Source organism: Microbacterium sp. zg.Y1084, from assembly GCF_024623595.1.
In the GTDB taxonomy this organism is placed as follows: Bacteria; Actinomycetota; Actinomycetes; order Actinomycetales; family Microbacteriaceae; genus Microbacterium; species Microbacterium wangruii.
This window is the reverse complement of the sequence record NZ_JANJGV010000006.1, coordinates 113,736-169,880: the sequence shown is the minus strand read 5'-3', so window position 1 is coordinate 169,880 and position 56,145 is coordinate 113,736. Positions and strand designations below refer to the sequence as shown.

The following is a 56,145-nucleotide window of genomic DNA, read 5'->3' as shown; positions in this document are numbered from 1 at the left end:
CAGTGCGGCGCCGGGCGTCGGGGCCGCGACGCTGATTGCGGGGGCGCCGGCGGGGTCGGTGACGGGGGTGTCGGCGCGGTAGACGACGGCGGACAGCGCGGGCACGGTGACCTCGGCCACGGCATCGGCGCCGCTCGTGACGGCGGAGTCGGTGCCGTACACCGGGGCGAAACCGGCGTCGGCGGTGAGGGTCGGGATCTGCGCCGTCGCGGGGGCGGCGGTGTTGTTCAGCGCGACGAGGTATTCGACCTTCTCGTCGCGGTCGACGCGGGAGAACGCGTACACGCCGGCGCCGCTGTCGGCGTGGCGCTCGATCTGCGCGCCGGTGACGAGGGCGGGGTGCTCCTCGCGCAGCTCGGCGAGGGTGGCGATGTGCGTGTAGATCGGTGCGGCCGTGTCGTAGCGGTCGACGGAGCCTGCGACCTCGCCGGTGATCAGGTTCTGGTCGGTGTACTCGGGCACGGCGCTGGCGAAGAGGGTCTGGCGGGCGCTCTTGTCGCCGCCGGGACCGGCGAAGCCCTGCTCGTCGCCGTAGTAGACCACCGGCTGCCCGCGGCCGAAGAACATCAGCTCGTGGGCGAGCAGATCGCGCTGCAGCGCGTCGGGGGCCGACTGCAGCAGGTAGCCGACGCGGCCCATGTCATGGTTGCCGAGGAAGGTGGGGAGGGCCGTCGCGGACGAATCCGGGGTCGTGTACCGGTCGTCGCCGGCATACAGCGACTGCAGGCCGCGCGCGCTGTTGCCGGCGGCGTAGCCGACAGCGGCGGACTGGAACGCGAAGTCGAGCACCGAGTTCATGTCGGTGTCGCGCACGTAGGGCGCCAGCTTGGCGGGGTCGGCGTCGTACACCTCGCCGAACATGAAGAAGTCGGGCTTGCCTGCGACGTCGCGGGCGTAGTCCAGCACCTCGGTGGACCACTGCTCCCAGAACTCCGGGTTCACGTGCTTGACGGTGTCGATGCGGAAGCCGTCGATGCCGAGGTCGATCCAGTCCTGGTAGACCTCGACGAAGCCCTCGACGACCGTGGGGTGCTCGGTCATGAGGTCGTCGAGCCCGTCGAAGTCGCCGAGCGTCACCGACTCGCCCTCCCAGACCGTGTTTCCGCGGTTGTGGTACAGCGTCGGGTCGTTCAGCCACGCGGGGGTCTTCGCGTCCTGCAGGGCGGGGTCGACGACCGGGGTGTACGGGAAGCTCGTGGCGGCGTCGAGGGCGGGGAACTCGCCGGTGCCGGCGTAGTCGGCGGGGTCGAAGGCGTTTCCTGCGGCGTCTCGGTACGGCTCGGTGGCCGCGTCGACGTAGTCGTAGACGCCCTCTTCGTAGCCGATGACGTCGGCGGTGTGGTTGGTGATGATGTCGAAGTAGACCTTGATGTCCTGCGCGTGCGCCTCGGCGATGAGGGCCTCGAGCTCGGCGTTCGTGCCCAGGTGCGGGTCGATCTGCGTGAAGTCGGTGATCCAGTAGCCGTGGTAGCCGGCGCTGGCATCCGCCCCTTCGCCCTGCACCGGCCGGTTGGCGAAGCTGGGGGTGAGCCAGATCGCCGTGGTGCCGAGGCCCGCGATGTAGTCGAGCTGGGAGCGGAGCCCGGCGAGGTCGCCGCCGTTGTAGAAGCCCTTGTCGGTCGGGTCGAAGCCGTGCGCGAAGCGGTCGCCCTCGATGCCGCCGGTGTCGTTGCCGGGGTCGCCGTTGGCGAACCGGTCGGTCATGACGAAGTAGAACTGCTCGGCGGCGCCGGGCTGGCGCACCGGCGGGGCGACGAGGTCGCCGTCGGCGTCGCCGTCGTACTCGCCGCGGACGCTCAGCGCCTCGAGGCCCACACGGTGGGTGGTGTCGTCGAAGACGAAGCGCAGGGTCGCCGGGCCGTCGATGGTCAGCGGGATGTTGTCGGCGCCCCCGTCGAGTCCGTACGCCTCATCCCAGGTGTCGTTGACGGCGACCTTGTACTCGTAGCTGCCTGCGGGCACCTCGAACTCGGCCGCGAAGATGCCCGCCTCGTCGGTCGCCGCGAGCTCGGTCGCGGCGCAGTCGGGCTGCCAGTCGTCGGAGCAGCCCAGCTCGCTCTGCAGGCTGCCGACGAGGGCGAACGTGCGGTCGGCGGCGAGCGCGGGCGCCGCCGTGACGACGGCCGATCCGGTGAGGACCAATGCCGCGGCGGCGAAGGATGCCAGCAGGCGGCGGGCGCGGGAGGGGGGCGTCAGTGGCACGGTCTCTCCTGAAAAAGGCACGGCGGTGTACCGGATTCTCCCGACGCTACCAGCGGCCACCGACGCCCTGAGGGCGGTTGCCAGCGGTGGACATGAGAGTCCACTCATGTGCGCGGAACGACACCCCGACGTGCCCGTGAATACCCACGGGCGCTCCGCGCGCGCCCCCTCTCAACGCCGAGGGTTCACCCGAAGTCGCGACCACTCACACCGCGGCGAGCGCAGCCTTCTTGCGGCGGCGCATCTCGTGCAGGATCGGCTCGGTGTAGCCGTTCGGCTGCGCGGCGCCCTCGACGATCAGGCGGCGGGCGGACTCGAACGCGATGCCGCGGCCATGCCCCTCGTCGTCGAGCAGCGGCTCGTAGTCGGGGTCGCCGGCGTTCTGCGCGTCGACGACCCCCGCGAGCTTCTCGAGGCTGCGGTCGACGTCAGCGGCGTCGATCACCCCGTGCGCGAGCCAGTTGGCGAGCAGCTGGCTCGAGATGCGCAGCGTGGCCCGGTCCTCCATCAGCGCGACGCCGTTGATGTCCGGGACCTTCGAGCATCCGACACCCTGGTCGATCCACCGCACCACGTACCCGAGGATCGACTGCACGTTGTTGTCGACCTCGGCCAGCACCGCGTCGCGGCCGAGCGGCTCTGTCTGCAGCGGCGGGATCAGGATGTCGTCGATGCCCCGCGGGGGCCGCTCCGCGACGGTGCGCTGCACCTCGGCGACGTCGACCTGGTGGTAGTGCAGGGCGTGCAGAGTGGCCGCGGTGGGCGAGGGAACCCACGCCGTCGTCGCCCCCGAGCGCACCTGAGCGATCTTCTGCTCCAGCATGTCGTGCATGAGGTCGGGCATGGCCCACATCCCCTTGCCGATCTGGGCGCGGCCGATGAACCCGGCGCCGAGCCCGGCATCCACGTTGGCGTCCTCGTACGCGCCGAGGAACGGCTGGGCTTTGATGGCGGCCTTCGGCACGACGGGTCCGGCCTGCAGCGACGTGTGGATCTCGTCGCCGGTGCGGTCGAGGAACCCGGTGTTGATGAACACGATGCGGTCGGCGGCCTCGGCGATCGCCGCCCGCAGGTTGAGCGTGGTGCGCCGCTCCTCGTCCATGATGCCCACCTTGAGGGTGTTCGCCGGCAGGCCCAGGAGATCCTCGACGCGGGAGAACAGCTCCACGGTGAAGGCGACCTCCGCCGGCCCGTGCATCTTGGGCTTCACGATGTACAGCGACCCGGTGCGGGAGTTCGTCCCCGCCCGGTCGCCGCGCAGGTCGGGCAGCGCGCCGACGGCGGTCATGATCGCATCGAGGATGCCTTCGGGCACCGACTCCCCCGCGGCATCCGTGATGGCGTCCGTGGTCATCAGGTGCCCCACGTTGCGCACGAGCAGCAGCGAGCGGCCGGGGAGGGCGAACTCCGACCCGTCGGGGGCGGTGTAGCGGCGGTCGTCGTTCATCCGGCGGGTGAAGGAGCGGCCGTTCTTGACGAGCTCGGCGGTGAGCGTGCCGGTCACCAACCCCTGCCAGTTGCGGTAGCCGAGCGCCTTGTCGTCGGCGTCGACGGCGGCGACGGAGTCCTCGAGGTCCATGATCGTCGTCAGCGCCGACTCCACGACGATGTCGTCGATGCCCGCGGGGTCGGTGGCGCCGATGCGGCCGGCGCGGTCGATCTGCACGTCGAGGTGCAGACCGTGGTGGCGCAGCAGCACCGACGCGGGCTCGGCCGCATCGCCGGTGTAGCCGACGAAGGCGTCGGCATCCTGCAGCTCGACGTCCTGCCCCGCCACGGTGACACGCAGCACACCGTTCGCGACGCGGTAGTTCTCCGCATCGGCGTGCGAGCCACGGGTGAGGGGCGCGACCTCGTCGAGCAGACGGCGGCCGTAGGCGATGACTGCGGCGCCGCGCTGCGGGTTGTACTCCGCGCCGGGCACCAGCTCCCCTTCCTCGGGGATCGCGTCGGTGCCGTAGAGCGCGTCGTAGAGGGAACCCCACCGTGCGTTGGCCGCATTGACGGCGAAGCGCGCGTTCAGCAGCGGCACCACCAGCTGCGGGCCGGCGAGGGTCGCGATCTCGGCGTCGACGTTCTCGGTGCGGATGCCGAAGGGAGCGGGCTGCTCCAGCAGGTAGCCGATGCGCTCGAGGAACGCGCGGTAGTCCGCCGAGTCGGGCCGCCCCGGGTGCGCCCGGTGGTAGTCGTCGATCTGCGCCTGCAGCCGGTCGCGCTCGGCGAGCAGCTCCCGGTTGCGCGGCGTCAGGTCGCGCAGGAGCGCGCTGACGCCGTCCCAGAACGCAGCGGCGTCGATCCCCTCTGCCGCGAGCGCCTCCTCGGCGAACGCGAGGATCGGCTCCGCGACCGCCAGGTCGGCGCGCTGCTGTCGAGCGGTGTGCGTGGTGTCCATGGCGGCTCTGCCTCTCGGTCGGGTGAGGGATCCCCGCCGAAGCTACCAGCTTCACCTCGTCTTATGGAATGCTGATTCCATCATGCGGAATAGGAGCGCACCATGAAGAAGAACGCCACCGCGGGGGTGCAGTCGGTGGCCCGCACCCTCGATCTGCTCGAGGCGCTCGCGACCCTCGGCGGCGAAGCGGGAGTCGGCGAGATCGCCGCCGCGCTGTCACTGCCGCCCGCGACGATCCACCGACTGCTGCGCACCCTCGCCGCCCGCGGCTACGTCATGCAACTGCCGTCCCGGCGCTACAGCCTCGGCCCCGGCCTCATCCGGCTCGGCGAAGCGGCGACGCGGCGGCTCTCCGGGTGGGCGAAGCCCGCCCTGCTGCGGCTCAGCGAAGCCACGCAGGAGAGCGCGAACTTCGCGGTGCTCGACGGCGACATGGCCACCTACGTCGCGCAGGCGCCGTCGAAGCACCAGATGCGCATGTTCACGGAGGTCGGCCGCCGGGTCTTCCCCCACGCCACCGGCGTGGGCAAGGCGCTGCTCGCGCAGCTGCCCGACGCCGACGTGCGGGCGCTCGTGGGTCGGACCGGGATGCCGGGGTTCACCGACACCACGCTGCGCACCGAAGACGACCTGCTCGCAGAGCTCGGCACGATCCGCGCGCGCGGCTATGCGATCGATGAAGGCGAGCAGGAGGTCGGCGTGCGCTGCTTCGCCGTCGCCGTGCCGGGCATGGCGCTGCCGGCCGCCGTGTCGGTCTCCGGCCCCGAAGTGCGCGTGACACTCGAGTCCGCACCCGCCGTGGTGCAGGCGCTGCGCGAGGCGGTCGCGACGCTGCAGCGCGCCGTGCCCGGCTGAGCGCGGGCCGCGCACGGGCAGACGAAGGGCCGCCGGAAGCCGGCGGCCCTTCGTTCAGCGGTGCGCGCGCTGGGTCAGCTCGCTGCTTCCTCCGCGCGCTGCATGGCCTCGACCTGCGCGGCATCCGGCTCGTAGCCCTCGATGTGGCGCTCCGCCGGACCGTCGTAGTCCGACAGCGGGCGGATGAGGGCGTTGGAGGCCTGCTGCTCCATGATGTGCGCCGTCCACCCCGTGACGCGCGCGGCGATGAACAGCGGTGTGAAGGTGAGGGTGTCGAACCCCATCAGGCTGTACGCCGGCCCGGAGGGGTAGTCGAGGTTCGGGTAGATGCCCTTGCGGCCGACGAACTCCGACTCGAGGGTGTCGTACAGCTCGGCCACGTCAGGACGGTCGTAGTGCGAGACGAGGGTGTCCAGCGCCGCCTTCATGGTCGGCACGCGGGAATCCCCGCGCTTGTACACGCGGTGCCCGAACCCCATGATCTTGCGCTTGGCCGCGAGGGCTTCGTCGAGCCACGGCACGACGTTCTCGGCCGAGCCGATCTCGGTGAAGATGTGCAGCACCGCCTCGTTGGCACCGCCGTGCAGCGGTCCCTTGAGGGCGCCGATGGCGCCGACGACCGCCGAGTAGAGGTCGCTGAGGGTCGAGGTGATGACCCGCCCCGTGAAGGTCGACGCGTTGAAGGAGTGCTCGGCGTACAGCACCATCGACCGGTTGAACGCGTCGACGACGACCTCGTGGGGCTCCTCGCCGAACGTCATCCAGAGGAAGTTGGCGGCGTAGTCGAGGTCCTCGCGCGGCTCGACGAGCTGCTCACCGCGGCGGCGGCGCTGCCCGTAGGCGACGACGGCCGGCAGCGCGGCGAACAGCCGGATGCTGCGGTCGAGGTTCTCCGCCGGCGTGCCGACGGCGTCGAGCACATTGTCGATGCCCGCGGTGTCGACCGCGCCGATGAGGCTCACCACGGTGCGCACCTCGTCCATCGGGTGGGCATCCAGCGGCATCGCGTCGATGAGGTCCTTGACCGCGGGCGAGAGCGCACGGTTGGCACGCTCGACCGCGCGCAGCTCCGAGAGCTGCTCGTCGGTGGGCAGCTCGCCGTTCCAGAGCAGATAGGCGACCGCCTCGAACGGCTGGGTCGCCGCGAGCTCCTGCACCGGGTAGCCGCGGTACATGAGGCTGTTGATCTCGGGGTCGACCTTGGAGATCGCGGTCACGTCGGCGACGACGCCCGCCAGGCCCTTCTTGATGTCGGTGGTCATCGCACGCTCATTTCTCGATCTCGAAGTTGAACACGGTGGTGTCGAAGTGGTTGTACGCCTCGTAGTCGAGCAGGTCGTACAGGTCGGCGCGGTGCTGCATCTCCCCCAGCTTGCCGGTCAGCTGCCCCTCATCGGTCAGGGTATCCAGCGCGCGGCCGGCAGCGCCCATGGCGATGCGCAGCAGCGAGACCGGCCAGATGACGATGTTGACGCCGACGTCGCGCAGCTGATCGACCGAGAAGAGGTCGCTCTTTCCGAACTCCGTCATGTTCGCCAGGATCGGCACGTCCACGGCGGCGCGCACCGCGGCGAACTCCTCGAGGGTGCGCATCGCCTCGGGGAAGATCGCATCGGCGCCGGCGTCGACGAGGGCGCGGGCGCGGTCGATCGCGGCATCCAGCCCGTCCACGGCGCGGATGTCGGTGCGCGCCATGAGGAGGAAGTTCGGGTCGCGGCGGGCGTCGGTGGCGGCGCGGATGCGCTTGATCGCGGTGTCCTGGTCGACGACCGCCTTGCCGTCGAGGTGGCCGCAGCGCTTGGGGTTCACCTGGTCCTCGATGTGGGCCCCGGCGATGCCGGCATCCTCGAGGGTCTGGATCGTGCGGGCGACGTTCATCGGCTCGCCGAACCCGGTGTCGGCGTCGATGATCGCGGGCAGGTCCGTCATGCGGGCGATCTGCTGCCCGCGGCCGGCGACCTCGGTGAGGGTCGTCAGCCCGATGTCGGGCAGACCGAGGTCCGCCGACAGCACGGCGCCCGAGATGTAGACGCCCTCGAACCCCTTCTGCTGGATCAGGCGGGCCGACAGCGGGTTGAACGCCCCCGGAAAGCGCAGCAGCTCGCCGGTGGCGAGGCGCTCGCGGAACAGGCGCCGCTTCTCGGCGGGGGTCACGGTCGAGTACAGCATCAGTGGTCTCCTCTCAGGCGTGCACAACGTCGCCGATCCGCGGCTCGCGAGGCGCGCGGGGACGCCTGCGGCCCGCTCTGCCACCGGAACAGCGACGTTGTGCACCGGGCCATGACTAGAACAGGCCCTTCGGGGCCGGCGCCGCGAGCAGCAGGCCCGGCTTCGCGACGATCGAGAGCTGCCGCACTTCGTCGGCGGTGAGCTCGGGCAGGCGCTGGGCCAGGTCGAGGAACCGCTCGATCTCAGCGGACTCGAGCACCGGCTCGGCGAGGATGCGGAACTTGCGGATGTAGTCCTCGCGCGCGAACGGGCGGGCGCCGAGGGGGTGCGCGTCGGCGACGGCGATCTCCTCCTCGATGACCGTGCCGTCGGTCAGGCGGATCTCCACGCGACCGCCGAACGCCTTCTCGGCGGGGTCCTCCGAGTGGTAGCGACGCGTCCACTCGGCATCCTCGGCCGTGGTGATCTTGTGCCACAGCGCCACGGTGTCCTCGCGGCCGGCCCGCTCGGGGGCGTACGAGTCGACGTGGTGCCAGCCGCCGTCCTGCAGCGCCACCGCGAAGATGTACGGGATCGAGTGGTCCAGGGTCTCGCGCGACGCGGTGGGGTCGTACTTCTGCGGGTCGTTGGCGCCGGACCCGATGACGAAGTGGGTGTGGTGCGAGGTGTGCAGCACGATCGACTCGACGTTCGCGGGGTCGGTGGCCTCGGGGTGCTCGCCGTGGAGCTTGCGCGCCAGGTCGATCCAGGCCTGGGCCTGGTACTCGGCGGAGTGCTCCTTGGTGTACGAGTCGAGGATCGCGCGCTTGGGCTCGCCCGCGGCGGGCAGCGGCACGTCGTACGACGCGTCGGGGCCGTCGAGCATCCAGGCGACGACGCCGTCCTCGCCCTCGTAGATCGGCGACGGCGAGGTCTCGCCGCGCATGGCACGGTCGACCGCTTCGACGGCCATCTTGCCGGCGAAGGCCGGGGCGTGGGCCTTCCAGGTCGAGATCTCGCCCTTGCGCGACTGGCGGGTCGCGGTGGTGGTGTGCAGCGCCTGCCCGACGGCCTGGTAGATCGTCTCGGTCGGAAGACCCAGCAGCGTGCCGATGCCGGCGGCCGCCGACGGGCCGAGGTGGGCGACGTGGTCGATCTTGTGCTTGTGCAGGCAGATGGCCCGCACCAGGTCGATCTGGATCTCGTAGCCGGTGGCGATGCCGCGCACGAGCGCTTCGCCGTCGGACCCGACGTGCTGGGCGACGGCGAGGATCGGCGGGATGTTGTCGCCGGGGTGGGAGTAGTCCGCCGCCAGGAAGGTGTCATGGTAGTCGAGCTCGCGCACGGCGACGCCGTTGGCCCACGCCGCCCACTCGGGGCTGGTGCGGCGCTCGAGGGCGCAGCCGAACACGGTCGCGCCGTCGCCGCCGACCGAGACGGCGTGGTCGAGCGCCTGCTGTCGGGCGGCGCTGACGGGGGCGCGGGTGAGCGAGGCGGCGGCGACGGCGGCGTTGTCGATCACACGATTGATGATCATGTCGATCACCTCGGGTTCGACGGCCACCGGGTCGGTGGCGACCTCGGCGATGTGCCAGGCGAGCTGGCCCTCGCGGGCGAGCTCCTCATCGCTGCGGTGGACGCGAAGGTGGTGCGTGACGGTCATGGGTGTGCCTCCAGGGACTCGAGGATCGACATCAGGGCATTGTGCAGGTGGACGTGGGTGGCGTGTGCGGCGAGATCGGCATCGCCGGCGGAGATCGCCGAAGCGATGAGACGGTGCTCGGCAACGGATGCCGTGAGCCGGCGGGGGTTGTCCCGGGCGAGGCGGCGCACCCGCACGAGGTGGGTGCGCACCATCCGCAGCGACGAGGCGAGGTAGTCGTTGGCGACCGCGGCGTCCAGCGCCGCATCGAAGCGGGCGATGAGCGCGTAGTACGCGTCGGCGTCGCACTCCGGCTCGGCGACGACGAACTCGGCGGCGAGGTCGTCGAACACGGCCCGGTCGCCGGTGGCCGCGGCGAGCCGGGCGGCCATCTCCTCAAGCGCGCGGCGCACGGTGAACAGAGCCCGGATGTCGTCGGCGTCGATTCCGGCGACGACGGTGACGCGCGGCGACGCCTGCTCCACGAGGCCGTCGGCGGCGAGGCGGCCGAGGGCTTCGCGCAGCGGGGTGCGGCTCACGCCGAGTCGCGTGGCCTGCTCCACCTCCGCGAGCACGGTGCCGGGGGCGAGGGCGCCGGACTGGATCTCGTCGAGGAGCGTCTCGTAGGCGCGGTCACTGGCGCGCATCATTGCCTCCTCCTCCGCGGGCGTCGTCGCCCCAGTGTATACACAATGGCACATTCGGGCGCATGGATTCCCTTCTGAGGATGCCGTGGGTATACATCTCTGGCATCCCTCGATCCGGCCCGCGCCGCTCCCGCATCCACCAGAATGGAATGTCCGCGTCCGACGCCAGGGGGTTCCATGCGTGCACTCGTCCACGACCGATTCGGCGATCCCGCCGAGGTGCTGACCGTGCGAGAGGCGCCGACCCCGACCCCCGGACCGCGGGAGGTGCGTGTGCGGATGCTGCGCTCCCCCATCCACAATCACGACCTGTGGACGGTGCGCGGCTCCTATGGCTACCGCCCCGAGCTGCCCGCCCGCGCGGGCACCGAGGCCGTCGGGGTGGTCGAGGAACTCGGCGCCGGCGTGACGGGTCTCGAGGTCGGGCAGCGCGTGGCGACCGGCGGCACCTTCGGGGTGTGGGCCGAGCAGTTCGTCGCACGCGCCGGCGCCCTCGTCCCGGTGCCGGACGGCCTGCCCGACGAGCAGGCCGCACAGCTCGTGTCGATGCCGTTCAGCGCCATCAGCCTCATCGACTCCCTCGAGCTGCAGCCGGGCGACTGGCTCGTGCAGAACGCCGCGAACGGCGCCGTCGGCCGCATGGTCGCCCAGATCGGCCGCGCTCGCGACATCAACGTCCTCGGGCTCGTCCGCCGCGACGCCGCCGTCGCCGAGCTCGCGGCGCAGGGCATCGACCGGGTCGTCTCGGTCGAGGACGCAGGCTGGCGCGACCGGGTCGCCGAGATCACCGGCGGTGCGTCCATCGTCGCGGGCGTCGACTCGGTCGGCGGCCACTCGAGCGGGCAGGTGCTCTCCCTCCTCGGCGAGAACGGCACGCTCGTCGTCTTCGGCGCGATGGAAGCGCCGAAGGTTCAGCTCAGCTCGGGCGACCTCATCTTCCGCCAGCTCACCGTGAAGGGGTTCTGGGGCAGCACGGTCAGCGCCACGATGGATGCCGCGCGGCGCGCGGAGCTGTTCGACGAGCTTGCCCACCTGCTGGCATCCGGAGCGCTCACCCTGCCGGTATCCGCGACGTTCCCGCTCGATGAGGTCGCCGAGGCCGTCGGCGCGACCCTCTCGGCGGGCCGCGTGGGCAAGGTGCTGCTGCGCCCCTGAACCCGAGTTCTACGCCCCGGCGTCGGCCAGCAGCGCGGCGAGCGCGTAGAGCGCAGGCCGCTGGCCCTTCACGAGCCGTTCGCCCGCGACCCCCAGCCCCACCCAGTCCGCGCGGTCGACCTCGGGGAACCGCTCGGTCCTGCCTGAGCGCGGCGGCCACTCCATCTCGAACTCCCCGAACACGAAGTCCGCCCTGGTGGCCGAGAACGCGGAGCCGTCGGCGACGAAGACGGTCACGCGCTTGCCCGACGAGTACGGGTACGTGCCGAGCTCGGCGTACGGCCCCTCGGGAGGGTCGACCCCGAGCTCCTCTCGGAACTCACGCCTGGCGGCATCCAGCGCCGACTCGGCGTCGGGGTCGTACTCGCCCTTCGGGACCGACCACGCACCGGTCTCCTTGCCCGCCCAGTACGGACCGCCCATGTGGGCGATCAGCACCTCCGGCCCGCCGTCGGCGAGTCGGTAGAGCAGGAGACCGGCGCTGTGGACGGGCATCAGGCCGGACGGGACGCCGGCGACACCTCGTAGGTGTTCTCGGGGTCGGTCTCGGCCACGCCCGAGAGGGCGGCGTCGATGGCGGTCATCGTGTCGGCGTCGAGCGTGACCCCGGAGGCCTTGACGGAATCCTCGAGCTGCTCCGGGCGCGAGGCGCCCACGAGGGCGGCGGCGACGTTCGGGTTCTGCAGCACCCACGCGATCGCGAGCTGCGGCATGGTGAGGCCGGCCTGCTCGGCGACGGGCTTGAGCTTCTGCACCGCCGTGAGAACCTCGTCGGTCATGAACCGCTTGATGAACGTGGCGCCGCTCTTGTCGTCGGTCGCGCGCGAGCCCTCGGGCAGCGGCTGGCCGGGCAGGTACTTGCCGCTGAGCACACCCTGCGCCATCGGCGACCAGACGATCTGCGAGATGCCGAGCTCTTCGGATGCCGGGATGACCTTGCCCTCGATGACCCGCCACAGCGCGGAGTACTGGGGCTGGTTGGAGACGAGCTGCACACCGAGGTCCTTCGCGAGCGCGTGACCCTCCCGCAGCTGCTCGGCGGTCCACTCCGAGACCCCGATGTAGAGCGCCTTGCCCTGGCGCACGATGTCGGCGAACGCCTGCATCGTCTCTTCGAGCGGGGTCTCGTAGTCGTAGCGGTGCGCCTGGTACAGGTCGACGTAGTCGACGCCGAGGCGACGCAGCGACCCGTGGATGCCGTCGAAGATGTGCTTGCGGCTGAGGCCCATGTCGTTCGGACCCTTGCGGCCGATCGGCCAGTAGAGCTTCGTGAAGATCTCCACCGACTCGCGGGGCTGACCCTTCAGCGCCTCACCGAGCACCTCTTCGGCGGCGGTGTTCGCGTAGGCGTCGGCCGTGTCGAACGAGGTGATGCCGAGGTCGAGGGCCTTGTGCACCGTGGCGATCGCCGCCTCGTTCTCGACCTGCGAGGCATGGGTGATCCAGTTGCCGTACGTGATCTCCGAGACCTTGAAACCAGAGTTGCCGAGATAGCGATAGTTGACCATCCTCAAACGTTACTGCCGCGCGAGACGGCGAAGGCCGGGCTGGACAGGTCCGCGCCGGAGCGATAGCAGGGGGTCAGGGCCGGCTTCCCGTCCGGCCCGCAGCCCCCGCCCTTTGCGGGCGGCCGCGTGCCATGACGGCGACGTCACGCGTCAGGGGAACCTTGCGGCGCCGCAGGAGGCTGATGCTTTCGCAGCCAGTACTCCGTCTGGGCGACGTGACCGGCCGCAGCGGCGGATGCCGCGACGGGATCGCGCGCCTCGAGTCCGCGCAGCACGGCACGATGCCCCGCATCCGACAGCACCTTGATCCGTGCCGCGTCATCGGTCGCGAAGATGCGATATGCGCGAGAGCGCGCCCGGAGGACGTCCAGGAGATTGGCGAGTGCCGCATTGCCGGCGACAGCGGCGATGCCCATGTGGAAATCGTGGTCGAGGTCGGACTGCCGCTCGTCGTCGGTCTCGGCTTCGAGCGCGGTGAGAACCCGATCCAGCCGCGCCACGGTCTCGTCGTCGATGCGCGCGGCGGCCAGGCTCGCCGCGTGGGCCTCGAGTGCCCGCCGCAGTTCGTACAGCTCGATGATCGACTCGAGCGGGAGCAGCCCGACGGTCAGCGACAGCGCCTTGATGAGGTCTGCGGCATTCAGGTCGCCGACGTAGCTGCCCGAGCCGTGCCGGGTGTCGAGAACCCCCAGTGCGGCGAGCATGCGGATGGCTTCCCGCAGCGACCCGCGCGACACGCCCAGTCGCTCGCACAGCTCACCCTCACTGGGGAGCCGGTCGCCCGGACGAAGAGTGCCGTCCGCGATCAGCGCTCGCAGCCCTTGCAGGGCCGTGTCCAGTGCAGTCACCCGCGCCACCCCCCTCGCCGAGCGCGCGCCGAGTCTGTCGCGGACACCCAAGGATCATCAAGTTGTATTACGACTTCGAGAAGAAATCGCCCATTCGTCCTCACGAGAGGACCCTATATGGCAATGTTGTGCGACAAGTCGTCCCGCTGAACCAACGAGGTCACATGCCCATACCTCCACCCGCCTCGCTCCGAGCGCGCCTGGCATCGGGCCGGCTCGCTCGCGACGCGTGGCCGTTGGATCCCGAAATCGTGCATCTGAACCACGGTTCCTTCGGGGCTGTCCCGCGCGAGGTCGTCGCGGTCCAGGACGAGTTGCGCCGACGCGCGGACGCCAGTCCTGTCGGGTGGTTTCCCCGCGTCGCGGAGTACACCCGCACTGCCCGCTGGGAGGTCGCGCCGTTCGTGGGAGCGCGCCCCGAAGACACGGTGTTCGTGCCGAATGCTTCGGCCGCGGCGACGGTGGTCTACAACTCGCTGCGACTCGAGCCGTCCGACGAGATCCTCGTCACGGACCACGGCTACGGCGCCATCACCATGGGTGCCGCACGGCTCGCCCGCCGCTACGGCGCACGCGTCCGCACGGTGCGTGTGGGGATGTTCGACGGCGAGGCTGAGGTGCTGGAGGCGTTCCGGCGCGCGTTCAACACGCACACCCGACTCATCGTGATCGACCAGGTCACCTCGCCCACCGCGCTGCGACTGCCGACGCGGGAGATCACGGCCCTGGCCCATGAGCACGGCATCCGAGTGCTCGTCGACGGCGCCCACGCGCCCGGCCTGATCCCCGACGCCGCACGGCAGGGCGGCGGCGATTGGTGGTTCGGCAACCTGCACAAGTGGGCTTGCGCCCCGCGTGGGGCCGCGGTGCTGGTGACCAGCGCCGACGACCGGCAGGACCTTTGGCCTCTCATCGACTCGTGGGGCGGCGACGAGCCGTTCCCCGACCGGTTCGACTCCCAGGGCACGATCGATGCCACCAGCTACATCGCCGCGCCCGCAGCGATCGAGTTCATCGAACGCGAGTACGGCTGGGCGCGCGCCCGGGAGCGCATGTGGCAGATGGCGGACATCGGGGCGGCCGTGATCGCCGAGGCTCTGCAGCCGTACATCTCCGACGACGCGCGGGTCGACCTGCCACGGCCCGTGCCCCCGATGCGACTGATCCGCCTGCCGGACGGCCTCGGCACCACCCGCGAAGAGGCCGACGAGCTGCGCATGCTGCTGCTGGATGCCACCGGGGTGGAGACCGCTTTCACCAGCTACGAAGGTCGCGGCTACTTCCGCCTGTCGGTGCACCTGTACACCGAGGCCGAGGACTTCGCCGCCTTCGTCGAGCGCTGCGTCCCGGAGATCCTGCGCCGCGCCGGAAGCCCCCGCGTCCAGAGCATGAACCTGACCTGACCGACCCGAAACGGGAAGCCGCGCACCGTCGCGCACGCCCTGCACCCCACACAGAGAAAGACCGAGGAACATCGTGAAGCGCAACCGCCTGACCCTCACCGTCGGCATCGGCACCGCCGCCGTGCTCGCCCTCACCGCCTGCTCCGGATCCTCCGGAGACACGGCTGACGGCGACGTCACGCTGAAGATGGTCGAGAGCCTGACCAACCCCGCTCGCACCGAGGTCCTCCGGGGGATGCTCGACGCCTTCGAGGCGGAAAACCCCGGAGTGACCGTGGAGCTGGTGTCCCCGCCCACGGAGCAGGCGGACAAGACCATCCAGCAGATGCTGCAGTCCGGCAAAGGCGTCGACGTGCTCGAAGTGCGCGACATCACGGTCGGACCGTTCTCGAACAACGGATGGCTCTACGACATGGCCGGCGACCTGGAGAACTGGGACGGATGGGACGCGCTCACGGAGAACGCCCAGTCCGCCGCGGTCTCGGACGGCGCCAGCTACTTCGTGCCGTACGGCTTCTACGGGCTGTCGCTGTTCTACCGCGCCGACCTCGTCGAGGCTGCGGGCTTCGACGGCCCGCCGCACAGCTGGGAGGAACTGCTCGAGCAGGCCTCCGCCATCCAGAATCCCGCCGAGAACGTCTACGGGTACGCCTTCCGTGGCGGCACGAACGGCAACACCAACGTCGTCGCCGCCGTCGAGGCCTACCTCGTCGACGACCTCGACCCGGCCAACGCCTTCCTGCTGCAGGACGGCTCGACCATCTTCTCCGCGCCCGAAGCGCAGGACGCGGTCGACACCTACTTCGCCCTCTTCGAGCAGGCCTCGCCGCCCTCGGCCGTCTCGTGGGGCTACCCGGAGATGGTCGCCGGGTTCACGAACGGATCGACCGCCTTCCTGCTGCAGGATCCCGAGGTCATCGCCACCGTGCAGGCTTCCAGCCTGACCGACGAGCAGTGGGACACCGCTCCTCTGCTGGTGGGCGCCGGCGGCAAGGCGGCGCAGCCGCTCGCCGTCGCCGGGTGGGGGGTGGCCGAGGCCAGCGAGCATCAGGAGGAGGCCGTTGAGCTCGTGAAGTTCCTGTCGTCGGCGGAGCCCGCCACCGAGTTCGCACAGGCCAACAGCCTGGTGCCCATCATCGCCGAGGCAGCTGAGGACGAGTTCTACTCCACCGGCCCGTGGACCAGCTACGTCACGATGACGCAGAACCCCGAGACCTACGTCAACGTGAGGCAGCCGCGCGGGGTCAGCTGGTGGACCGAGTGGGCGCAGAAGTCGGATCAGGACGTGCAGAGCGTGCTGCTGGGCAACATGAGCACCGCTGAGCTGCTGGCGTCCTGGGACGCTTTCTGGACCGACAAGTACGCGGCCGAGCAGGACTGACGATGTCGCTGCTCACGCGCGAGGCGCGCCCCACCGGCCTGTCCGGTGGGGCCGCCCCGCTCGGCCGGCGGCGCGTGTTCCGCAGCCGGCACGGGTGGACGATCCTGGCGTTCCTCGCGCCCGCGATCGTCTTCGTCAGCTGGTTCACCTACTACCCGATGCTCCAGGGCGCGGGCATGGCCTTCCGCGACTGGAACCTCTGGGATCTGACGTCCACGCCGTTCGTCGGCCTCGACAACTTCACCCGGATCTTCGCGGACCCGATCTTCCCGACAGTCGCCTGGAACTCGGTGCTGTGGGTGGTGTGCTCGCTGGTGCCGCAGTTCGTCATCGGGTTCCTGATCGCCCTCGCGCTGCGCAAGCGCTTCCGTTTCCGCGGCCTCTACCAGGCGCTCGTCTTCTTCCCCTGGGCGGTCTCGGGCTTCCTCATCGGCATGCTGTTCCGCTGGATGTTCAACGCCGAGTTCGGCGTCATCAACGACCTGCTCATGAAGGCGGGGCTCATCGATTCGCCGCTCCCCTGGCTGGCCGACCCGAAGCTGGCGATGGTCGCGGTCATCACGGCGAACATCTGGTACGGCGTGACGTTCTTCGCGATCATGATCCTCGCCGCGCTGCAGTCCGTGCCGGACGAGATGCTCGAAGCGGCGAGCCTGGACGGCGCCGGCAGGGTGCGGCAGCTGTTCTCGATCATCATCCCGTACATCGCGATGACGCTGCTGCTGACGGTGCTCCTGCGCATCATCTGGATCTTCAACTTCCCCGACATCATCTGGGCGATGACCGCGGGCGGACCCGCGAACCAGACGCACATCATCACCACCTGGATGATCAACTACACGCAGCAGGGCAACTACGGCCTCGCCAGCGCCATCGGGCTCATCGTCGTGGCGGTGCTGTTCGTCTTCTGCGCCTTCTACCTGCTCGCCATGAAGAAGGTGACCAAGTGACCGCACTCGCCCCCGTGGCTCCCCCTGCGCCCGCGGCATCCGCCGCCGCCCCGCCGCACCGCCCCGCTGGGTCGGGTCGCCGATTCGCCGTGACCGGCGCGCTGCGGTTCACCGGGCTGGCGGTATGGCTTCTCATCACGCTGTTCCCGCTCTACTGGATTGCGCTGACGTCGTTCAAGGCGCCCGCCACGGTGAACGCCTTCCCCATCGAGTACTGGCCGAGCCAGCCCTCGGTGCAGAACTACGTGAACCTGTTCGCGACGAGCCAGTTCGGGGTCTTCCTGATGAACTCGGCGATCGTCTCTTTGGCAGCGGGCGCGGTCGCCACCCTGATCGCGCTGCTCAGCGCCTTCGTGCTGTCGCGGTTCGAGTTCCGCAGCAAGGGAGCGGTGCTGATCGCGTTCCTGCTGACGCAGATGATTCCGGCGTTCATCGCGCTCGGACCGCTGTACTCGATGATGTCGGACCTGGGCCTCGTGGACTCCAAGTTCGGTCTGATCCTGGTCTACATCGCGGTGTGCATCCCGTTCTCGACGGTCATGCTGCGCGGGTTCTTCGAGAATGTGCCCGCCGCGCTCGAAGAGGCGGCCATGATCGACGGCTGCTCCCGGCTGGGAGCCCTCTTCCGTGTGCTCGTGCCGGTCATGACACCCGGCATCATCGCCGCGTTCATCTTCAATTTCGTCAACTGCTGGAACGAGCTGTTCCTCTCGGTGGTGCTCATGCACTCCACCGAGAACCGCACGGTGCCCGCCGCGCTCAACGGCTTCATCTCGACGTTCAACGTCGACTGGGGCTCGATGTCGGCGGCCGCGGTCGTGACGATCCTGCCGACGATGGCGATGTTCGCACTGGCGAGCAAGTGGATCGTGCAGGGGCTGACAGCCGGCGCTGTCAAGGAGTGACGCCGAGCCGGGCGCCGCTTGCACGGCGGCGTCCGGCTCGCGGCACGTCAGGAGACGGGCGTGACTCCGGCGGCGGCGACCTCGTCGTCCTCGGTCGCCACCAGCTGACCGCACGCGCCGTCGATCTCCTTGCCGCGCGTGTCGCGGAGGGTCGTGGGCACGCCGGCGTCGTTGAGCCGGCGCACGAACTCGTCCTGCACGTCCTTGTCCGACGACGTCCAGATGGAGCCCGGGGTCGGGTTCAGCGGGATGGGGTTCACGTGCACCCAGCCACGGCCGCGCGCGTTGAGCTTCTCGGCCAGCAGGTCGGCGCGCCACGCGTGGTCGTTCATGTCCTTGATGAGGGCGTATTCGATCGAGACGCGGCGGCCGGTCTTGTCGAAGTACTCGCGGGCGGCATCCAGCGCCTCGTCGACCTTCCAGCGGGAGTTCACCGGGATGAGCTCGTCGCGCAGCAGGTCGTCGGGGGCGTGCAGCGAGAGCGCGAAGGTGACGGGGATGTCCTCATCGGCGAGCTTGCGGATCGCCGGCACGAGGCCGACCGTCGACACCGTGACGCCACGGGCGCTCATACCCAGGCCGTGCTTCTTGTCGACCATCGTGCGGACGGCCTGCATGACGCGGTTGTAGTTGGCGAGGGGCTCACCCATCCCCATGAAGACGATGTTGGTGACGCGCTCGCCCTCGTGGCCCACCTTGCGGGGGTCGCCGAGGCCGCCCTCGGCGATGAGGCGGTTGGCGCGCACGACCTGGTCGACGATCTCGGCGGCCGACATGTTGCGGGTCAGGCCCGCCTGGCCGGTGGCGCAGAACGGGCAGTTCATGCCGCAGCCGGCCTGGCTCGACACGCACAGCGTGATGCGGCCGGGGTACCGCATGAGCACCGACTCGACGAGGGCGCCGTCGTGCAGCTTCCACAGGAACTTGATCGTGTCGCCGCGGTCGGTCTCGAGGCGCTTGACCTCCGTCAGCAGCGGAGGGAGCAGCCCGTGCACGAGCTCCTCGCGGCCGGCCGCGGGGAGATCGGTCATGTGGGCCGGGTCGGCCGTGTAGTGCGTGAAGTAGTGCTTCTCCAGCTGGGCCGCGCGGAAGCCCGGCATCCCGAGCTCCGTGACCTTCTCGACCCGCTGCTCGGGGGTGAGGTCGGCCAGGTGCACGGGCGGCTTGCCGCGCTTCGGGCTCGCGAACTGCAGCAGCGGGCGGCCCTCGGCATCCTTCTTCTGCGACCAGCCCTCGGTCGCCGGGCGAACCTGTCGCGGTTTCGTCGCGCGCACGGGGGAGGTATCGGTCATGTTCCCAGGGTACGGGAGTCGTCCTGGGCGGGCGCTGGCCGGGCGCGCGGGGGCGGCGCGTGGGCGCTCGCGGCTGGGGCGTGGGGCTGGGGTCGGGGGTCGGGGGTCGGGGTCGGGGGTCGGGGCGGGGTCGCGTGGGGCGCCGGGGTCGGGGCGGGGCTGCTCGAGTGTCACGTCCGCGCAGTCCCGCGGCTCTCGCACCCGCCATTAGCGACACCGGAGCGGCGCGGGGCGCGCGGCGCGATGCTGCCGCGGTCGCGAGCTGCTCGAGTGTCACGTCCGCACAGACCCACGGGCCTCGCACCCGCCATTCGCGACATCGGAGCGGCGCGGGGAGCGCGGCGCTGGGCGCGGCGGGGCGCGGCGCGCGCGGCCGGAGGGACGGCGCACGATAGGGCGGCAACGCACCCACCGCAAGCGACACTCGAGTCCCCCCGGGCGCCGTTACGGTGGCGACGTGAGCGACGAGCAGATCGAGGTCCGAGATATCCGCCCCGAGGATGCCGGCGAGGTGATGACCCTGCAGCGCGCGGCGTTCGTCAGCGAGGCGCTCATCTACGGCGACCCCGACATGCCGCCGCTCACGCAGACGCTCGAGGAGCTTCAGGCGGAGCTCGCCGACAACCTCGGCTGCGTCGCCCTCGACGGCCCGCGCATCGTCGGCGCGGTACGCGCCCGGCACGACGGCGACCTCCTGCTCATCGGGCGCATCGCGATCGCCCCCGACCAGCAGGGCCGCGGCATCGGCACGACGCTGCTCGCCGCGGTCGAGCAGCGCGGGCGGGATGCCGGAGCCACGACCGCCGAGCTGTTCACCGGATCGCTGAGCGAGGCGAACCTTCGCCTGTACCAGCGCGAGGGCTACACCGAGTCGGAGCGGGTCCCCGGCGACGGCAGCGACCAGGTCTTCCTGCAGAAGCCCCTGGCCTGACCCGCGCGCCGGCCGCGCTCACCCGGGGTCGGTACCGAGGGGCAGCCGACAGCCCCGGGGCCGACAGCCCCGGGGCGGACAGCCCCGGGGCGACGTCGACTCTCAGGCGGGAACGGCGACGGGCATCGGCTCGGGGGCCGCGACGGCGGCCTGCTGTCCGGCGCGGCGCCGGGCGCCCACGACGAGCAGCAGGATGCCGGCCGCCGCCCACCCGGCCAGCGTGAGCCCCGCGACCACACCGCCGGTGCCGCCGAAGTATGCGACCGACCGAACCAGCGTGCCCGTGGCTCCCGGCGGAAGGAGCTGGCCCGCCAGGCCGAGTCCGGCCGGCAGCCAGGCGGCGCCCGTGGCGATGCCGGCCAGCGGGTTGCCGATGAACATCATCACCATCGCGCCGATCGTGAACCCCTTGCCGCCGAATGCCTCCTGCAGCCCGGCGAGCGCGAGGGCCAGCGCACCGATGCCGAGCGCCATCGCACCCGCGACCGGCCAGAACGACGCGGCGGCGATGCTGCCGAACGCGAAGGCGAGGATTGCGGCGACGATCGTCCCGCCGATGACGGAGAAGGTGGCGATGCCGGCGACCGCCCAACCGAGGTGGCGTGCGAACACCTTGCGGAAGGCGACGGCGGGCACGATCCCGCCGAACACGAGCGGGAACGCGAGCCCGCCGATGCCGATTCCGGTGGGATCCGCCTCGGGCAGCGGCACGACATCGGTGACCGACACGGGAGCCCCCGCTGCCTGCCCGAGCGCTTGCGCGGTGGCGGTGACGGCACCGGAGATCGCGGGCGATGCGGCGCTCGCGACATAGGCCGTCACTCCCGACCCGTCGACCCCGACACCACCGGCCACCTCGCGTGCAGCGACGGCGGCGCGCAGGTCGCCATCCGACGCGTAGGTCACGACGTCATACGCGCCGGGCGCGGCATCCGCCAGCCCTTCCTGCACCTGGGTCACGGCGGCAGCGTCGCCGGCGACACCCAGCGGCAGGTCCTGGGCGCCGCTCTTGAGCGACGGCATCACGAACAGCATCAGCAGCACGACGAGGATCACACCGAGCCCCGCGGTGAGGCCCAGCATCTTCACAAGCGGTGACGGCGTCCGACGCGCTGCGGATGCCGGGGCGACGGTGTCGGGGATGGGAGAGGTCATGCGGAGTCCTGTCTGCCCGTAGGCGAAGCGGAGGGAATACCTCCACTATACGGAGACCCCTCCTCCACATACGCTGAGAGCCGACGGCAACGCCCACGACACAGGAAGGCGCACCATGCGCTCGGATGCGCTGAGGAGACGCGAGGCGATCGTGCGCGAGGCCCGCCGACTGTTCGCCGCGCACGGCGCGTCGGTGCCGCTCGAGACGATCGCGGAGGCGAGCGGCGTCGGCATCGCGACGCTCTACCGCAACTTCGCGTCCCGCGCGGAGCTGACCGACGCCGTCGCGCTGTCGATCCTGGACGAGATGCGCGAGGCGGCCGGCCGCGCACTCGAGGCGCTGCCGCGCACACCCGACGACGCCTGGCGCCGCTTCCTCCACGCCCTGGTGGGGCTCGACCTCGGGGCGCTCACGGAGGCGCTCGCCCATCCCGCGGACGCCGAGCTCTCCGCCGGCGTCCGCGCAGCGCAGGACGACACCCTCGGCCGCGTCGCCGACGTGCTCACCGCCGCACGCGTCGCCGGCCTCGTGCGCGCCGACCTCGCCCCCCTCGAGCTCGTGCTCGCCGTGGGGATGATCACCCGTCCGCAGCCGGCGGCGATCGCGGCATCCACTCCCCACCTCGTCCCCCGGCTGACCGCCATCCTCGAGGCCGGGCTGCGCGCCCAGCCGCCGGAGGCGACGGCCGGCTGAGACTCCGCCTCGGTCGCCGAGGCGGAGCCCCGCTATCTCCTGATCGGGCGCTCGACCAACGGGGCCTCGCTGCGCCGCTGACCGTTCCGCACCGAATCGTGTCCAGGGTGCCCGTGAGGCATCCTGGACACGACCTGTTTTGGAGAGAATCTGTGACCATCCCCCGCATCGCCTTCCTCGACGTCGACGGCACCATCCTCGACCACGGCAGGGACATCGCCGCCTCGACGATCGAGGCGGTGCGCGCGGCGCGAGGCGCCGGGTGTCTGGTGTTCCTCTGCACCGGCCGCTCCTCCGGCGACATCGACGCCCGGGTGCTCGAGATCGGCTTCGACGGCGCCATCACCAACGGGGGCGCCTACGCGACCGCCGGCGATGAGGTCATCGTGGCCGACCCCATGCCCCGGGATGCCGTCGAGCGCCTCGTCGCCTATTTCGAGGAGCGCGGCATCCTGTACTTCCTGCAGACGGATGCCACGGTCTATGCGAGCCCGGAAGCACAGGCGGCCACCGCGGCGTTCATGGAGCAGGCGCTGAGCATCCACCACGACGCGGACGAGCCGCAGACGGCGCCGCAGGGCATCCCGCGCTTCCACGACCTCGCCGACATCAACCTCGACCACGTGGCCAAGGCGGTCTTCCTCGGCGACGACCCGGGCACCGTCGGGCGTGCGCAGCAGGATCTCGGCGACCGCTTCCACGTGGTCCCGGGCAGCATGCCGCTGCCGGGCGGGACCAACGGCGAGATCGGCATGCGCGGGACGACGAAGGGCTCCGCGATCCAGCGTGTGCTCGAGCGGCTCGGCATCGACGCGGCGGAGTCGATCGGCATCGGCGACAGCTGGAACGACGTGGAGATGTTCGAGGTCTGCGGCGTCGGCATCGCGATGGGCAACGCCGAGGAGGCGCTGAAGGCCCGCGCCGACGAAGTGACCACGAGCATCCACCACGACGGTGTCTATCGCGCGTTCGTGCGCCACGGGCTCGTCGCGGCCTGACCCCGCGTCCGCGCGGCGGCGGAGCCGCCGCCCGAGCCGCTCGAGTGTCACGTCCGCGCAATCCAGGCCCGCACAACCCACCACACGCGACACCGGAACAGCCCCGGGAGCCGCGGCGCCGCCGCGACACGCCCCCAGAGCCGCTCGAGTGTCACGCCCGCACAATCCACCCCCGCACAACCCACCACACGCGACACCGGAACAGCCCCGGGAGCCGCGGCGCCGCCGCGACACGTCCCCCGAGCCGCTCGAGTGTCACGCCCGCGCAATCCACCCCCGCACAACCCACCACACGCGACACCGGAGCAGCTCCGGGACGCGCGGCGACCAGGGCCGCGTCAGAGGAAGATGTCGGGGAACAGCTCGCTGTCGGGGGTGCCCGGCACGGCGGCGTACCCGGAGAAGTCGGTGACGCCGGCCTCGCGCAGCACATCCTCGACGATCAGGGTCTGGCCACTGCGCTCCGAAGCCGGCCGGATCAGCACCTCGTAGGCGGCATCCGCATAGATCTCCGGCGTGCGGCTGACCTTCATCATGCGGTCGCCACCGAGGGCGAACTGCACCGCGGCCGTCGCGATCGTCGTCGCGGGCCACAGGGTGTTGGCCGCGATGCCGTCCTCGGCGAACTCGGCTGCCATCCCGAGGGTGGCCATCGTCATGCCGTACTTCGCCAGCGTGTAGCCGGTGTGCGCGCCGAGCCACCTCGGGGAGAGGTTCAGCGGCGGCGAGAGCGAGAGGATGTGGGGGTTGTCGGCATCCTTGAGCATCGGCACCGCCGCACGGCTGAGCATGAACGTGCCGCGCACGTTGACGTCCTGCATGAGGTCGTACTTCTTCGCCGGCAGATCCAGGGAGCCCGACAGGTCGATCACGCTGGCGTTGTTCACGACGATGTCGATGCCGCCGAACTCGCCCTGCGTCGTCAGCACCGCCGCCATGATGTCGTCGTCGTTGCGCACATCGCCCACGAGTGGCAGCGCCTGCCCGCCGGCCGCCCGGATCTGCTCGGCGGCGGTGTGCACCGTGCCCTCGAGCTTGGGGTGCGGGGTGTCGGTCTTCGCCATGAGCGCGATGTTCGCACCGTCGCGCGCCGCGCGCAGGGCGATGGCGAGCCCGATCCCGCGGCTTCCACCGGACATCAGGATGGTCTTGCCGGCGAGGCTCATGCGTTCTCCTTCGAAGCGGACTTGCGGGATGCCGCGGCGAACGCCGCCACGCGCACCCGGGATTCATCGGTGTCGAAGCGGGCGCCGATCGACGCCGCCTCGTCGTCGAGGTTCTCCGCGAACGAGCGGTGCGCGCCGGTGCGGATCAGGCGCTTGGCATTGCCGAACGCGGCCGTGGCGCCCTCGAGCCAGAAGCGGGCGATCTCGTCACCGCGGGCGGCGGGGTCGGCGGCCACCTCGGTGATGAGGCCCCAGTCCAGTGCGGTCGCGGCGTCGATCGTCAGGTCCTGCAGCAGCAGCTGCAGCGCGCGGCGCTGCCCGATCGCCGCGGGGAGCAGCGTCGAGACGCCGAGGTCGGGGGTGAGCCCGATGTTGGCGTAACGGCTGACGAACTTCGCATGCTCCGCGGCGACGATGTAGTCAGCGGTGAGCATGAGGCCGAGCCCCCCACCGGCGACCGCACCCTGCACCACGGCGACGATCGGCCTGTCGGATTCGACGAACGTGCGGATGCCGTCGTGGATCACCCGCGCCATGTCCGTCACGCCCGCCCCTCCGGCGCCCGACGTGGCCATGGCCACGACGTCGCCGCCGGCGCAGAACGCGCGACCCGCGGCATCCATCACGATCGCGCCGACCGTGTCGTCGGAGGTGACCTCGTGGGCGAGGTCGCGCCAGCGCTGCCCCATCTCGAAGTCCATCGCGTTCAGCGAGGCCGGGCGGTTGAACGTCAGGCGTGCGAGGCCACCCTCGCGGGTGAGCAGGATCGTGTCGCTCATGGTTCTCCTTATTTCGGCGCCATGCGGATGGCGCCGTCGAGCCGGATGGTCTCGCCGTTGAGGTAGCCGTTGTCGACGATGTGCGCCACGAGGGCCGCATACTCGTCGGGGCGGCCGAGGCGGGCGGGGTAGGGCACCTGCTGACCGAGGGAGTCCTGCGCGGCCTGCGGCAGGCTCGCGAGCATGGGCGTCTCCATGATTCCGGGGGCGATCGTGACGACCCGGATGCCGTAGCGCGCGAGTTCCCGGGCGAGGGGGAGCGTCATCGCGTGCACACCGCCCTTGCTGGCGGCGTAGGCGGGCTGACCGATCTGACCGTCGAACGCGGCGACGCTGGCGGTGTTGACGATGACCCCGCGGTCGCCGCCGGCGGTCGGCTCGGTGCGCGCGATCGCGGCGGAGGCCTGAGCGACGACGTTGTAGGTGCCGATGAGGTTGACCCGCACGATGCGCTCGAAATCGCCCAGGGGGGTGGGGGCCCCGTCGCGGTCGAGCACCTTGGCGGGCGGGGCGATGCCGGCGCAGTTCACCACGACGCGCAGCGGTCCGATGCTGGCGGCGGTCGCGACGGCGGCGGCCACCTCGCTCGGGTCGGTGACGTCGGCGGGGGCGAACGTGCCGCCGAACTCCGCGGCGCGCTCCATGCCGGCGGACGAGGGCAGGTCGATGATCACGACATGCGCGCCGGCGTCGGCCAGGCGACGCGCGGTGGCGAGCCCCAGCCCGCTCGCTCCTCCGGTGACGAGGGCGGATGCGCCGGCGATGTCCATGCGTTCTCCTTCGAACTGAATCTGGGTCTCACAGTGCGTGCGACTGCGTCCTGACCGAGACGGCCGCGCCCCCAGGCTACCGGCACCCGGGAGGGCGAGGCAGACTGGCCCCATGATCGAGGTCAAGCGTGTCTACGACGCGGCGGGGCCGGATGACGGATTCCGCGTGCTGGTGGACCGACTCTGGCCGCGCGGGCTGTCGAAGGAGCGTGCTCGCATCGATCTGTGGGACAAGGACGTCGCCCCCTCGCCGCAGCTGCGCACCGCCTTCCATCACGACGGGATGCCGTGGGACGACTTCGCCGCGGCGTACCGCAAGGAGCTCGCCGCGAATCCCGCGGTGGCGGCGCTGCGCGCGGTGATCGCCTCGCACGATGTCGTGACCCTGCTGCACGCGGTGCGCGACGAAGCGCACAATCACGCGGTGCTGCTGCGCAATGCGCTGCAGGACCCCGCCGGATCCTGAACCGCCCGCTGGTGCACACTGGCGGGGTGACGATCCCCGCCGAGCCGCTTCCGGTGCCGCCGCGCGTACGCGAACTCGCCGACGGTGCGCGGCTGGAGCCGGTCTGGCGCAATGAGCTCGGCGGGCTCACCTTCCGCACCGACGACGGGCGCTACATCAAACACGGACCGCGCAACGCGGAGACGTCGATGGCAGACGAGGCCGCACGCCTGGGGTGGGCGGCTGCGTACACGCCCGTCCCGCACACCCTCGCCTGGGGCGCGGATGCCGCGGACGAATGGCTCGTGACCTCCGCGCTGCCCGGCCGGTCAGCGGTCGACCCGCGGTGGGTCGCCGAGCCCGCCGTCGCCGTGCGGGCGCTGGGTGCGGGACTGCGAGCCCTCCACGAGGCGCTCCCCGCCGCAGACTGCCCCTACGACTGGCGCGTTCCCGCACGCCTTGCGAATGCCGCGAGGCGTGGCATCCAGGTGCCCGCGGCGCTGAGCACACCGCCGCCGCCGGATCTGCTGGTCGTATGCCACGGCGACGCCTGCGCGCCCAACACGCTCCTGGACGACGACGGGCGCTGGACCGGTCACGTGGACCTCGGCGCGCTGGGCGTCGCCGACCGCTGGGCGGACATCGCCGTCGCTGCTGCCAGCTGCGGCTGGAACTACGGCCCGGGCTGGGAGGACGTCCTGTTGGGCGCGTACGGCATCGAGCGCGACCCGCAGCGGATGGCCTACTACGCCGCCCTGTGGGACGCGACCTGACCCGACCCGGCCGCGGCGGTGGTCCCGGCCTGCCGTGCGCAGCCCGGCGGCGGATGCCGGGAGCCTCAGCGACCGAGGATCGGGGTGAACGCCCCCGCCGCGATCGACACGGCCAGCGCCGTCGCCGAGATCGACGCACCGGAGAGCAGCAGGATGCCGTCGCCGGCGGTGAGCCGCGATTCCCGCGCCCAGGTGCGCGCGGTCGGCGCCCCGAACGCCCGCGCCTCCATCGCGGTGGCCAGCGACGACCCCCGCCGGATCGCCAGCACGAACAGCGCGAACGCCGTGCCGACGGCCCGCCGCAGCCGCCCGGTGTCGGCGACGCCGCGGGCGCGGCGCGCGAGCGACAGGGCCCGCCAGTCGTCGACGAGCAGCCCCAGCATGCGCATGCCGGCGAGCGCGCCAAGCACGAACCGTGCCGGCAGCCGCACGATCTGCGCCAGCCCGTCGGCGAGGTCGGTGGGGTCCACGGTGACGAACAGCACCACCGCCGGCAGGCCGATCGCGAGCACGCGCAGGAAGGTCGCCGCGGCCAGCAGCAGCGACCCCTCGCTCACCCGCATGAAGAGCCACTCGACGTACACCTCGCCGCTCGCCGCCCCGTACAGCGCGATCGTGACGGCGGAGGTCGGTGCGGCGATCCACAGGGGCAGCGTGCGCAGCCAGAACTGCCGGGCGCTGAGCCCGGCCGCCAGCAGCAGCGGAATCTCGAGCACGAGCGCGACGAGCGCCGACACCGGGTCGATGGTCACCACGAGTGGCAGCGCGATCAGCAGCGCCGCGCCGAGCTTCGCGACGGCGTTGCGTCGTGCGACAGGCCCGCGTCCGGCCTCGGGGCTCACGTGCCGACCTCGAAGCGGCGCGCGTGCAGGGCGGCGAGCACGGCCTCGTCGTGGGTGATCGCGATGATCGCGAGCGGGCCGCGCTCGTCGATGCCGTCGCGGAGCCCGGCGATGATCGCCACGAGCTCGGCCCAGGTCACGGCATCCTGCCCGAACGTCGGTTCATCGAGCACCATCACCCGGGGCCGCGCCGCGAGCGTCGCCGCGACCGTGAGCCGGCGCTTCTCGCCACCGGAGAGCGTGTACGGGTTGGCCTCGGCCAGGCGCGCGAGCCGTAGCCGCTCAAGCAGGTCGTCCACGCGGGCGGTGACCTCGTCTTCGGGGAGCCCGAGCGCGCGCGGACCGACCGCGAGCTCCTCACGCACCGTGCGGGCGAACAGCTGATGCTCGGGATCCTGGAACACCGTGCCGATGCGAGTCAGCAGGGTCCGCGACGACCAGCCGATCGGTGCGGCGCCGGCGTGAGCCCGGCGGCGGCGGGCTCGTGCGCCGGCGGCCAGCGCATCGGATGCCGCGACCGTGCCCGCCGCCGGCGCCAGCAGGCCGGCGAGGGTGAGTCCGAGAGTGGATTTGCCCGCCCCGTTGGGTCCCACGACGCCGAGCACCTCGCCCGCGCGCAGGTCGAGATCGAGAGGACCGGCGACGATCGTGCCGGGGGTGCGCGCCACCGCGAGGTCGCGCGCCGTGAGCAGCACCTCGCCCGGTGCGGCGGCCGGAGGGGGCGGCACCTGCGGAGGGATGCCGGGCACCCATACCCCGGCCGCGGCGAGCTGCTGGGCGAGCCCGGATGCCGCGGCATCCGCCGTCGAGCCGGCACCGTCGCCGGCGCCGTCGCCGTCGCCCTCGCCCTCGCCCTCGCGCGAGCCCTCGCCCTCGCACGAGCCCACACGCTGCGCGCGAACCCACACGTCTCGCGCGCGCGCGTCGTGTGGGTTCGTGCCAGGTATGTGGGTTCGCGGGTCGGCCGCGGGAAGCGGGCGTGGGGTCGTGCCAGGTGTGTGGGTTCGCGGGTCGCCCGCGGGCAGCGGGTGTGAGCCCGGGCCGGAAGTGTGGGGTCGTGCGGCGCCCGCGGGCAGCGGGCGCGGGTTCGTGCCGGACGTGTGGGGTCGTGACCCGCCCGCCGGCGCGGGGCGGGGACCCGCTCCCCCGTAGCCGAGCACGGCGTGCGGTGATCCATCCGCGAGCACGCCTCCGCCGGGCGCGAGCGCGATCACGCGGTCCACGAGGGGCAGCCACACGTCCACCCGGTGCTCGATGACGATCAGGGTGGCTCCGGTGGCATCCAGCACCCGGCCGACCGCGTCGCGCACCTCGGCGACCCCGGCGGGGTCGAGGTTCGCGGTCGGTTCGTCCAGCAGCACGACGCCCGGGCGCATCGCGAGCACGCCGGCCAGGGCCAGGCGCTGCTTCTGCCCGCCCGACAGCGCCGCCGTCGCCCGGTCCAGCGGCACGTCGAGGCCCACAGCATCCAGGGCGGCGCGCACGCGCGGCCAGATCTCGGCCGCGGGCACGCCGAGGTTCTCGCAGCCGAACGCCACGTCGTCGCCGACGCGCGCGAGGATCGTCTGGCTGTCGGGATCCTGCAGCACCAGGCCGGCGCGACCGCGGGTCGCGGCCGCCGGCTCACCGCCGACGAGCAGCGCACCCTCCTGCTCCCCTTCGTCGGCGCCGCCGAGCACTCCCGCCACGCCCTGCAGCAGTGTCGACTTGCCCGAACCCGACGCCCCCAGCAGCAGCACCCGCTCAGCGGGTTCGATGCGCAGGGTCACCTCGCGCGCGGCCCACGCCTGGCGCGTGGCGTAGCGCCAACCCCACCCGCGCGCCTCGACGGCGACGGGTGCGGACGCGGTGGATGCCGGCACGTCAGACGCGCCGGGAGACCTCGCGCCCCGCCGCGAACCGGCTGAGGGCTCCCGTCGCGGCGAGCCCTCGCGCGATCAGCCAGGCGCCGAGCCCGGCGATGACCGCACCCGACACGGTGGTCGAGGCGATGTAGACGGTGGTGAACAGCGTGTCCGCGCCGGGATACCAGAAGATCCGGTCGTTGATGCCGCCGGCCACCCCGGCGCCGGCGCCGGCGAGGATCGCGACGGGCAGACGCCACATCCCGTAGAGGAACACCAGGAACACCAGTTCCGCCCCGAGCCCCTGCACGAGGCCGGAGACGATCGTGAGGGGGCCCCACTGGTTTCCGACCAGCGCGGAGATGACCGCGGCGACGGTCTCGGTGTACATCGCCGCTCCGGGCTTGCGGATGATCAGGCCACCCAGCACCCCGGCGATCAGCCAGGGTCCGGCCAGCAGCCCCTGCACCCCGGGCAGCAGCGGCTTCAGCAGGGCGCTGGGGCCCTCGTAGCCGACGTTCCACAGCAGGAACACGGCAGCGCAGGCGACGGCGATGACGCTGGCCACCACGATGTCGACGACACGCCAGCGCGCACGTTCGGAAAAGGGCGGAAGCGGCGGACGCGAACTCTTCTGTGAGGCTTCGCGAGCAGACGTGGATGCGTGCATTCTCTCTCCTCCCTGCGCCGGCATGATCCGGATCAGGTTCGACGGTCGAAGCGTGGATCGCTTCCTCTCAGCCCGGCTCACCGGACTCCCGTGGTTTGGCGTCGAGTATACCCACGGCTGAGACGGGGTATTTTTGCTGAGTGACCACAGAGGACGCGCCCCCGCTGACGCGCCGTGCCCGCCGAGCGCGGGAGCGCGCGGTCGCCGGCGACGCCACGCGCCCGACGCCCGGCACCACCGCCGATGACACGACGGCGGATGCCGCAGGGAACGGGGCGGACGCCACCGGCACCCCGTCGGGGGCGGAGGCCGCGCACGAGTCCGTGACCACGCGCCCGCACCCGCGGCCCGAGCCCGAGCCGGACCCCAAGCCCAAGCCCGAGCCCGAGCCGGACCCCAAGCCCGAGCCCGAGCCCGAACCCACCGCCGACTCCGACATCGAGTCCACGTCGGAAGCCGCCGCGCCACCCGCCCCCGTGGCGGTCCCGGTGGCGGTCTCCGGCCTGGCCACCCCCGGCATCCTGCCGCCGGTCGCCGACGACGAGGACGCTGCGATTCGCGCCGACGAGGAATCGACGGCCGGGCCGCGCCGCACCCCGCGGCGCCTGGCCCTCACCTGGGTGGACGAGGACGCCGTGGCCGCGGCCTCTCCCGGCGTGAGCCTCGACACCGCCGCGACGCCGTACGTGACGGTGCAGCCCGATCTGCTGGCCGTGCGCCCGCGCCGCTCGCCGTTGCGTGCCGGGGTGCTCGTGCCGCTGCTCAGCATCATCGGCGTGATCGTCCTCTACGCCGCGACCACCCTCCTGTGGCCGCTGCATGCGGTCGCGCCGCAGGTGACCACGGCCGAGCTGGCACCGGTGAGCGCACCGGCGTCCGCTCCCGCCTGGCCCGAGCAGGGCGGTGCCGCACTGGGGGTGCAGGGCATCACCGGCGCGGCGGCGTCGACCGGCGACCCCATCTCGATGGCGAGCCTGACGAAGGTCGTCACGGTGCTGATGGCGCTGGACCGCATGCCGCTCGCCGTGGGCGAGCAGGGGCCGGAGTACGGCTTCACCGCCGCCGACCAGAGCAGCTACTGGCGCTACCGGGAGCGGGGCGAGTCCGCCCTTCCGGTGCCGGTGGACGGCACCCTCACGCAGTACCAGCTGATGCAGGGAATCCTCATCGCCTCGGCGAACAACTACGCCGATCGCCTCGCCGCCGACCTCTGGCCGAGCGACCAGGTCTTCGCGGATGCCGCGGCAGCCTGGCTCTCGCAGCGCGGGCTCACCGGCATGACGGTCGTGGATCCGAGTGGCATCGACGAGGACAACGTCGCCGACCCGGCCTCGCTCATCGCGCTGGCCGACCTGGCGATGGCCGACCCGGTGGTCGCGGAGATCGTCCGCATGCCGACGGCCGAGCTGCCCGGCGCGGGTCTCATCGAGAACACCAATGCGCTGCTCGCCGACCCCGGCGTCGTCGGCATCAAGACCGGCGCGCTGTGGGAGCACTTCAACCTCCTGGTGGCGAAGGACCTCGTCGTGGACGAGACGCCGGTGCGCATGTACGCCGCGGTCATGGCGCAGGGCGACGGCGAAGCGCGCAACGCGGTGGCCCGGGCGCTGCTCGCGCAACTCGAGAGCGAGCTGCAGGCGCGGCCGACGGTCGCCGCGGGCACCGTCGCCGGATCGGTCACGACGGCGTGGGGCGCCGACACCGAACTGGTCACCGCCGACGCGACGTCGGTCGTGCTGTGGAACGGCGCCAGCGCGCCGGTGACCGCCGACGTCAGCCTCGAGGACGGCGCGGATGCCCGCACGGCCGGGGCGGCCGCCGGTACCCTCACCGTCACCGGCCCCCTCGACAGCGACACGGTGGAGGTGCGTCTCGCCTCCGACCTGCCCGGCCCGACAGCCTGGTGGCGGCTCACCCATCCGCTGGAGCTCTTCGGCCTCGCCGGCTGAGCGCCCGCATCCGGGCTCGGCTCAGAAGGGCCAGATGAGCGGGACGTAGAGCACGGCGACGGCGAGGAACACCACGGTCAGCGGCACGCCCAGGCGCCAGTAGTCGCCGAAGCGGTAGCCGCCGGGCTGCATGACCATCACGTTCACCGGGGTGGCGATGGGCGTGAGGAACGACGCGGCCCCGGCGACGGTGAGCGCCATCATGAAGGGCTGCACGCTGAGACCGAGGGTGCCGGCGATCGACACCGCGATCGGGGCGACGATCAGCACGGTCGCGACGTTCGAGATGAACTGGCCGAGGACGACAGTCACGACGCACAGCACGAGCAGCGCCAGGTGCGGCGCGGCCGATCCGGTGATGCCGAGCACCACCTCGGCGACGACGTCGGCCGCGCCGGTGGAGACGAACGCCGACGACAGCGGCACCATGCCGGCGATGAGGATCACCGTCGTCCAGGAGATCGCCCGGTACGCCTGCGGCATCGACATGACACGCGTGACGATCATCGCCCCCGCCGCCAGCAGGCCGGCCACGGCGGGCGGCACCGCGCCGGTGGCCAGCAGCACCACCATGAGGGCGAGGATGACGAGGGCCCGGCGCGCGCCACGCCCCAGCGGCACCGTACGCCGCAGCGCCTGCGGGGAGGTCACGGCGATGATGTCGGGCGACCGGATGTATCGCTCGAGCTCGGCCCACGTACCCTGCACGAGCACCGCGTCGCCCGCCTGCAGCGTGAGCTCGCCCGCTGTGCCGGCACGGGAGACGTGCGGCGGCTCGGCCGCGCCGCGGCGGGCCGCGAGGATCACGAGGTTGTCGTCGCGGGTGGTCATCCCCGGCCAGACCCTGCGCCCGATGAGGCTCGAGCGGGGGGCGACGAGCACCTCGACGACGCCGTCGGTGGGGTTGAACAGGGTCTTCGTCGACAGGTCCACGTCGTACGTCTCACGCCAGCCCTGCGCCGCGGCGCTGGGGTCCGCGGCGGCGTCGAAGTGGTCGGGGGAGCGCTCGGGCAGCAGCCGCGGCCCGAGCACGGCGACCACCGCGATCGTCAGCGCGACCAGCGGCACCCCGGCCAGCGCGAACTCGAAGAAGCCGAACGCGCGTCCTCCTGCCGACACCGCCAGCTGCGAGACCACCGGGTTCACCGGCGTGCCGGTGAGGGTCAGCAGCGACCCGGCGCTGGCGGTGAAGGCCAGCGGGATGAGCATCTTCGACGGCACGATGCCGGCGCGCACCGCCACGACGACGACGACAGGCAGCAGGGCCGCGACGGCGCCGTTGATGCTGATGAAGCCGGTGAGGATCGCCGACATCGCCCCCACGATGACCAGCAGCCGGCGCTTGCCCGCGCCACCGCGGGTGATCACCTGCTGGCCGACCCAGGCCGTCACGCCGGTGGCATCCAGTCCCTCACTGACGATGAACAGCGACGCGATGAACAGCACCGTCGGGTCACCGAAGCCCGAGAACGCCTCGGGGAGCGTGAGGATGGCGGTCGCCCACAGCCCCAGCGGCACCGCGACGGCGACGACCGCCATCGGGATCTTCCCGCTGACGAACGCGATCACCGCCAGCCCGAGGATGACGAAGGTCGCGATCACGGGGTCCACACGGCAACGGTACCCGCGCCTCGCACGGTCGCGCCCCCCGGCGCAGGACGGGGGGCGGTGTCAGACGAAGCGCACCGTGCGCTGCAGGCGCGAGCGCACGTCGAACAGTTCGTTGCCACCGATGTCGCGGGCGCCGGTCATGCCTCGGCGCAGCACGGTGGCCAGCGCGCTGCGCGACACCACCGCGACGGGCAGTCCGCGCACCTTCCCCAGTTCCTCGATGGGCTGCACGAGGTCGTCGTCGGGCAGCACCACCAGCACCCCGCTGAACCGCACGCCCGCAGCGCGCGCGACGGTGCGGGTGCGGGCGACCAGGTCACCCACCGGCGACCCCTCGACCCCGTCGCCGACGAGCTCGCCGCGGCGCACGCGCACCGGCCCGCCGAAGTCCTCCGACAGCACCGCGTACAGCCCGCTCGGCCCCAGCACGATGTGGTCGAGCTTGGCGTCGGGGCCGTCGCCGCGGGCGGGCGCCGAGACGTCGTGCCACACGGTGTACCCCATCCCGAGGTCGGCGACGATGCGCGCCGTCGCCTCCTCGGCGAGCGCGTCGGCCAGCAGGCGCCGCACCTCGTGCGGGGCGGTGCGCACCAGCGCCGGATCGTACGGGTCGGGCAGGTCGACGCCGCGACCGGCCCACTCGCGGATGAGGGTCAGGTAGCGTTCGCGCCGCCATCCGCCGGGGTGCCCGAACGACCGTGCCCGCGGACGGGTGTCGGTGCGGGCGGTCGGCGCCTTCCAGCCGGAGAAGTCCGGGGCCGCGGCCGCGCCGAACCCGTGGCCGCGGTCGTATGCCGCGCGGGAGTCCGGGGTGCCCACCAGCTCCCACGCCCGCTGCACCTGCACGAACACGGCGGCATCGCCCCCGGTGTCGGGATGCGTCTGGCGCAGTCTCAGCCGGTAGGCGCGACGCAGGGTCTCGTCGTCGGCGGCGGCATCCACGCCCAGCACGTCGTACGCCGACGCGGAAAGTGGGCTGTCGAACACGGTGCCTCCCCGAGGGCTCGACCACCCATCGTACGTGCGCCGCTGGCGGCCGGTCGCTCGCCGGACGGACGGGAAGGCTATCCCCAGAGCGGGATGCCGGGCTCGAACGCGAAGGCGTCGTCGACGAGGCGCGGGCCGAGTTCGGCGAGCGACGCGGGATGCCACGACGGCGACCGGTCCTTGTCGACCAGCTGCGCGCGGATGCCCTCCGGCAGGTCAGGCTGAGTCTGGGCGAACCACATGACCAGGCCGTACTCCTGCGCCAGCGCCGCGCGCAGGTCGGGCAGCGTGCGCGCGCGCCGCACCGCGGCCAGCGTCACCGTCAGCGCCGTCGGCGACAGGGTCTCCAGCTCGTCGGCGGCCTCGGCCGCCCGCTGCTCCGGACGCGACCGCAGGCGGGCGATGATCTCCGCGACGGTCTCGGCCGCGAACGCGTCGTCGATCCAGGGGCGGTCGGACTCCAGCCGCGACGGACCGTGCGTCGCGTCGAACAGCAGAGTCAGCTCGGTGGCGGTCTGGGGATCGGCCCGCGTCTGCAGCGCGTGATGCAGCTCGGGCAGGTGCTCGGCGGACACCAGGTGATCGGCGAAGCCGGCGTAGATCGCATCCGCGGCATCCATCGTCGCCCCGGTCAGCCCCAGGTACTCCCCCACACGGCCGGGGGCACGGCCGAGCAGCCAGGTCCCGCCGACGTCGGGGGTGAAGCCGATGCGGGTCTCGGGCATCGCCAGCCGTGAGCGCTCGGTGACGATCCGCACCGCCGCGTGCCCGGCCAGGCCGATGCCGCCGCCCATCGTGATGCCGTCCGCCAGCACGACCACGGGCTTCGGATACTCCGCGATCATCGCGTTGAGGGCGTACTCCGCGCGGAAGAACAGTGCGGTGTCCTCGGGGCGACCCGCCACGATCTGGTCGTAGAGCCCGCGCACATCGCCGCCGGCGCAGAGCCCCCGGTCGCCGGCGCCGTCCAGCAGCACCAGCGCGACATCGGGGTCCTCCCGCCACACGTCGAGCGCGGCGATGAGCGCCTCGACCATGCCGAGGTCGAGGGCGTTGATGGCACGGGGGCGGTCGAGGGTCAGGTGCCCCACGCCGTCACGGCGCTGCACCCGCACACGGGACTCGGAATCGGGTCGGCTCATCCCCACACGGTAGCGGTTTCGCATTATCCCCCCATCCCGGCCAGACTGGGCACAAAAGAGAGGAAGCGCATGCCCGACGGACAAGTGCTCGAGTTCTCCGCCCTCACGAAACGCTTCGGTTCCCTGAGGGCCGTCGACCGTTTCACCGCCCGCGTGGAGCCCGGGCGGGTCACCGGATTCCTCGGCCCGAACGGCGCAGGCAAGACGACGACCATGCGGATGCTGCTGGGGCTCGTCCGCGCTTCCGAGGGCACCGCCACGATCGGCGGCACGCCTTACGCGCAGCTGCCTCATCCGCTGCAGAGCGTGGGCTCGGCGCTCGAGGCTTCGAGCTTCCACCCGGGCCGCACCGCCGCGGCGCACCTGACGGCGCTGGCACAGGCCTCCGATGTCCCCACCTCACGCGTCGACGAGACGCTCGGACTCGTGGGACTCGCTGATGCCGCGGGGCGCAAGGTCGGCGGCTACTCGCTCGGCATGCGTCAGCGGCTCGGCCTGGCCGCCGCGCTCATCGGCGACCCGGGTGTGCTCGTGCTCGACGAGCCCACCAACGGTCTCGACCCCGAGGGCATCCGGTGGATGCGTGACTTCCTCAAGGCTCTCGCCCGCGAGGGACGCACCGTCTTCATCTCCTCCCACCTGCTGACCGAGGTTCAGCAGACCGTCGACTCGCTGCTGGTCATCGCCCGCGGCCGCCTCGTCTTCGAGGGCACCATCGACGACCTCGCAGACCCGGCCGAATACGCCACCGTCGTCGACGCCCCCGACCGCGCCGCCCTCGCAGCGGCACTCGCCGCCGCGGGGATCGAGGCCGAGCCGCTGCGTGCGGGCCTGCGGATCGCCGCGGCCGAGCCCGCTCAGATCGGTGCCGTCGCGGCATCCGCCGGCGTCGCGCTGTCGCTGCTGCAGCGGCAGGGACCGTCGCTGGAGCAGGTGTTCCTGGAGCTGGCCTCCGGCACCCGCACGCACCCGAGCGCGTTCCAGGAGCCCGCCCCGGCGGCATCGGCCGCGACGGAAGGGGGCGACCGATGAGCTTCATCGGCACCGTCAAGTCCGAGAACACCAAGCAGTTCTCCACCTCGTCGTGGTGGATCCTCGCCCTGGTGCTGCTGCTCTACGTGGGATCGACCGCGGCCGGGCTGGCGTTCTTCTTCGCCGCCGCGGCCACCGGCGCGCTGCCGGGCAGCGAGGGTGCTCCCGTGCTGCCCGAGGAGAGCCTGCCGTCCGTGCTGTACTCCCTCGCCACCGCGATGGGCTACGTGTTCCCGCTCCTCATCGGCACGCTGATGGTGACCACGGAGATCCGGCACAAGACACTCACTCCCACCTTCCTCGCCACCCCGCGCCGTGGGCGGGTGCTCACGGCGAAGGTCATCGTGGGCATCGGTCTGGGTCTGCTGTACGGCGTGATCGGCATCGTGGCTTCGACGGGTCCGTCGGCCGGCCTGCTGGCGCTGCAGGGCGTCGACACGCAGCTGGGTGACACCGACATCTGGGCGATGCTCGGCCGCATGCTCGCCGCGTTCGTGCTGTGGGTGCTGATCGGCATCGGCGTGGGCGCGCTGGTGCGCAACCAGATCGTCGCGATCGTGGGCGCGCTGGTGTTCACCCAGTTCCTGGAGCCGGTCGTGCGCACCCTGGTGCCGCTGGTCGAGGGCGCCGGCGACATCGTGCAGTTCCTCCCCGGCGCCGCCTCGGATGCGCTGGTGGGCGCGAGCCTGTACACCAGCGCGATGGTCGACGCCGGCGGCGGGTCCGCACCGTCCCTCGAATGGTGGGCGGGCGGCCTGGTGCTGCTGGGCCTCGCCGTCGTGCTGCTCCTGCTCGCGCAGCTGTTCAGCTGGCGGCGCGACGTCGCCTGAGCGCGACTCGGTGTGAGCGCGCGGCTCAGGCTCAGCGCGAGGCAGGGCGGGTCAGGCTGTGGCGGGCTTGACCGGGCGTGCGGTGGCAGGCTTCGCCGGGCGTGCGGTGCGGGGCTTCGCGCCGGCACCGGCACCGGCACCGGGCGCCGCCTTCGGCGACTCGGCCTCGGCGGGCGCCTCGGGCTCGTCGGCGGCGGGCTCCTCCGCGGCACCGGCGGTGGGAACCGCGCCCGTGGCGAGAGCCACGACATCGGCCGGCTGCTCGCCGGCATCCACACGCAGCGCCTGGATGAGGGCGAGGCCGTGGCGCGTGTTGAGCACGATGCGCTGGAACTCGGGGTGGCCCTCGAGGTCGATCACGACGCCGGGCAGGCGTCGGCGAACGATGACGAAGTCGACGCCGTTCACCGACTTCCAGGTGCCCATCGCGATGACGCCCGGCAGCCGGGTGCCCGGGCTCTGGATGCCGCGCAGCCAACTCCACGGGTCGTCGATGAGCTGCACCTTCGCGATCGTGTCGCGCGGCACGATGACATTCCCTTTGTGGAATGCGAGCAGACGCTCGGTGGCCGACAAGACGATCTCGAGTCGCGTCGAGTCCAGCAGGAGGGTCACCATGCTCCTAGTCTGCCAGCGACCTCGCCCTCGTTTGCTTACGGGACCGCAACGATCTGGCCGCCCCGCCCGCGGTTCACGGTGGGACACTTGACCGGTGACACTCCTGCAGCCTCCCCCCGCCGCGGCGACCGTCGACGACGCCCTGCGTCGCGCTGCGGCCGGCGAGCGCGTGGGGGTCGACGACGCCGAGGTGCTGCTGCACGCCACCGGCGACGAGTTCGAACGGATGCTGACGATCGCCGGCGCCCAGCGCGATGCCGGGCTCGCCGCCGCAGGACGCCCCGGCATCATCACGTACTCGCGCAAGGTGTTCCTGCCCCTGACGACCCTCTGCCGCGACCGCTGCCACTACTGCGTGTTCGTGGACACCCCCGGCCAGCTGGCCACCCTGCACAAGCCGCTCTACATGACCGAGGCGCAGGTGCTGTCGGTCGCGCGGCAGGGACAGGCGCAGGGATGCAAGGAGGCACTGCTCACCCTCGGCGACCGCCCCGAGGACCGGTGGCCCGCCGCCCGCGCCTGGCTCGATGAGCACGGCTACGCCTCCACGCTCGACTACGTCGGCCGCATGGCGCGGCTGATCACCGCCGAGACCGGGCTGCTGGCGCACCTGAACCCGGGGGTCATGACCTACGACGAAATCGTGGCACTGCGCCCGACCGCGCCGTCGATGGGCATGATGCTCGAGACGACATCGCGGCGCCTGTTCACCGAGCCAGGTCAGGTGCACTTCGGGTCGCCCGACAAGGACCCCGCGGTGCGGCTGCGGGTGATCGAGGACGCCGGGCGGGCACAGGTTCCGTTCACCACCGGCATCCTCGTCGGCATCGGCGAGACTCTGCGCGACCGCGCCGAGTCGCTGGTGGCCATCCGCGACGCCGACGATCGGCACGGGCACGTGCAGGAAGTGATCGTGCAGAACTTCCGCGCCAAGCCGCGGACGGCCGCGCAGTCCGCACCCGACGCCGGGCTGCGCGAGTACGTCGCGGCGGTCGCCGTCGCCCGGCTGGTTTTCGGGCCGGGGATGCGGGTGCAGGTGCCGCCGAACCTGTCGGATCCCGCCGAGTTCGACCTGCTCGTGCGGGCCGGAGCGGACGACTGGGGCGGGGTGTCGCCGGTGACCGCCGACCACGTCAACCCCGAGCGTCCGTGGCCGCACCTGGACGAGCTGGCCGCGCGCACCGCCGCGCTCGGCTTCGAGCTGCGGGAGCGGCTGACCGCCCACCCCCAGTACCTCCGCCGCGGCGAGCAGTGGCTCGACCCGGCGATGCACGCGCCGGTCGCGGCCCTCGCCGACCCGCAGACGTCGCTCGCTGCGGCGCCCGCCGCAGCCGCTGCTCCTTCTCCTGATCGCGCCGAGCCCGCCGATGCTTCTGCTGCCGCTGCCTCTGCCGACGGCCGCGTGCACAACGTCGCCACGGCGGCCGCCACGGCACCGTCCGCGGCCGAATTCGTCCCGCACGGCACAGTTCAGCGAGGTCCTGCACACGACGGCGCCGGCACCCGCGTTCCGGCCGAGGGCGGGACCCCCGTTTCGGCCGCCGGAAGCACCGGCGGCGCCCGGGCGCGGCTCGCCGAGCAGGCCGCCGCCGACCCGACCGCCCTCGGCGATGACGACTGGGCCCTGCTCCTCACGTCCACCGGCGCGGACCTCGAGGCGCTCGTCGCGACCGCGGACGACCTGCGGCGCTACACCGTGGGCGAGGCGGTGAGCCTCGTGGTGAACCGCAACCTCACCTCCACCGGCTTCCGCGCCGCGGGCGCGACCGCGCCGGGCGAGTTCGACCTCGCCGACGTCGGCAGAATCGCCGCGGACGCCGCCGACCTCGGCGCCACCGAGCTGTGCGTGCAGGGCCGCCTGCCCGACAGCGAGGATCCCGGTGCCTACCTGGACATCGCCCGCGCGGTGAAGCAGGCTGCACCCGGCATCCACCTGCATGCGTATCGCCCGCAGGACGTGTGGGATCTCGCGGAGCGCGGTGGCCTCGGCCTCGACGGCGCCCTCGCCGCGCTGCGCGAGGTGGGCGTGGACACCGTGCCGGGCACGGGCGTGAAGGTCGCCGCTGAGCGGGTGCGGATGGCTGCCTTCCCCACCGATCTCGAGGTGGACCGCTGGGTCGAGGGGATCTCGGCCGCGCATCGCCACGGGTTCCGCTCCACGAGCGTGCTGTTCTACGGCCACGTCGAGACCGCGCACGAGCGCATCGCCCACCTGCGCCTGCTGCGGCGCCTGCAGGAGGCCGCCGTCGCCACCGCATCCGGCGGAGGGTTCAGCGAGTTCGTGCCGATCCCCCTCCCCGGCCCCGCGGGGGGAGTGCCCCTCGTGCCCGGCCGCGCGGCGATCGACGAGCACCGCGCCATGACCGCCGTCGCGCGGCTGATGCTGGCCGGCGCCATCCCGCACGTGCAGGTGCCGTGGCCACGCGTCGGCGTGGATGCCGCCGCGGTGCTGCTGCACGCCGGCGCCGACGACCTGGGCGGCACCCTGCTCGACGGCCGGGTGCTCCCCGCCGCCGGGATCGAGCACGGCAGCGAGCTGCCCGTAGCGGATGCCGCCCGGCTCGCGGCCCGCCTGTTCCGCCCGTTCCGGCTGCGCACCACCGACTACGGCACGCCGCGCCCCGCCGCCCGCGGGGTCACCGCCGCCCGCGGGGTCCCCGGCGCCCGCGGGGTCGCCGCCGGCGCTGCTCCGGTGTCACGAATGGCGGGTACCGCACACGACAACCGTGCGGATGCGACACTCGAGCAGCCCCAGCACGCTCTCCGCCCCGCCGGAACCTCCGCCCCCGCACCCGGGGCCGCTCCGGTGTCGCAAGTGGCGGATCCCGCACACGACAACCGTGCGGACGCGACACTCGAGCAGCCCCAGGAGGCGATTACGAACGCAGACGAACGCGGGGACGACCGGTGACCGAGCACGTCGAGGTCGCCGTCGTCGGCGCGGGGTTCGCGGGCCTCGGCATGGCCATCGCGCTGCGCCGTGCGGGGCGGTCGTCGTTCGTGATCCTCGAGCGCGCGGCATCCGTCGGGGGCACCTGGCGGGACAACACCTACCCCGGGGTCGCCTGCGACGTGCCGTCCCACCTGTACGGGTTCGCCACGCACCCGAACCCGGGCTGGTCGGCACGCTACGCCACGGGGGCGGAGATCCACCGCTACCTCGAAGACGTCGCCGCCACCGAAGACCTCGGCGATCGGCTGCGACTGCAGACCCCGCTGCTGTCCGCGCAGTGGGATGCCGCCGCGTCGCGGTGGACGCTGGACACCGGCCGCGGGCCGCTCACGGCCGACGCCCTCGTGCTGGCGTGCGGGCGCCTGACGGAGCCGTCCATCCCCGACATCCCGGGGCTCGAGAAGTTCGACGGGCCGATCTTCCACTCCGCCCGCTGGGACCACGGTGCCGACCTCGCCGGGCGCCGGATCGCCGTCGTCGGCACCGGCGCCAGCGCCGTGCAGCTCATGCCCCGCCTGGCCGAGACCACCGCGCAGGTGACCCTCTTCCAGCGCACCCCCGCGTGGATCGTCCCCCGCGACGAGCGCGCCTACGACGACGCCGAGCGGGAGCGGTTCGCGACGCACCCCGAGGAGCTCGCGGCGCTGCGCGCGGCGCTGTACGTCGAGGGTGAGGCCCGCTTCGCCTCCCGATCCGGTGACGCCGCTGCCTCCGCCGCCGCGCGCCAGGTCGCCCTCGATCACCTCGCCGCACAGGTGCCCGACGCCCGGCTGCGCGCCGCGCTGACCCCGCAGTATTCGTTCGGGTGCAAGCGGGTGCTGCTCTCCGACGACTTCTACCCCGCCGTCGCCTCGCCCGCCGTGACGCTGGAGCCCTCGGCTCTGGCCGCCGTCGACGACGACGGCGCGCTGGTCGCGGCATCCGGAACCCGGCACCGAGCCGATGCCCTGGTGCTGGCCACCGGCTTCGTCTCGCAGCGTCAGCCGTACGCCGAACTCGTGACCGGCGAGCAAGGGCTCACGCTTGCGGAGCACTGGTCCGACGGCATGACCTCGTTCGCCTCCACCGTCGTCGCGGGCTTTCCGAACCTCTTCGTGCTCGACGGCCCGAACGCCTCACTCGGCCACAATTCGTCGGTGCTGATGCTGGAGGAGCAGGCCGCCTACGCGGTGCGCGCCCTCGCCCAGCGCGCGCAGGCGCCCGGAGGCGTGCTGCGGGTGGACCCGCAGGCCGAGGCCGCGTACACCGCCGAGATCGACCGGGCCGCCCGCACCACCCCCTGGCTGACCGGGGGATGCCGCAACTGGTACGTCGACCGCGGCAGGCTCACCCTGCTGTGGCCGGGCACGGTCGACGCCTTCCGTGCCCGGCTCGCCCGCGCCGACGGCACCGAGTTCACGACCATCCCCGCCACCGCCGGCGGGGACGAGAGGAGATCGTCATGACCGTGCCCTTCCGTCTCGGGTACAAGGCGTCAGCCGAGCAGTTCGCACCGGGCGAGCTGGCCGACTTCGCCGTGCTGGCCGAAGAGGTCGGCTTCGACTCGGTGTTCATCTCCGACCACTTCCAGCCCTGGATGCACGAGGGCGGCCACGCCCCCGCCGCTCTCCCCTGGCTCGGTGCGGTGGGGGCGCGCACCTCCCGGGTGCTGCTGGGCACATCGGTGCTCACCCCGACGTTCCGCTACCACCCCGCCGTGATCGCTCAGGCGTTCGCGACGCTCGGGGTGATGTTCCCGGGGCGGATGATCCTCGGCGTCGGCACCGGGGAGGCGCTGAACGAAGTCACCCTCGGCCTGGACTGGCCCGACCCGCCCGAGCGCTTCCAGCGCATGAAAGAGGCCATCACCCTCATCCGAGAGCTGTGGGCGGAGGAGCGGGTGACGTACGAGGGCGACTTCTGGAGCGTCAAGGATGCCACCGTCTACGACCGCCCCGACCAGCCGGTGCCGATCTACATCGGCGCGTCCGGACCGGCCGCGACCCGTCTGGCCGGTCGCATCGCCGACGGGTGGATCACCACGAGCGGCAAGGATCCGGCGCTGTACACCGACAAACTGCTGCCCGCGCTGAAGGAGGGTCTCGAGAAGGGCGGTCGCACCCCCGACGATGTCGACACCCTCATCGAGGTGAAGGTGTCCCTGGCGGACACCCGCGAGGAGGCGCTGGATAAGACGCGGTTCTGGGCACCGCTCGCGCTGTCACCCGAGGAGAAGACCGGCATCCACGACCCCATCGAGATGCAGCGCCGGGCAGCCGAGCTGCCGATCGAGCGCGCGGCGTCGCGCTTCATCGTCTCGACGGATCCGGACGAGCACGTCGAGCAGATCGCCCGCTACGTCGATCTCGGCTTCCGCCACCTCGTGTTCCACGACCCCGGCTTCGACCAGGAGGGGTTTCTGCGCACCTACGGTGCCGAGATCCTGCCCCGCCTGCGCGCGCGGTTCGGCGGCTGATCCCCATGGTCGGCGGGTTGGAAGCGACGGATGCCGGGCGGGTCGGCCCAGATGAGGCTGTCGCCGCCGCTCGCGACGGTGAGCCTGCCGAGGCGGGGTGGATCGTCGTCGTTCCGGTGAAACCGGCCGAGACCGGCAAGTCGCGGCTGGCGGTGCCGGGGATCGACCGTCAGGCGCTGGCCCGCGCGATCGCCCGCGACACCATCGCCGCGGCCGCCCGTACTCCGGGGGTCGAACGGGTGGTCGTCGTCAGCAGCGATCCGGATGTCGCGGCCACGGTGGCCGGCGCTGCCGGCGCCGCCCCGGTCGAGGTCGTGGGCGATCCCGGCGAAGGACTGGACGCCGCCGTGGCCATGGGAGCGGCGGGATTCTCCGGACGCGCCCGCGCCGCCCTGCTGGGAGACCTGCCGGCGCTGCAGCCGGTCGAGCTGGCGAACGCGCTGCGCTCCGCAGGCCGTCACCGGCGGGCCGTGGTGGGCGATGCCATCGGCACCGGGTCGACCCTCGTGACCGCCGCCGGCGGGCTGGCCTGGCGATCCGCGTTCGGCGCCGGCTCGTTCGGGCGACACCGCAAGCTCGGTGCCGTTGCGGTGACGGCACCGGCGGCATCCGGTCTGCGCAACGACGTCGACACCGCCCAGCAGCTGCGCACGGCCGAGGAGATCGGGGTGGGACCGCGCACCACAGCGCTGCTGCACTCGGCTCGCAACGACCGCGGTGCGGTGCTCACGACGGCTCGGCTGCGGCTGCGGGATATGCAGGAGAGCGATCTGGACGCGATGGCCGGGCTGCTGGGCGACTCCAGCGTGATGCGGTACTACGCCGCGCCGTACACCCGCGAGCAGGCCGCCGACTGGATCGCCCGCAACCGGAGCCGCTACCGCGCCGACGGCTTCGGCCTGTGGATCATCGAGGACCACGACGGCGGGTTCGTCGGCGACTGCGGCCTCACCTGGCAGCGGCTGGGCACCCGCCGGGTGCTGGAGGTCGGCTACCACGTGGCGCCGCGCTTCCAGCGACGCGGCTACGCCACCGAGGCGACGGCGGCGGTGCGCGACCTCGCGCGCACGCTCGGGTTCGACGAAGTGCGGGCTCTCATCCATCCGCGCAACGCCGCCTCGACACGCGTGGCCACGAAGATCGGCATGCATCGGGATGCCGAGGGCTCCGACCTCGCGGGCATCACCGTCATGCGCATGGAGCTGTAGGCGCAGGGCCGGTCGGACGGGGGCCGGTCGGACGGGGGCCAGTCGGACGGGGCGGTCGGACGGGGGCCGGCCCGGCGGGGGCCGGTCGGACGGGGGCCGGTTCAGACCGCCACGGCGGCGAGCGCGGCGTCGGCCATCGCGGCGGATGCCGCGACGTCGCGCATCCACAGCGGAGCGACGACCGCGCGCATCCCGAGCGCATCGATCGCGGCAGCGAGGTGCGCGTCCTCCTCCGCGATCAGCCAGGCATCCAGCAGCCCGCCCTCGGAGCGGGCCCCGTAATGCGCCGCGACGGCGGCTGCCGAGGTCTCCACGCCGATCGCGGTGAGGCAGACGTCGGCCATCCCCCGCACCACGGCGCCGCCGATGATGGGGGAGACGCCGACGACGTGCGCCGATGTGAGGGCCAGTGCCTCCCGGATGCCGGGCACGGCCAGGATCGGACCGATCGACACGACGGGGTTCGACGGCGCGAGCAGCACGACGTCGGCATCCGCGATCGCTTCGACCACGCCCGGAGCGGGCAGCGCGGCCTCGATGCCGGGATGGTCGAAGCCCAGCGGCGTGAGCTGCGCGCGATGGCGGGTCCACCACTCCTGGAAGTGCAGCACGTCGCCGCCGACCACCCGCACGTGGGTGTCGACCTCCGTGTCGGTCATCGGCAGCATCCGCACCCCGAGCGGCCAGCGGCCCGAGAGCCGCTCCACGATCTGCGTGGGGGTGAGGCCGTCCCGCAGCCAGCCGGTACGGGCGAGGTGGGTGCCGAGGTCGAGGTCGCCGAGGGTGAACCAGGGCCAGCCGGCTCCCCACTGCTGCAGCTCGGCGTTGACGCGCTCGGTGTCGCCGTCGCGCCCCCAGCCCCGCTCGGTGTCGTTCACCCCGGCGAGCGCGTAGAGGATCGAGTCGACGTCGGGCTGCAGGCGCACCCCGGAAAGCCACAGGTCGTCGCCGGTGTTGACGACCACGGTCGCCTCCGGCCCGTTGCGACGGGCGAGGGCGTCACGCACGCCGAGGGTGAACTTCGAGCCGCCCACTCCGCCGGCGAGGACCACGACGCGAGGGGAGGATGCCACGCCACCAGCCTACGGCCGCCCCGGGCCTCGGGGCCCGCGGCCTGGTAGCCGGGAGCCTGGAGCCTGGAGCCGGGAGCCTGGTAGCCGGGAGCCGGGAGCCTGGTAGCCGGGAGCCGGGAGCCGGGAGCCGTTCGTGTGTCACGAATGGCGGGTGCTACGGCACGCCACCGTGCGGATGTGACACTCGAGCAGCCCGCTCGCCCCGCGCCCGGGCGCCAGCGCCGCTCCGGTGTCACAAATGGCGGGTGCTACGGCACGCCACCGTGCGGATGTGACACTCGAGCAGCCCGCTCGCCCCGCGCCCGCTCGCCAGCGCCGCTCCGGTGTCACGAATGGCGGGTGCCGCGGCGGGCCACCGTGCGAACGCGACACTCGAGCAGCCCGCGACCTCACGGCCCCCGACCTCGCGACCCACGGCCCCGCGCCCGCGGGGGTCAGGCCGCCACGACCTCGCGCCCGCGGGGGTCAGGCCGCCACGACCTCGCGCCCCGCGCCCCCGCGCCCGCGGGGGTCAGGCCGCGGCGGCGGCGCGCGCGGCCGCGGGCAGCGCGTCGACGATCCGCGCGAGCGCGGCATCGTCGTGCGCGGCGGTGAGGAACCACGCCTCGTACACGCTCGGGGGCAGCGACACCCCGGCATCGAGCATCGCGTGGAAGAACGGCGTGTACCGCGCGGCCTGCTGCTGCAGCGCCTCGGCGTACGACCGCGGCGCCTCCGGCAGGAACGCCACACCGAACAGCGATCCCGCGCGCGGCACCGCGTGCTCCACGCCTGCCGCAGTCAGCGCCGCGTCGAGCGCGTCGGCGACGACGGATGCCGCGGCATCCACCCGCGCGTAGACCTCCGGCGTGGCCCGCTCGAGCGTCGCGATGCCCGCGGCCACCGACAGCGGGTTCCCCGACAGCGTGCCGGCCTGGTAGACGGGTCCGACGGGGGCCAGCATCTCCATGACGTCGGCCCGGCCGCCGAGGGCCGCCAGCGGCATCCCTCCGCCGACGACCTTGCCGAAGGTGAACAGGTCGGGCGTGTACTGCTCGCCGGCGTCCTGCTGCAGGCCCCAGAATCCGGCGGGGTGCACCCGGAACCCGGTGAGCACCTCGTCGAGGATCAGCAGCGCGCCGTGATCGTGCGCCAGCGCGGCGAGCCCGGCGTTGTATCCGGGAAGCGGCGGCACCACGCCCATGTTCGCCGCGGCGGCCTCGACGATGACCGCGGCGATGCGGTCGCCGTGCACCGCGAAGGCCTCCTCGACCGCGGCGAGGTCGTTGTAGGGCAGCACCAGCGTCTGCGCCGCGATCGGCGCAGGCACTCCAGCCGAGCCGGGCAGGGCGAGGGTCGCGACCCCCGACCCCGCGGCGGCGAGCAGCCCGTCGGAGTGCCCGTGGTAGTGCCCGGCGAACTTGATGAGCAGGTCGCGCCCGGTGTACCCGCGTGCCAGCCGGATCGCGGTCATCGTCGCCTCGGTGCCGGTGGACACCAGGCGCACGCGCTCCACAGGGCGCCGGTCGCCGACCGCCACCCGCGCCGCGATGAGGTCGGCCAGCTCCACCTCGGCACCCGTCGGCGCCCCGAACGACAATCCGCGAGATGCCGCGTCCTGCACCGCGGCGACCACGCCCGGCTCGGCGTGGCCGAGCAGCGCCGGACCCCACGAGGCCACCAGGTCGACGTACTCCCGACCGGCGGCATCCGTCACGTGCGCACCCCGCGCCGAGGCGAGGAACCTCGGCGTGCCGCCCACGGATCCGTAGGCGCGCACCGGCGAGTTCACGCCGCCGGGGATCACCTCGCGCGCGTGCGCGAACAGCTCATCGTTTCTGTCGTTCATCGATCACTCTCTCGTGCGTGGCCGGGCCGCGCCGCAGGGTGCTCAGCGGTCGGCGCGCAGCCAACCGGCGGCCTCGACGGCCCAGTAGGTGAGGATGGCGTCGGCGCCGGCTCGGCGGATCGACGTCAGTGACTCGAGGATGGCGCCGCGACGGTCGATCCAGCCGTGCGCTGCGGCCGCCTCGACCATCGCGTACTCGCCGGACACCTGGTACGCCCACACCGGCACATCGACGGCGGCGCGCACGTCGGCCAGCACGTCGAGGTAGGGCAGGGCGGGCTTGACCATGACGATGTCGGCGCCCTCGGCCACGTCGGTGACGGCTTCGCGCACACCTTCGCGGCCGTTGCCCGGATCGAGCTGATAGGTGCGACGGTCGCCCTGCAGTTGCGAGTCGACGGCCTCGCGGAACGGCCCGTAGAACGCTCCGGCGTACTTCGCGGCATAGGCGAGGATCAGGGTGTCGGTGAACCCCTCGGCCTCGAGCGCAGCGCGGATGTGAGCGACCTGGCCGTCCATCATCCCCGAGAGCCCCAGCAGGTGCGACCCCGCCCGCGCCTGCGCGAGCGCCATGGCGGCGTAGCGCTCGAGAGTGGCGTCGTTGTCGACGGCGCCATCGGCACGCAGCACTCCGCAGTGGCCGTGGTCGGTGAATTCGTCCAGGCACAGGTCGGTCTGCACGACGAGGGCGTCGCCCACCTCGGCGACGAGGGCCTCGGTGGCGACGTTCAGGATGCCACGGGGGTCGTCCGCCCCGGAACCGGTCGCATCCCGCACCTCGGGCACGCCGAAGAGCATGATCCCGCCGACGCCGCCCTCGGCCGCCTCGGCGGCGGCCCGGCGGAGGGAGTCGAGGGAGTGCTGCACGACGCCCGGCATCGAGCCGATCGGCGACGGCTCGGTCAGACCCTCGCGGACGAACGCGGGCAGCACCAGGCGGCTGGGCGCCACGTCGGTCTCGCGCACGAGCCGGCGCACCGCCGGCGATTGCCGCAGCCGCCGTGGTCGGTGTGCGGGGAAACTCATGGCACGGTCTCGTCGGCGGAGTGCGGGAGGGCGAGGGCGGAGAGCGCGCCGATGAGTGCCGCGACGGTCTGCTCCGCGGCGACGACGGTGACCGGCAGTCCCAGCTTGCGCGCATCCTCGGCGGTGCGGGGGCCGATCGCCGCGAGCACGGTGTCCTCGGGGATCGCCGGGAACTGCTCGCGCACCTGCTCGGCGACCGAGCCGCTGGTGATGAGGATCGCGTTGATCCGGCCGCTCTGCACATCGAGGGCGATCTTCTCGGTCACCGGCACGCCGACCGTGCGATACGCCACGACGCTGCGCACGCGGTGGCCCGCCTCGGCCAGGCGCTCGGTGAGCACCGGCTTGGCGATCTCACTGCGCAACGTCAGGATGTCGCGAGCCTCGGCCTCGAGGGCGATGAGCTGATCGGCCATGCCTGAGGCCGAGTTGTCGATCTCGGGCACCAGGTCGACCTTGTAGCCGACCGCCGCGAGCGCCGCAGCGGTGGTCTCGCCGACCGCAGCGACCTTCGTCGCGGCAGGGATGCTCGCACGATAGGCGTAGAGCACGTCCACCGTGGTGGCGCTCGTGATCGTCAGCCAGTCGAACGTCCCCGCGGCCAGGTCGGCCAGCGACTGCTCGAGGGTCGCCTGGTCCGTCGAGGGAGCGAAGTTGATCAGCGGCGCGATGACGGGGGTGGCGCCCTGTGCCCGCAGCGTGGCGGCAACGCCGTCCCCCCAGGGCCCGCCGCGCGGCACGAGCACCCGCCAGCCGCTGAGCGGCTTGGCCGGTTGCGATTGCCAAGGGGCTGTGTTCATGGGGTCGACTCTCGTGGTACCAGACCGGCTGCTCCACCTTCGAGCAGCCGACGAGCGGTTTCCGACCCGGCGCGTACGGCGTACGCGATCGGGCTCGCGTCGTCGGCAGCATCCGCACCATCGCCGCTGCCTGTCGTCCCACCATACTCCTGCGGGAGGGGGTCGGCTCTGTCGCACGCGATGCGGCGACTTCCGTCGAGCGCGTAGACGACGGCGTTGAGGCGCAGCGATCCCCCGGCGAGCTCGGCGTGCGCTCCGACCGGCGCATGGCAGCCGGCCTCGAGCGCGGCGAGGACCGTCCGCTCGGCGGTCACGGCCACACGGGTGTCGAGGTGGTCGATACGCGCCAGCGCCGCCATCAGGTCGGCGGGGCCATCGGCCAGGGCCTCGATCGCCAGCGCCCCCTGACCGGGGGCGGTGGGCCAGGATGCCAGGCCCAGCGGCTCGAGACCCAGGTCACGGAGGTCCAGTCCGATGCGGGAGAGGCCCGCCGCCGCGAGCACCACGGCATCCAGCTGCCCGTCGCGCACGCGCTGCAGCCGCGAATCGACGTTGCCGCGCAGATCGTGCACGTCGACGCCGGGGTTGCGGCGGATCACCTGTGCGCGGCGCCGCGGCGAGCCGGTGCCCACCCGCGCACCGGCGGGCAGGGCGTGCAGGGGCGTGCCGTCGCGGGTGACGACCACGTCCCGGGCGTCCTCCCTGACCGGGATCGCGGCGATCACGAGTCCCGGCGGCTGGGTCGTCGGCAGGTCCTTCAGGGAGTGCACGAGCAGGTCGCACTCTCCGGCCAGCAGCGCCTCGCGCAGTCGGGTGGCGAAGACCCCGGTGCCGCCGATCTGCGACAGCGAGGCGCGCGAGACGTCCCCCTCGGAGACGATCGGGACGAGCTCGACCGGCCGGCCGGCGACGGCGACGAGGGTGTCGGCGACCTGCTGGGACTGCGCGGTGGCCAGGGCGCTGCGGCGGGTGCCCAGGCGGAACGGACGGCTCATCGCGGCATCCTCACCGCAGCACCTCGACCAGCTCCGCGGGCGTGACCAGGCGCCCGGTGAAGAACGGCACCTCCTCGCGCACGTGGCGGCGGGCCTCGGTGTACCGCAGCTCGCGCATCATGTCGACGAGGTCGGTCAGCTCGTCCGCTTCCATGGGCAGCAGCCACTCCCAGTCGCCGAGGGCGAAGGATGCCACGGTGTTCGCGGTGACGCCGGTGAACGCGGCGCCCTTGCGCCCATGGTCGGCGAGCATCGCGCGGCGCTCCTCCTCGGGCAGCAGGTACCACTCGTAGCTGCGCACGAAGGGGTAGACCGTCAGCCACTGCTTCGCGGGGATGCCCCGGAGGAAGCCGGGCACGTGAGCGCGGTTGAACTCCGCATCGCGGTGGACGCCCATCGCGCTCCAGGTGGGCAGCAGCGGTTCGAGCAGCGCGGTGCGGCGGAGTCGTCGCAGGTCGCGCTGCAGCCCCTCGGCGGTCGGCCCGTGCAGCCAGATCATCAGGTCGGCGTCGGCGCGCAGGCCGCTGACGTCATAGAACCCGCGCACGGTGGTGCCGTCGGCCGCCAACTCGGCGACGACCTCCTCCAGCTCCGCGGGACGGTCGGCGGTGATGGGGCGGGACGGGTCGCGCCGCAGGACGGACCACAGGGTGTAGGCGGTATCGGACATCACTCAAGTCTCCCCCGCGCTTCGCGGCATGCCAAACCGTCGGCACGCGGCGGCGCCGACGGAAGGGCGATGACGATCAGCGCGCGATGAGACGGACGATGCCCCACACGGTCACACCCACCGCGACCGCGACGGCGGCCGTGACCGCGCGGGCGGCGCTGGGGTTGCGGCGTGCGAAATCCCGTGCGTCCTCGATGCTGCGGTCGGCGGCCTCGCCCACGCGCTTGGGCACGTTGGCTTTCTCCTCGATGGCCGCGAGCGTGGCCTTCAGTTCGGCGCGCGCCTGCTCGACCGGGTCGGCGATCCCCATCGGCACGGCGGTGCGGGGCACCGGCAGGGGCCGGGATGCCCGGAGGGCTCGGTCAGTACTCATTCACAGCGTCCTTCACGATCTTGGCGTCGGTGGCGATCGCCTGACCCGGATTGCTCCGGTTCGACATCTTGCGGAAGCGCAGGAGTCCCAGCAGAGCGAGCACCACCACGATGAGCAGCATCACGACGAAGACGACCAGCGCAGAAAGCCAGGCCGGCCACCAGGACGACAGCCCGATGATGGCGAAGGCGCCGAGGGCGGGGATCGACCAGAACAGCATGATCAGCGCCGCGACCATCCACAGGCCGCCGATGCCGGCATCCTTGCCCGTCTTCATCGCCCAGGCCTTCGCTGCGGCCAACTCGGCGACGACCAGGTTGCGCACCAGTTCGGGCAGATCGCCGATCAGCGTCAGCAGACTGTCGTCGCTTCGGTCACGGAATCCGCGGGGCGTGGTCATGTCAGTCGTCCGCGGCCTTCTTGATGTCGTCGATCGCGTCGTGGGCGGCCTTCTTGACCTCGGCGGCGGTCGTCTCGGCGCCCGCGGCGACCTCGTCGACCGACTCCTTGCCCGCGGCCACGGCGGCGTCCAGACGCTGACCGGCAGAGCCGCCGCGGCTGGTGGCGGCCTTGGTCACCTTGACCGCACTGTCCCACACCGCGGTCGGAAGCGCCATGACGGCCGACTTGCCCAGTTCCTTCGCCTTGTCCACCTGCTTCTGAACCGGCTCGGTGTCCCAGATCTTCATCGCCTGCTGCTTGATCTGGTCGTAGCGTTCCCGGCCGGCGCGCGTGCCCAGAACATAGCCGGCGGCCATTCCGATGATGAGTCCTACTTTGCCCCTCATGGGGTCTCCTCACGCTCGTTGGGGATGCTTCGTCGACCCCAGGCTAGCCCTGTATTCCCTTCCCGGCATCCGGGGTTGCGCGCGAGGGGCGGGGTGGGTTAGTCCTCCGCGCGCCCGGGACCCCACAGCGCCTCGCGACGCACGCGCTCGGCTTCGGCGATCGCGTCGGGCACGACCTGGGCGAGCCCGGTGCCCGACAGCCAGGCGCCGGTCGCCGCAAGACCCGGAACCGCCTGCACCGTGGCACGGGCGGCGGCGGTGACCGCGGCGCGCCCGAGGGCCGCCCCCGGCTGCGCCTGCACGTAGCGCTCGCGGTGCGCCGCCCGCAGCTGCGCGGGCTGCAACGGCACCCCCAGCAGCGCGGACGCCTCGGCGAGCGCGAGCTCGGCGGCGTGCGCGTCATCGAGCGCCTCGGTGGCGGGCGCCTCGCCCTGCGCACCGAACGACACCCGCAGGATGTGGTGGTCGGTCGCCTCCCGCAGCCACGACCACTTCGCCGTGGAGTGGGTCAGGGCCTTGGCGGTGTGGGAGCCGGGAACCGTGAGCACACCTGTCCCACGGGGCGGGGTGTCCAGTTCCGGCGCGTCCACCACGAGGGTGACGATCTCGACGACCGGTGCGGTCAGGCTGCCGATGTCGAGACTCGGCACGACCGGCGACAGCAGGTGCCGCGCCTGCGCCTCGGGGGTGGCGACGATCACGATGTCCGCGGCGAAGCGGCCGGCGGCGGGGTCGGGCGCAGCGGCCGAGCCGGCATCCGGGCCGGCCGGGTCGACCGCGTCGCTCCCCGCGACGGGGCCATCGGCGGGGACGGGGCTGTCGGCGGGGTCGGCCACGATCAGCCACCCGTCGCCGTCGCGCTCGATGCTCTGCACCGGCATGTCGGTGCGGAGGTCCGCGCCGAGGTCCTCCAGCCGTGCGCGCAGGGCGTCGACCAGGCGGGTCATGCCGCCGGCCAGTCCCTGCACGGCCGCGCCGGGGGTGGCCGTCGCGCCGCCGCGCAGCTGGCCGACGGCGCCCGAGAGCGAGCCGGTGCGCGTGAGGGCGTTGTTCAGCCCGGGAGCGGCGAGGTCGACATCGATGTCATCGGGCCGCGCCGAGTACACCCCCGTCGTGACGGGGGCGACGAGGCGGTCCAGCACTTCCGGCCCCATGCGCCGGCGCACCAGGGCGCCGAGACTGCGCTCGTGGCCGATGGTCAGCGGCGGCCGCAGACGGTCGACGTAGGCGCGCCAGGCGCCCCGCCAGCCGATGACGCGGCGCACGTCGTCGGCGAACGGGTTGGCCGGGATGCCGAGCACACCGCCGGCCGGCAGCGGGGCAGCACCACCGTGCGGCAGGCCCGCGACCCAGGCGCCCCCGCCGGCGGGCGCGACGACCGCATCGGAGAGCCCGAGCTCGGCGATCAGGTCGGCCACGGCACCACCGCGTGTGGCGAAGCTCTCGGCGCCGACGTCGACGCGCACGCCGTCCAGCTCGGCGGACCGCACGACCCCGCCGAGGCGGTCGGACGCCTCGAGCACCGTCACCGGCATCCCGACCTTGGCGCACTCGAGCGCGGCGACGAGGCCGGCGACGCCTCCCCCGACGACGACGACGCGGGTGTGGTGGGCGGTGGAGAGGAGGTCATCGGCGTCGGTCATGCGTCCTCCCCGTGGGCGAGGGCGACGATGCGGGTGAGCACGGTCGGGTCGGTCTCGGGCGGCACGCCGTGACCGAGGTTGAGGATGTGCGCCCGGGCGGCGCCGCCGCGGGCGATGACGTCGCGCACGTGGGCGGACAGCACCGGCCAGGGAGCCGTCAGCAGCGCCGGGTCGATGTTGCCCTGCAGAGTGACGTCCGGCCCGAGGATGGCGGCGGCCTCATCCAGCGGAGTACGCCAGTCGACGCCGACCGCATCGGCCAGCCCGTCCAGACGCATGTCCCTCAGCAGGTGCGCCGTGCCGACGCCGAAGTGGATGCGGGGCACGTCGGCGCCGGCGAGCGCCGCGTGGGAGTGGGGGGCGATGAAGACGCGGTAGTCGGCAGCCGACAGCGACCCCGCCCACGAGTCGAAGAGCTGCACGGCGGCGGCGCCGGCATCCGTCTGCACCTTCAGGAACGCACGGGACACCTCGGCGAGCCAGCCGGCCAGGCGATGCCAGGCATCCGGGTCGGCATGCATCATGCCGCGGGCGCGCAGGTGCTCCTTCGACGGACCGCCCTCGACGAGGTAGGCGGCCAGCGTGAACGGCGCCCCGGCGAAGCCGATGACCGGCACGTCGCCGAGCTCGCGGGTGACGATCCCGATGGCCTCGGCGATGGGGGTGGATGCCGCGGCGACCGCCTCCGGCTCGATCGCGGTCACGCGTGCGACGTCGGCCGTGGTGCGCACGGGGTCGGCGAAGACCGGGCCGCGCCCCGGCTGGATCTCCACCTCGATGCCGGCGAGCTTCAGCGGCACGACGATGTCGCTGAAGAACACCGCCGCATCCACACCGTGGCGGCGCACAGGCTGCAGGGTGATCTCAGCGGCCAGCGCCGGGTCGAGGCACGCGTCGAGCATGCGGGTTCCGACGCGCAGCTCCCGGTACTCCGGCAGCGAGCGGCCGGCCTGACGCATGAACCAGACGGGAGGGCGTTCCGGGCGGTCGCCGTGAAGGGCGCGCAGAAGGGGGGCGGTGGCCATGGATCCATCCTCGCACCGCTCTCCCCGCCCGCTCCCAGGCGGGGGCCAGGTACCCTTCAATGGTGCTGCTGTGCGTTTCCGCGAGTCACAAGACCGCCCCATTCGAATTGCTCGAACGTCTCAGCGTGCACACCGACCGCGTCGCGCCGATGATCGCCTCCTATGACGCCAGCGTGCAGGGGGCCGTGGTCGTGGCCACCTGCAACCGGTTCGAGGCCTACGTCGAGATGGACGAGCCGGCGGCCGACGCCGGCATCGTGGGCGTCGAAGCGGCGCTGACGGCCATCGAGGCCGCCACCGGCGTCGCCCCCGCCGAGCTCGAGGGAGCGTACGTGGTGGCGACCGGCGACGACGTCGCCCGCCACCTCTTCTCGGTCGCGTCGGGACTGGAATCCGTCGTCGTGGGCGAAGGCGAGATCGCCGGCCAGGTGCGCCGTGCGCTCACCGAGGCGCGCGAGCAGCGCACCACCTCGCCGGAGCTGGAGCGGCTCTTCCAGAAGGCCAGCGAGACGCAGCGCGGGATCAAGAACGCCACCGCCATCGGGCGGGCGGGACGCTCGCTCGTGCGGCTCTCCCTGGAGCTCGCCGGCAGCCGCGTCACCGACTGGTCTCGCCTTCGGGTGCTCATGGTCGGCACCGGCTCGTACGCGGCGGCCACCGTCGCCGCCCTGCGCGATCGTGGCGCCGCCGACATCGCCGTGGCCTCCCCGTCGGGCCGCGAGACCGTCTTCGCCGCCCGCCACG

At 72.5% G+C, this 56,145-nt stretch carries 51 protein-coding genes and 1 riboswitch (2 of these 52 running past the window's edge); of the genes, 19 read left to right on the top strand and 32 right to left on the bottom strand.

Annotation, left to right across the window (positions count from 1 at the left end):
* Positions 1 to 2,202: the 5' portion of a pullulanase-type alpha-1,6-glucosidase gene (gene pulA, locus NQ165_RS09760; protein WP_374940941.1), read on the bottom strand. Its footprint begins 3,846 nt before the window's first position; only the first 2,202 of its 6,048 coding nucleotides appear in the window; it begins with the start codon at positions 2,200 to 2,202; the stop codon falls past the left edge of the window.
* Between the two features lie 205 nt (positions 2,203 to 2,407).
* Complete coding sequence (locus NQ165_RS09755) at positions 2,408 to 4,594, bottom strand: malate synthase G (RefSeq protein WP_257533058.1); 2,187 nt, start codon at positions 4,592 to 4,594, stop codon at positions 2,408 to 2,410.
* A 102-nt stretch (positions 4,595 to 4,696) separates the two neighbouring features.
* Here NQ165_RS09755 and NQ165_RS09750 point away from each other — a divergent pair, with 102 nt between their 5' ends.
* Positions 4,697 to 5,449, top strand: a complete 753-nt coding sequence (locus NQ165_RS09750; RefSeq protein ID WP_257533056.1) for an IclR family transcriptional regulator — start codon at positions 4,697 to 4,699, stop codon at positions 5,447 to 5,449.
* Between the two features lie 74 nt (positions 5,450 to 5,523).
* Here NQ165_RS09750 and NQ165_RS09745 read toward each other — a convergent pair whose 3' ends face one another.
* The 4 genes from NQ165_RS09745 to NQ165_RS09730 form a co-directional block, all read right to left on the bottom strand.
* A complete protein-coding gene (locus NQ165_RS09745) occupies positions 5,524 to 6,711 on the bottom strand; it encodes a bifunctional 2-methylcitrate synthase/citrate synthase (RefSeq protein ID WP_257533054.1) in 1,188 nt (395 codons plus the stop codon).
* Positions 6,712 to 6,718: 7 nt separating this feature from the next.
* The gene (gene prpB, locus NQ165_RS09740; RefSeq protein ID WP_257533052.1) at positions 6,719 to 7,618 is read right to left on the bottom strand and encodes a methylisocitrate lyase; all 900 of its coding nucleotides are present in this window, start codon (positions 7,616 to 7,618) and stop codon (positions 6,719 to 6,721) included.
* 115 nt (positions 7,619 to 7,733) lie between these two features.
* Positions 7,734 to 9,260 carry an MmgE/PrpD family protein gene (locus NQ165_RS09735; protein ID WP_257533050.1) on the bottom strand — a complete coding sequence of 509 codons (1,527 nt, stop codon included), beginning with the start codon at positions 9,258 to 9,260 and terminating at the stop codon, positions 7,734 to 7,736.
* Positions 9,257 to 9,886 carry a GntR family transcriptional regulator gene (locus NQ165_RS09730; RefSeq protein ID WP_257533145.1) on the bottom strand — a complete coding sequence of 210 codons (630 nt, stop codon included), beginning with the start codon at positions 9,884 to 9,886 and terminating at the stop codon, positions 9,257 to 9,259. Before NQ165_RS09730 ends, NQ165_RS09735 begins: the two co-directional genes overlap by 4 nt.
* 177 nt (positions 9,887 to 10,063) lie before the next feature.
* Here NQ165_RS09730 and NQ165_RS09725 point away from each other — a divergent pair, with 177 nt between their 5' ends.
* Complete coding sequence (locus NQ165_RS09725) at positions 10,064 to 11,041, top strand: zinc-binding dehydrogenase (RefSeq protein ID WP_257533048.1); 978 nt, start codon at positions 10,064 to 10,066, stop codon at positions 11,039 to 11,041.
* A 9-nt stretch (positions 11,042 to 11,050) separates the two neighbouring features.
* On the opposite strand, the gene NQ165_RS09720 is transcribed toward NQ165_RS09725, so the two are convergent.
* The 3 genes from NQ165_RS09720 to NQ165_RS09710 all read right to left on the bottom strand — a co-directional run bounded on the left by NQ165_RS09720 (position 11,051) and on the right by NQ165_RS09710 (position 13,397).
* Entirely contained in the window at positions 11,051 to 11,536 is a 486-nt protein-coding gene (locus NQ165_RS09720; protein WP_257533046.1) for an NUDIX domain-containing protein, read from the bottom strand.
* On the bottom strand, positions 11,536 to 12,549 hold the full coding sequence (locus NQ165_RS09715) for an aldo/keto reductase family protein (RefSeq protein ID WP_257533044.1): 1,014 nt from the start codon (positions 12,547 to 12,549) through the stop codon (positions 11,536 to 11,538). The genes NQ165_RS09720 and NQ165_RS09715 overlap by 1 nt, the downstream gene beginning before the upstream one ends.
* Before the next feature lie 143 nt (positions 12,550 to 12,692).
* Entirely contained in the window at positions 12,693 to 13,397 is a 705-nt protein-coding gene (locus NQ165_RS09710; protein WP_257533042.1) for a FadR/GntR family transcriptional regulator, read from the bottom strand.
* A 164-nt stretch (positions 13,398 to 13,561) separates the two neighbouring features.
* Between NQ165_RS09710 and NQ165_RS09705 the strand changes: the two genes are divergently transcribed.
* The 4 genes from NQ165_RS09705 to NQ165_RS09690 all read left to right on the top strand — a co-directional run bounded on the left by NQ165_RS09705 (position 13,562) and on the right by NQ165_RS09690 (position 18,036).
* Positions 13,562 to 14,800 carry an aminotransferase class V-fold PLP-dependent enzyme gene (locus NQ165_RS09705; RefSeq protein ID WP_257533040.1) on the top strand — a complete coding sequence of 413 codons (1,239 nt, stop codon included), beginning with the start codon at positions 13,562 to 13,564 and terminating at the stop codon, positions 14,798 to 14,800.
* A 73-nt stretch (positions 14,801 to 14,873) separates the two neighbouring features.
* The gene (locus NQ165_RS09700) at positions 14,874 to 16,181 is read left to right on the top strand and encodes a sugar ABC transporter substrate-binding protein (RefSeq protein ID WP_257533038.1); all 1,308 of its coding nucleotides are present in this window, start codon (positions 14,874 to 14,876) and stop codon (positions 16,179 to 16,181) included.
* A 2-nt stretch (positions 16,182 to 16,183) separates the two neighbouring features.
* A complete protein-coding gene (locus NQ165_RS09695) occupies positions 16,184 to 17,131 on the top strand; it encodes a carbohydrate ABC transporter permease (protein WP_257533036.1) in 948 nt (315 codons plus the stop codon).
* Positions 17,128 to 18,036: a carbohydrate ABC transporter permease gene (locus NQ165_RS09690; RefSeq protein WP_257533034.1), complete on the top strand. Its 909-nt coding sequence runs from the start codon at positions 17,128 to 17,130 to the stop codon at positions 18,034 to 18,036. Before NQ165_RS09695 ends, NQ165_RS09690 begins: the two co-directional genes overlap by 4 nt.
* Before the next feature lie 47 nt (positions 18,037 to 18,083).
* On the opposite strand, the gene rlmN is transcribed toward NQ165_RS09690, so the two are convergent.
* The gene (gene rlmN / locus NQ165_RS09685) at positions 18,084 to 19,328 is read right to left on the bottom strand and encodes a 23S rRNA (adenine(2503)-C(2))-methyltransferase RlmN (RefSeq protein ID WP_257533031.1); all 1,245 of its coding nucleotides are present in this window, start codon (positions 19,326 to 19,328) and stop codon (positions 18,084 to 18,086) included.
* Positions 19,329 to 19,842: 514 nt separating this feature from the next.
* Between rlmN and NQ165_RS09680 the strand changes: the two genes are divergently transcribed.
* The gene (locus tag NQ165_RS09680; protein ID WP_257533144.1) at positions 19,843 to 20,259 is read left to right on the top strand and encodes a GNAT family N-acetyltransferase; all 417 of its coding nucleotides are present in this window, start codon (positions 19,843 to 19,845) and stop codon (positions 20,257 to 20,259) included.
* A gap of 102 nt (positions 20,260 to 20,361) precedes the next feature.
* Here NQ165_RS09680 and NQ165_RS09675 read toward each other — a convergent pair whose 3' ends face one another.
* A complete protein-coding gene (locus NQ165_RS09675) occupies positions 20,362 to 21,414 on the bottom strand; it encodes a hypothetical protein (protein WP_257533029.1) in 1,053 nt (350 codons plus the stop codon).
* A 115-nt stretch (positions 21,415 to 21,529) separates the two neighbouring features.
* Between NQ165_RS09675 and NQ165_RS09670 the strand changes: the two genes are divergently transcribed.
* Positions 21,530 to 22,108: a TetR/AcrR family transcriptional regulator gene (locus NQ165_RS09670; protein WP_257533027.1), complete on the top strand. Its 579-nt coding sequence runs from the start codon at positions 21,530 to 21,532 to the stop codon at positions 22,106 to 22,108.
* Positions 22,109 to 22,260: 152 nt separating this feature from the next.
* Positions 22,261 to 23,106, top strand: coding sequence for an HAD family hydrolase (locus tag NQ165_RS09665; protein WP_257533025.1), 846 nt, complete (start codon positions 22,261 to 22,263; stop codon positions 23,104 to 23,106).
* A 338-nt stretch (positions 23,107 to 23,444) separates the two neighbouring features.
* Here NQ165_RS09665 and NQ165_RS09660 read toward each other — a convergent pair whose 3' ends face one another.
* The 3 genes from NQ165_RS09660 to NQ165_RS09650 are packed head-to-tail and all read right to left on the bottom strand — an operon-like array spanning position 23,445 to position 25,821.
* Positions 23,445 to 24,272: an NAD(P)-dependent oxidoreductase gene (locus NQ165_RS09660; protein WP_257533022.1), complete on the bottom strand. Its 828-nt coding sequence runs from the start codon at positions 24,270 to 24,272 to the stop codon at positions 23,445 to 23,447.
* Positions 24,269 to 25,051 carry an enoyl-CoA hydratase/isomerase family protein gene (locus tag NQ165_RS09655; RefSeq protein WP_257533020.1) on the bottom strand — a complete coding sequence of 261 codons (783 nt, stop codon included), beginning with the start codon at positions 25,049 to 25,051 and terminating at the stop codon, positions 24,269 to 24,271. Before NQ165_RS09655 ends, NQ165_RS09660 begins: the two co-directional genes overlap by 4 nt.
* An 8-nt stretch (positions 25,052 to 25,059) precedes the next feature.
* A complete protein-coding gene (locus NQ165_RS09650; protein ID WP_257533018.1) occupies positions 25,060 to 25,821 on the bottom strand; it encodes an SDR family NAD(P)-dependent oxidoreductase in 762 nt (253 codons plus the stop codon).
* Between the two features lie 112 nt (positions 25,822 to 25,933).
* Here NQ165_RS09650 and NQ165_RS09645 point away from each other — a divergent pair, with 112 nt between their 5' ends.
* Positions 25,934 to 26,287 (top strand): DUF488 domain-containing protein, encoded by a 354-nt coding sequence (locus tag NQ165_RS09645; protein WP_257533016.1) that lies wholly within the window; start codon positions 25,934 to 25,936, stop codon positions 26,285 to 26,287.
* A 26-nt stretch (positions 26,288 to 26,313) separates the two neighbouring features.
* Complete coding sequence (locus NQ165_RS09640) at positions 26,314 to 27,039, top strand: aminoglycoside 3'-phosphotransferase (protein ID WP_257533014.1); 726 nt, start codon at positions 26,314 to 26,316, stop codon at positions 27,037 to 27,039.
* Positions 27,040 to 27,104: 65 nt separating this feature from the next.
* On the opposite strand, the gene NQ165_RS09635 is transcribed toward NQ165_RS09640, so the two are convergent.
* From NQ165_RS09635 to NQ165_RS09625, 3 genes are all read right to left on the bottom strand, one after another.
* Positions 27,105 to 27,881 carry an energy-coupling factor transporter transmembrane protein EcfT gene (locus NQ165_RS09635; protein WP_257533012.1) on the bottom strand — a complete coding sequence of 259 codons (777 nt, stop codon included), beginning with the start codon at positions 27,879 to 27,881 and terminating at the stop codon, positions 27,105 to 27,107.
* Positions 27,878 to 29,743 (bottom strand): ABC transporter ATP-binding protein, encoded by a 1,866-nt coding sequence (locus tag NQ165_RS14655; protein WP_257533010.1) that lies wholly within the window; start codon positions 29,741 to 29,743, stop codon positions 27,878 to 27,880. Before NQ165_RS14655 ends, NQ165_RS09635 begins: the two co-directional genes overlap by 4 nt.
* Before the next feature lies 1 nt (position 29,744).
* Positions 29,745 to 30,395, bottom strand: coding sequence for an ECF transporter S component (locus tag NQ165_RS09625; RefSeq protein ID WP_257533008.1), 651 nt, complete (start codon positions 30,393 to 30,395; stop codon positions 29,745 to 29,747).
* Positions 30,388 to 30,497: riboswitch (TPP riboswitch) on the bottom strand. Its footprint overlaps the gene before it by 8 nt.
* Positions 30,498 to 30,535: 38 nt before the next feature.
* On the opposite strand from NQ165_RS09625, the gene NQ165_RS09620 reads away from it, so the two are divergent.
* The gene (locus NQ165_RS09620; protein WP_257533005.1) at positions 30,536 to 32,344 is read left to right on the top strand and encodes a D-alanyl-D-alanine carboxypeptidase; all 1,809 of its coding nucleotides are present in this window, start codon (positions 30,536 to 30,538) and stop codon (positions 32,342 to 32,344) included.
* A gap of 21 nt (positions 32,345 to 32,365) precedes the next feature.
* Here the strand turns inward: NQ165_RS09620 and NQ165_RS09615 are convergent, their stop codons facing one another.
* From NQ165_RS09615 to NQ165_RS09605, 3 genes are all read right to left on the bottom strand, one after another.
* Positions 32,366 to 33,955 (bottom strand): SLC13 family permease, encoded by a 1,590-nt coding sequence (locus NQ165_RS09615; protein WP_257533004.1) that lies wholly within the window; start codon positions 33,953 to 33,955, stop codon positions 32,366 to 32,368.
* A 60-nt stretch (positions 33,956 to 34,015) separates the two neighbouring features.
* Positions 34,016 to 34,942 (bottom strand): DnaJ domain-containing protein, encoded by a 927-nt coding sequence (locus tag NQ165_RS09610; protein ID WP_257533002.1) that lies wholly within the window; start codon positions 34,940 to 34,942, stop codon positions 34,016 to 34,018.
* 77 nt (positions 34,943 to 35,019) lie between these two features.
* Positions 35,020 to 36,084, bottom strand: a complete 1,065-nt coding sequence (locus NQ165_RS09605) for an enoyl-CoA hydratase/isomerase family protein (protein WP_257533000.1) — start codon at positions 36,082 to 36,084, stop codon at positions 35,020 to 35,022.
* A 69-nt stretch (positions 36,085 to 36,153) separates the two neighbouring features.
* Between NQ165_RS09605 and NQ165_RS09600 the strand changes: the two genes are divergently transcribed.
* Positions 36,154 to 37,116 carry an ATP-binding cassette domain-containing protein gene (locus tag NQ165_RS09600; RefSeq protein WP_257532998.1) on the top strand — a complete coding sequence of 321 codons (963 nt, stop codon included), beginning with the start codon at positions 36,154 to 36,156 and terminating at the stop codon, positions 37,114 to 37,116.
* Positions 37,113 to 37,946 (top strand): ABC transporter permease, encoded by an 834-nt coding sequence (locus NQ165_RS09595; protein ID WP_257532996.1) that lies wholly within the window; start codon positions 37,113 to 37,115, stop codon positions 37,944 to 37,946. Before NQ165_RS09600 ends, NQ165_RS09595 begins: the two co-directional genes overlap by 4 nt.
* A 51-nt stretch (positions 37,947 to 37,997) precedes the next feature.
* On the opposite strand, the gene NQ165_RS09590 is transcribed toward NQ165_RS09595, so the two are convergent.
* Complete coding sequence (locus NQ165_RS09590; RefSeq protein ID WP_257532994.1) at positions 37,998 to 38,564, bottom strand: hypothetical protein; 567 nt, start codon at positions 38,562 to 38,564, stop codon at positions 37,998 to 38,000.
* 94 nt (positions 38,565 to 38,658) lie between these two features.
* Between NQ165_RS09590 and cofG the strand changes: the two genes are divergently transcribed.
* The 4 genes from cofG to cofC are packed head-to-tail and all read left to right on the top strand — an operon-like array spanning position 38,659 to position 45,180.
* Positions 38,659 to 41,475, top strand: coding sequence for a 7,8-didemethyl-8-hydroxy-5-deazariboflavin synthase CofG (gene cofG, locus NQ165_RS09585; protein ID WP_257532992.1), 2,817 nt, complete (start codon positions 38,659 to 38,661; stop codon positions 41,473 to 41,475).
* Entirely contained in the window at positions 41,472 to 42,962 is a 1,491-nt protein-coding gene (locus NQ165_RS09580) for an NAD(P)/FAD-dependent oxidoreductase (protein WP_257532990.1), read from the top strand. Before cofG ends, NQ165_RS09580 begins: the two co-directional genes overlap by 4 nt.
* A complete protein-coding gene (fgd, locus tag NQ165_RS09575; RefSeq protein ID WP_257532987.1) occupies positions 42,959 to 43,972 on the top strand; it encodes a glucose-6-phosphate dehydrogenase (coenzyme-F420) in 1,014 nt (337 codons plus the stop codon). Before NQ165_RS09580 ends, fgd begins: the two co-directional genes overlap by 4 nt.
* A 5-nt stretch (positions 43,973 to 43,977) precedes the next feature.
* Complete coding sequence (gene cofC / locus NQ165_RS09570; protein ID WP_257532985.1) at positions 43,978 to 45,180, top strand: 2-phospho-L-lactate guanylyltransferase; 1,203 nt, start codon at positions 43,978 to 43,980, stop codon at positions 45,178 to 45,180.
* A gap of 101 nt (positions 45,181 to 45,281) precedes the next feature.
* On the opposite strand, the gene cofD is transcribed toward cofC, so the two are convergent.
* The 11 genes from cofD to hemE all read right to left on the bottom strand — a co-directional run bounded on the left by cofD (position 45,282) and on the right by hemE (position 55,401).
* Entirely contained in the window at positions 45,282 to 46,253 is a 972-nt protein-coding gene (gene cofD, locus NQ165_RS09565; protein WP_257532983.1) for a 2-phospho-L-lactate transferase, read from the bottom strand.
* 511 nt (positions 46,254 to 46,764) lie between these two features.
* Entirely contained in the window at positions 46,765 to 48,081 is a 1,317-nt protein-coding gene (locus NQ165_RS09560) for a glutamate-1-semialdehyde 2,1-aminomutase (protein WP_257532981.1), read from the bottom strand.
* Positions 48,082 to 48,123: 42 nt separating this feature from the next.
* Positions 48,124 to 49,107 (bottom strand): porphobilinogen synthase, encoded by a 984-nt coding sequence (gene hemB, locus NQ165_RS09555; RefSeq protein WP_257532979.1) that lies wholly within the window; start codon positions 49,105 to 49,107, stop codon positions 48,124 to 48,126.
* Positions 49,104 to 49,907 (bottom strand): uroporphyrinogen-III synthase, encoded by an 804-nt coding sequence (locus tag NQ165_RS09550; protein WP_257532977.1) that lies wholly within the window; start codon positions 49,905 to 49,907, stop codon positions 49,104 to 49,106. The genes hemB and NQ165_RS09550 overlap by 4 nt, the downstream gene beginning before the upstream one ends.
* Entirely contained in the window at positions 49,904 to 50,902 is a 999-nt protein-coding gene (gene hemC / locus NQ165_RS09545; RefSeq protein ID WP_257532975.1) for a hydroxymethylbilane synthase, read from the bottom strand. The genes NQ165_RS09550 and hemC overlap by 4 nt, the downstream gene beginning before the upstream one ends.
* 10 nt (positions 50,903 to 50,912) lie before the next feature.
* Positions 50,913 to 51,572: a hydrogen peroxide-dependent heme synthase gene (gene hemQ, locus NQ165_RS09540; RefSeq protein WP_257532973.1), complete on the bottom strand. Its 660-nt coding sequence runs from the start codon at positions 51,570 to 51,572 to the stop codon at positions 50,913 to 50,915.
* A 76-nt stretch (positions 51,573 to 51,648) separates the two neighbouring features.
* A complete protein-coding gene (locus NQ165_RS09535; protein WP_257532971.1) occupies positions 51,649 to 51,945 on the bottom strand; it encodes a hypothetical protein in 297 nt (98 codons plus the stop codon).
* A complete protein-coding gene (locus NQ165_RS09530) occupies positions 51,935 to 52,345 on the bottom strand; it encodes a phage holin family protein (protein ID WP_257532968.1) in 411 nt (136 codons plus the stop codon). Before NQ165_RS09530 ends, NQ165_RS09535 begins: the two co-directional genes overlap by 11 nt.
* Before the next feature lies 1 nt (position 52,346).
* Complete coding sequence (locus NQ165_RS09525) at positions 52,347 to 52,733, bottom strand: hypothetical protein (protein WP_257532965.1); 387 nt, start codon at positions 52,731 to 52,733, stop codon at positions 52,347 to 52,349.
* 98 nt (positions 52,734 to 52,831) lie between these two features.
* Complete coding sequence (locus tag NQ165_RS09520) at positions 52,832 to 54,376, bottom strand: NAD(P)/FAD-dependent oxidoreductase (protein WP_257532963.1); 1,545 nt, start codon at positions 54,374 to 54,376, stop codon at positions 52,832 to 52,834.
* Positions 54,373 to 55,401, bottom strand: a complete 1,029-nt coding sequence (hemE, locus tag NQ165_RS09515) for a uroporphyrinogen decarboxylase (protein ID WP_257532961.1) — start codon at positions 55,399 to 55,401, stop codon at positions 54,373 to 54,375. The genes NQ165_RS09520 and hemE overlap by 4 nt, the downstream gene beginning before the upstream one ends.
* Positions 55,402 to 55,463: 62 nt before the next feature.
* Here hemE and NQ165_RS09510 point away from each other — a divergent pair, with 62 nt between their 5' ends.
* A protein-coding gene (locus NQ165_RS09510; RefSeq protein ID WP_257532958.1) for a glutamyl-tRNA reductase crosses the window boundary here: on the top strand, positions 55,464 to 56,145 show its 5' portion. The gene runs 620 nt beyond the window's last position; 682 of the gene's 1,302 nt are visible here — the first part of the coding sequence; its start codon is at positions 55,464 to 55,466; the stop codon falls past the right edge of the window.

Excerpts from the sequence above, each read along its gene's own strand:
- NQ165_RS09755 (WP_257533058.1), bottom strand. The coding sequence starts at position 4,594 with ATGGACACCACGCACACCGCTCGACAGCAGCGCGCCGACCTGGCGGTC.
- NQ165_RS09750 (WP_257533056.1), top strand. The coding sequence starts at position 4,697 with ATGAAGAAGAACGCCACCGCGGGGGTGCAGTCGGTGGCCCGCACCCTC.
- NQ165_RS09745 (WP_257533054.1), bottom strand. The coding sequence starts at position 6,711 with ATGACCACCGACATCAAGAAGGGCCTGGCGGGCGTCGTCGCCGACGTG.
- prpB (WP_257533052.1), bottom strand. The coding sequence starts at position 7,618 with ATGCTGTACTCGACCGTGACCCCCGCCGAGAAGCGGCGCCTGTTCCGC.
- NQ165_RS09735 (WP_257533050.1), bottom strand. The coding sequence starts at position 9,260 with ATGACCGTCACGCACCACCTTCGCGTCCACCGCAGCGATGAGGAGCTC.
- NQ165_RS09730 (WP_257533145.1), bottom strand. The coding sequence starts at position 9,886 with ATGCGCGCCAGTGACCGCGCCTACGAGACGCTCCTCGACGAGATCCAG.
- NQ165_RS09725 (WP_257533048.1), top strand. The coding sequence starts at position 10,064 with ATGCGTGCACTCGTCCACGACCGATTCGGCGATCCCGCCGAGGTGCTG.
- NQ165_RS09720 (WP_257533046.1), bottom strand. The coding sequence starts at position 11,536 with ATGCCCGTCCACAGCGCCGGTCTCCTGCTCTACCGACTCGCCGACGGC.
- NQ165_RS09715 (WP_257533044.1), bottom strand. The coding sequence starts at position 12,549 with ATGGTCAACTATCGCTATCTCGGCAACTCTGGTTTCAAGGTCTCGGAG.
- NQ165_RS09705 (WP_257533040.1), top strand. The coding sequence starts at position 13,562 with ATGCCCATACCTCCACCCGCCTCGCTCCGAGCGCGCCTGGCATCGGGC.
- NQ165_RS09695 (WP_257533036.1), top strand. The coding sequence starts at position 16,184 with ATGTCGCTGCTCACGCGCGAGGCGCGCCCCACCGGCCTGTCCGGTGGG.
- rlmN (WP_257533031.1), bottom strand. The coding sequence starts at position 19,328 with ATGACCGATACCTCCCCCGTGCGCGCGACGAAACCGCGACAGGTTCGC.
- NQ165_RS09680 (WP_257533144.1), top strand. The coding sequence starts at position 19,843 with ATGACCCTGCAGCGCGCGGCGTTCGTCAGCGAGGCGCTCATCTACGGC.
- NQ165_RS09675 (WP_257533029.1), bottom strand. The coding sequence starts at position 21,414 with ATGACCTCTCCCATCCCCGACACCGTCGCCCCGGCATCCGCAGCGCGT.
- NQ165_RS09670 (WP_257533027.1), top strand. The coding sequence starts at position 21,530 with ATGCGCTCGGATGCGCTGAGGAGACGCGAGGCGATCGTGCGCGAGGCC.
- NQ165_RS09660 (WP_257533022.1), bottom strand. The coding sequence starts at position 24,272 with ATGAGCCTCGCCGGCAAGACCATCCTGATGTCCGGTGGAAGCCGCGGG.
- NQ165_RS09655 (WP_257533020.1), bottom strand. The coding sequence starts at position 25,051 with ATGAGCGACACGATCCTGCTCACCCGCGAGGGTGGCCTCGCACGCCTG.
- NQ165_RS09650 (WP_257533018.1), bottom strand. The coding sequence starts at position 25,821 with ATGGACATCGCCGGCGCATCCGCCCTCGTCACCGGAGGAGCGAGCGGG.
- NQ165_RS09645 (WP_257533016.1), top strand. The coding sequence starts at position 25,934 with ATGATCGAGGTCAAGCGTGTCTACGACGCGGCGGGGCCGGATGACGGA.
- NQ165_RS09625 (WP_257533008.1), bottom strand. The coding sequence starts at position 30,395 with ATGCACGCATCCACGTCTGCTCGCGAAGCCTCACAGAAGAGTTCGCGT.
- NQ165_RS09605 (WP_257533000.1), bottom strand. The coding sequence starts at position 36,084 with ATGAGCCGACCCGATTCCGAGTCCCGTGTGCGGGTGCAGCGCCGTGAC.
- NQ165_RS09600 (WP_257532998.1), top strand. The coding sequence starts at position 36,154 with ATGCCCGACGGACAAGTGCTCGAGTTCTCCGCCCTCACGAAACGCTTC.
- NQ165_RS09595 (WP_257532996.1), top strand. The coding sequence starts at position 37,113 with ATGAGCTTCATCGGCACCGTCAAGTCCGAGAACACCAAGCAGTTCTCC.
- NQ165_RS09590 (WP_257532994.1), bottom strand. The coding sequence starts at position 38,564 with ATGGTGACCCTCCTGCTGGACTCGACGCGACTCGAGATCGTCTTGTCG.
- fgd (WP_257532987.1), top strand. The coding sequence starts at position 42,959 with ATGACCGTGCCCTTCCGTCTCGGGTACAAGGCGTCAGCCGAGCAGTTC.
- cofC (WP_257532985.1), top strand. The coding sequence starts at position 43,978 with ATGGTCGGCGGGTTGGAAGCGACGGATGCCGGGCGGGTCGGCCCAGAT.
- NQ165_RS09560 (WP_257532981.1), bottom strand. The coding sequence starts at position 48,081 with ATGAACGACAGAAACGATGAGCTGTTCGCGCACGCGCGCGAGGTGATC.
- hemB (WP_257532979.1), bottom strand. The coding sequence starts at position 49,107 with ATGAGTTTCCCCGCACACCGACCACGGCGGCTGCGGCAATCGCCGGCG.
- NQ165_RS09550 (WP_257532977.1), bottom strand. The coding sequence starts at position 49,907 with ATGAACACAGCCCCTTGGCAATCGCAACCGGCCAAGCCGCTCAGCGGC.
- hemC (WP_257532975.1), bottom strand. The coding sequence starts at position 50,902 with ATGAGCCGTCCGTTCCGCCTGGGCACCCGCCGCAGCGCCCTGGCCACC.
- hemQ (WP_257532973.1), bottom strand. The coding sequence starts at position 51,572 with ATGTCCGATACCGCCTACACCCTGTGGTCCGTCCTGCGGCGCGACCCG.
- NQ165_RS09535 (WP_257532971.1), bottom strand. The coding sequence starts at position 51,945 with ATGAGTACTGACCGAGCCCTCCGGGCATCCCGGCCCCTGCCGGTGCCC.
- NQ165_RS09530 (WP_257532968.1), bottom strand. The coding sequence starts at position 52,345 with ATGACCACGCCCCGCGGATTCCGTGACCGAAGCGACGACAGTCTGCTG.
- NQ165_RS09525 (WP_257532965.1), bottom strand. The coding sequence starts at position 52,733 with ATGAGGGGCAAAGTAGGACTCATCATCGGAATGGCCGCCGGCTATGTT.
- NQ165_RS09520 (WP_257532963.1), bottom strand. The coding sequence starts at position 54,376 with ATGACCGACGCCGATGACCTCCTCTCCACCGCCCACCACACCCGCGTC.
- hemE (WP_257532961.1), bottom strand. The coding sequence starts at position 55,401 with ATGGCCACCGCCCCCCTTCTGCGCGCCCTTCACGGCGACCGCCCGGAA.